This is a genomic window from Frondihabitans sp. Leaf304, from assembly GCF_001423105.1.
GTDB lineage: Bacteria > Actinomycetota > Actinomycetes > Actinomycetales > Microbacteriaceae > Frondihabitans.
This window is the reverse complement of record NZ_LMNV01000002.1, coordinates 1-57671: the sequence shown is the minus strand read 5'-3', so window position 1 is coordinate 57671 and position 57671 is coordinate 1. Positions and strand designations below refer to the sequence as shown.

Here is a 57671-nt window from a genome sequence, read left to right as displayed (position 1 = left end):
CGCCGTCGTCAGAGGCAGGAACGGCATCGAGCGCCTTTCGCGAGACGACCTCGACGATCGGCCGCCGCTCGCCGGGTCGTTCGCCCGCAGTCGGTGGGACCTCGTCGCTCGCCACCTGCGCCCTCGCCTGACGGACGAGGCGATCGAGCACCTTCGGTGAGATGCCGGGAATTGGTCGGTGTGACCCGCCGACGGCCTTGACTCGATCGATCGAAGCGAGCCCACCCATCGAAGCGAGCTCGTCGATCGAAGCGACCCCCGCTTCGTTGAGCCGCCTGCGCTGCTCCAGAGTGATGCCCGCGACGAGCACGAGATCGCGGTGGCGCTCCACCTCGACGGAGCAGTGAACGCACCGGCCACACGCCGAGAAGCGCGGATCGCCCCACTCGACGGGGTCGGTGGCCACCATACGCTCGGCGAGAACTCCGCGCAGACGCTCGATCTGAACCCGGTACACCGGCAGGATGTCGATCAGATCGTGACTGCTGACGCGACCATCGCCGAGAACCAGGTGCACCCGGTCACCGACCGGGATGCCGAGTACCTCTATCTGCTCGGCGTAGCCCGCGAGCTGAAGGAGCGCCGAGATCTTCGCGTGCCGGGCGAGCTTGGTGTCGTACACCTCGTACTCTCCCGCTTCATTCAGCACGAGAAAGTCGGAGAAACCGAGAAACCATCCGTCGAAGAACGTCGCTTGATAGAGAACGGGCACCCGGCGGGCCATCGCCTCCCGTGCCTGCTCGGCAGCAGCGGCGTAGTCAGCTGGTTTCGGCCGGTCGGCGAACTCCACCACGCCGTCCGCTCCGAACCGACTCCGCAGCACCTCGAGATACCGCTCCTCGTGGGCAATGCCCAGGGCTGCAGTGCGCTCCAGCATCGAGTCGGGCTCGTCGAGCGCTCCGTTGATCCGCCCGAGCTTCGCGTCGAGCCGTCGTAGAAACCCCCACTCGCACGCCGCCCACACGCTGAGATCGGTCGGGCTCGTAACGACGCGGTCGTTCTGACTATCGACGTACAACTCGTCTCCTCGCACCCGGTGGTCTGATGGCGAAAACGCTACCTACGACCGCCGACATCCGGGATCCTCGATTGTCGCCGGTCTCCCCGCGACACCGTTGCCCAGATCATTGCAGCGACCGACAGGACGACGCCGAGTGCCGGCGTCACCACGACCGATTCGTTCACCGTCGAACACAGGACGGCGAACGCCGACGACGACAGCGAGAGTGCCGTGACATCGAATCGCCGATCGCCCGGCCTTCGCGTCATAGCGCAGGCGAGCAGCGCCGTCGCGGCGATCGGCACGCCGTAGCCCAGGATTACGGCCGGCCAGGTCACCTGCACCCGCTCTGTGGCGAAGAGCGCACGACTGCCGATCAGAAGGACCATGATTCCGACGAGCACGACCACCCGCACGCGTGCGAAGGTCAGCCGTCGCCGGCGGGGAGGCTCGGCCCCAGGCCCGCCCGGGGCGTCGAGGTGATCGCGGCTCCGCGGATCCTGCGCGGTCATCGCCGCGGTACCGAACTCTGCAGCTCGAAACCGAACTGAGCGAGATGCCGTCGGGCCTCGCGGGAGCGAAACTTGCGCGGATCCACCCCAGTAGCCACCTCGAGAGCCTGCCCGACCGGGTACCAGAGGCCGTTGATCGAGACGGCGTGCAAGGTGATGGGCGCCGGGTCGGTGTGAATGAGACGTCGCTCGACATCCTGGCGCGTGAGCGAGCAGGAGACCCCGGCGAGAACAAAATGGACAACGTCGTTCATGAGACAACTGTGCCACTTTTTGAGGAATTAGATATTCCTATACTCTATTCGGGTGTGGAAATCTCTGACCAGGATCCGGCGCTCCATCCTCGGCGAAATGGCCCTTGCGACATTGGCGGCGCTGATCCTCGCGCCCCTCTTCATCATCACGATCGGGCTGGCGCTGGTGCTGATCGTCTGGGTCACCCACGCCTCGCTCTTGGTGCCCTGGATTCTGACCGCGTCCTTCGCGTCCGACACTCCCGGCGGCGGCGTGAATGCAACGACCGGGCCCGGGTTTGCTTTGGGCATGGGCGCTTTTGTCGTGGCGGGTACCGGAGCCCTCTTTCGATCCCGCCGACACGCCGTTCGAGCTGCGACTTCCGGAGTCTCTGCCTCAGATCACTGATCCGCGACTGCCCTACCAGAGCTCGTCGCACCGCCGCCGGCCAGCAGGCCCTGGCCGACGGCGGTGCGTCACGCTACGAGCAGAAGTAGAGGCTGATCGAACTCCAGAGGAGCCCGATTTCACCGTCGTCGATCGTCTCGGCCTTGAGGTTCTGCAGATCAGATGTGTTCATTCGTGATGCCTTTCGTACGGAAGAAACCGGGCTGTGCCCGGCCGGACAGAACGTCCTGCCCACAGAATTTAGGCTGTGGAAAACACGAATGTCAAACACCTAATTTCTGATAGCTTTGCGGCCATCAACGAGGAGGCGTGGCTTGGAGGCCTTCGATCCGATCTCAAGGAGTGAGGCTCATGGACGACCGCTATTTGAAGTTTCTGCCGATCGGCAGTCCGTTTTACGGCCGAGAGGAGCGGCGCACGAGGCCCGCGCGCGACTACGGGCTGCCGATCTATCTCGACTGGAGCGAGTGGGTCATCCACGAAATCGAGACCTGGACGATCGTCAGCCCTCAAGGCCACGAGCTGCCACCGCAGGGCTGGAAGATCCATTGCTCCGCGACTCTCGCTTCAGCACCAGACGTCCTCGAAGGAGTCGCCGAGGTCTGCGCCGCTAAGCGCATCCCGTTCAAATTCGCACCCGGGCCGGCCGCCCTGGCCGCTCAGAACGGCAAGCTCGCACCGAGAACGGCCAGCGGCAAGTTCGTCACCGTCTATCCCTCCGACGAGACTCAGCTGATATCGGTTCTCGATGAACTCGTCCACGAACTCATTCATCTCGAGGGCCCAGGTATCCTCGGCGATCTCCGCTGGAGCGACGATGCTCCGGTCTTCCTCCGCTTCGGCGGATTCCGCGAGCGCTATATCGACGACCCCGACACCCAAGGGGCCCGGGGTGCCTCAGACGCACCTCGCGGCGACCCCTTCGCCGATCCCTGCGTCGACCGGCCACGAATCCTCGCCGTTGAAGCCCCCGACGGCACCCTGGTTCCCGACGTTCGCTCTCCCTCGTTCGCACCGCCGTCGTGGGTTCCATTACCCGAGGCGGTTGCCGAGCGCATGCGACAGCTCCGCGATGCAGACACCGGAGACCTCGCCGAATACGACGTCACCGGCGCCATTCGCTTCAGCGCGGCCGGGGGGCTCTACCGTGCGACTCGGCGCGATACGGGTGCACCGGTCATTTTCAAAGAGGCACGGCCGTTCACCGGGCTCGACCCCGATGGCAACGACGCCGTCACACGTCTTCGTCGAGAAGAGGAGGTCATCCGGGCTCTTTCCCACGTCGAGGGGGTAGTCCGTCTCGAGAACGCCTTCGAATCGGGCGGCCACCGGTTTCTCTCCCTGCATGCCGCTCCGGGCAGCACGGCCAACCGCCACCTACATTCCCGAAACCCTCTCCTCCGGGCATCCTCGACGGCCCGCGAGCGTATCGCCTACCGAGACGAGGCCAACCGCCTCTTCGACTCGGTGCAGCAGACTCTCGAGTCCATCCACCGAGCCGGTTTCGTCCACGGCGACGTTCACCCCGAAAACATTCTCGTCTCCCCCGAAGGCCAGACGACCCTCATCGACTTCGAGTCCGCACACGCCATCGACGCTCGAGTTCCTCCATCACCTCAGGGTGTCCCCGGGTTCTCAGCGGCACCCTGCGTGACCGGGCCCGCTCGCGACGCCCACGCTGTGGCCGCGATGCGACTCAGCGCACTCCTGCCACTCACCTTCATCCATCACCTCGATGGATCCAAGGCTGCACAGCACCTTAGTGTCGCCCGAGAGAAGTTCGAACTTTCCGAGTCGCGCACCCAGCAGATCGATGCGCACCTGACCCCACTGCACCCGATCATTCGACCACCGCGCGCCGGCAAGGGCCCCGACACCTCTCACCTTTTCGCGGGGCTCAGCCGCGGTGATCTCGCTGCGTTCGACGAGGTGCGCGAGCTCCTTTCCACGTCCATCGTTGCCAGCGCCGAACCGACCAACGGCGAGCGCTGGTACCCCGGCGACATCGACCAGTTCGGGGCGAAGCGAATCGGGCTGGCACACGGGGTGACGGGGGTCTTGCGGGCGCTCGGGGCTGCGGGGCACGACGACAGGGGTGCCCGCGCCTGGTTGAGCGGCGAGCTCCCGGATCCTTCTCTCCCGACGGGGCTGATGACCGGACTGGCCGGTGCGCTCGTTGCCGGAGGCACTGACGAGCCGGGGCTCCGTGCGCGCGTTCTTCGAGCCGATCCGTTCGAGTGCGGTGTCGACCTCTTCGGCGGCGCGAGCGGAATTGGCCTCGCTCTGTTGTCGCAGGCACGTGAACCGAACGACGCCGAGCGCGAGCTTCTGACCGCCATCGCTCACCGGGCTCGACGCGTCTCCGACACTCGCTCCACTGACGCGAGTCGCAAGGGGCTTCTGCGAGGGGCGTCGGGGGTTGCCGTCTTCCTCGCCGCGTTCGCCGAGCGCTTCGACGACTCGTTGGCGGCGGAAGAGGCCGAACGGCTGGTCATCTCCGATCTCGACCGATGCCGACTGCTGCCCGACGGTTCGCTCCAGGTTGACGACGGCACGCGCGTTCTTCCGTACCTCGGTTCGGGCAGCACGGGTATCGGACTCGCGGCTCTGGCCGTGCTGCACGTGTGCCAGTCGCCACGATTGCGTGCTGCACTCCCCGCGATCGAACGGGCGGCGTCGACGGCGTTCACCATCAATTCCGGTCTCTTTTCGGGGCGAGCCGGGTTGATGCAGTTTCTGGCCGAGTTGATCGCATCGGGGCACGCGAGCAACACCGCATCGAAGACGCTCCGCGAGCATGCCGGCGCACTCGGGCTCCATGCGATCCGACACGGCGGTGGAATCGCCTTCCCTGGTGAGCAACTCCTCCGGTTGTCATCCGACTGGGGCACGGGAACCGCCGGCGTGCTCTCCGCGCTCAGTGCGACGCGCGCCGCCCTCACCGGTGATCTCGCGTGTCTTCCATCGTTCTTGCCGGGCACTCCTCAGAGAGCGACAAGCCGGTGACCGCGATCGTTGCTGAAAATCTCTGCCTTCAGGTACCGGGCCGAACGAAGCTCGAACCACCGAGACCGGTGCTCTCACACGTCTCGCTCTCGATCGCTCCCGGTGAGGTGGTCGCGATAGTCGGCCCGTCCGGAGCGGGCAAGTCGAGCCTGCTGGCCTGCCTGGCCGGAATCAACCGTCCGACCCGAGGCACGGTGACGCTGCTAGGCGCGAATCTCCAGGGCCTTCGCCGAAACAAGCTCGCCGCGTTCCGCCTCCACCACGTGGCACTAGTTCTTCAAGCCGACAATTTGTTCAGTGCACTCTCCTGTCGGGAGAATGTCGTGCTTCCGACTCGACTCCGGCATCGAGTGCCGCAGAGGCGTCTGCTGCATACAGCCGAACGCGCCCTTGACGCCGTAGGAATGGCGTGGGCGTCGAGCGACATGCCAGCGACCCTCTCGGGCGGAGAGCGGCAGAGAGTCGCTCTGGCTCGACTGCTAGCGACGCCGGCGGAGATCGTTCTCGTCGATGAACCGACCGCGGCCCTCGACGAGGTGAGTTCGGCCAGCACGATCGATCTTCTCCGCGAGCGAGCCGCAGCCGGCTCGGTCGTGGCCTTGGTCACCCACGACCTCGCCGCTGCTGCGCGCGCCGACCGGGCGATAGTCCTCGCCGGCGGGCGGATCCTCGTCGATGCCGTTGATCCCAGTCGAGAGGCACTGGAGCGCTGGATCCGCGGCCCATCGACCCCACAGCCGACGTCACTCCCGGGTGCCGAGCGACCGGGGCCGGAATGACCGGGGTCGCAGAATGATCCTGCTTGCGTGGCGCCAGGCGCTGTTCGATCCTCGGTCTCTGGCCGCGATCGCTGCGATCTCTCTCGCGAGCACGCTTGCCCTCTCGCTCGTCGGCAGTGCGGCGATCTTCGAAGCACTTCAGGCGCCCGAGGGCCAGGGCGCGTTCGGCTCGATCGCGGCGTTCACGCTGCTCACTCTCGCCACCTCGGTCAGCTCGACCGCCAGCCTGGGCGTAAGGGTCAACCGACGACTCTTCGCATCGTGGATGATCGTCGGCGTCACCCCACGGCAGGTCAGCCAGGCTCTGCTCGTTCGCTCCGTTGTGAGCGCCACGGCCGGCGCGCTTCTCGCCGTGCCCTTCGCCGCAGGCCTTGTCTCTCCTGTGACCTCCGGCTACGCCTCCCTCGGTATCTTGCCCCGCTCGCCGTCGCCAGCCGAGGCTCTCAGCGTGACAACCTCCGCGACAACGATCGCCGCGGCCCTGGTGATCGTCCTCGTCGGCCTCGCCACGCTGCCCGCCGCTCTCAGCGCGTCGCGAACCAGCCCCGCTCTGACCCTTCGTGAGACAGACCGAGAGGTGCGGGCATCTCCCCTCGTGCGGTGGCTCGTCGCGGGGGCCATTCTTCTTCTCACGCAGCCTCCGACCGTCGGTGCGCTCCTGATCGGCGCCAGCCCGCCCGGAGTCGAAGCCATCAGTGACACACTCGGCATCACTCCGGCGATCAGGGTAATAGCCCTGGCATCCTCTGTCTCGCTCTGGCTCGTCATCGGAGCGGCCATCGTCATGCCCGCGAGCGCACGGCGACTCATCCTGCTCTGGACGGCCTGCCTGCCGCGCCAGCTCAGTGCGACGTGGCACCTAGCCCGCCACGCTGCCGCCGAGCGGGTGAGCGTCGCTTCATCGACCGTGGTGATCGGGGGAATCGTTATCGGCCTGGTCGGCTCAGTGCAGGGTGCCGTCGACGTGGCGCGCCTGATCGACGCACCGCCGGACTCCCACTGGGCAGAACTCATCTGGACCCTCGGGCCCAGCGCCGCCGTCGCGCTCGTCGGCGGCGGCGTCGCCCTCACCATCGGGCGGGCCGCTGAGGAGCATGACAGCCACCTTCTCGCCGACATGGGCGCATCGACCATCCAACGGCTCTCCCTCGACCTCCTCAAGGTCGTCATTTACACGATCACGGCGCTTCTTCCCGCTCTCTGTATTTGGGCGCTCTCGGTCACGACCGCAGCGCTCGTGGCCCCGTTCCTCGGCGTGCCCATCACCCCGACTCCTCCCGACGCGCGACCCCTCATCGTGGCTGCAGCTCTGATCACGGTGGCGAACGCGGTTGCGGTACTTGGCGCGCACGTCACACCGAGTCAATGGGTACGCGGCGGGCGTGACGCTCACCGGTAAAGACACCCCGCACTCCCCCACTCCTTCATGGGGCCAGAATCGGTGGTCCGGTGGTTCCAAAGGGGCCCGCTTGCAGCACGCCCGATTCGGAGGAGAGCCATGTCGGTCTGAGAGCCCGGCGTCACTAGAACCAACCCGGATCTGTGGATGCTCCGAATCACCTGATAGATCACACCAGTCAACGAGTAGAGGCACTCATGAGCATCTCGATGCAGCACCACCGGGGAACGATCGCGAAGAGCCAGCGTGCTTCAGCACAAGAGCGACCGGCCACCTTTTCGGAGCGCGCACTTGCCGGGCTCGAGGTCCTTTCAACGAGTGCGGCTGCTGAGTCGGCGACTCGCCGGTTGGCGCGAATGTCTGAACGTCGTCGACAGCGAGTGGTCACCATAGTCTGCGCGGCGCTGGTCGCACTTGGCGCATTCGGAACGCTGACCTTCGCAAGCCTGCTCGTCGCGGTGCGGTAGTTCCCTAATCTCCTCAGCGTCACCAGCGCGTCAGCACCACTACGGTTACGTCCTAGGAAACTAGGCGACTGTCACCGTCACTTCGTCCCACCCCTCGGCACCGTTTGGGGCGGGAGGAAGATACTTGGCCTTCTGCACGCGCCCGTCTTTCGATGTTGCTCTCACCTGGATCCGGTGGTTACCCGCTTGTGCCTGCCAGCGATAGACCCACTGTCGCCAGGTGTCATCCGACACGGAGTCAGCCAGCTCAGCCGTCTGCCAAGCACCGCTGTCGATGCGGACCTCGACCCGCTCCACTCCTGTGTGGGGCTCCCACGCGACCCCCGCGATCGGAACGGCGCCGACCGCGACCGAGGCACCGCCGGAAGGCGTGTCGATGCGTGACTCGAGTTTGACCGGGCCTTTTTCGTCCCACCCTCGGGTCGACCAGTACGCCTTCTCGTCTGCAAAGCGGGTGACCCGGAGTGAAGTGACCCACTTCGTTGCAGAGACGTAGCCGAAGAGCCCGGGAACGACCATGCGCACGGGAAAGCCGTGCTCGACCGGGAGTGGCTCACCGTTCATACCGATGGCGAGAAGTGCCTGTGTCTGTGAATCTTGAAGCACCGAGAGAGGGGTACCCGCGGTGAAGCCGTCGATGCTGGTCGACAGCACCATGTCGGCGGACTCCTGAACTCCGGCCCGCTTGAGCAGCTCGCGGATCGGGTACCCGAGCCACAGCGCATTCCCGATGAGGTCTCCCCCGACGTCGTTCGAGACACAACTGAGAGTGGCCATGTGCTCGACGAGCGGAAGATCGAGCAATTGCTGCCACGTCAGTGTTACCGGAGTATCGACCAAACCGGAGATCTCGAGCGACCACTTCGCTGGATCGATCTGGGGCACCGATAAAGCAGTGTCGATTCGATAGAAGTCGGCGCTCGGCGTCACGTAGCTCGTGATGCCGGCCACGTCGAGGGATGCCCCCGAGGGGACCGCCGACGCGGCAGTCGCCGGTCGAGGGAGCCGGACCGAGTCACGGAGCGCGGCCGCGTTCACGGCTGTCGCATTGATGAGACGGGCCCCGCTTCCGACGACGACGGAGGCTGCCGCAGCGACGAAGGTCACGAGCAAAAACGAACGTCGTTCGAGCGGGGTCGAACGAAGAGGCGGCCTGAGCTCCGCGTTCTCACTGCCTCCCGATTGGGATCGACTCGCTGCGTCCCAGCGGAACAGCTTTCCGATGAGCGCGCGCAAGACAAGGATGGCCACCACGGTGCCCACCGCCGCGGGCACGACGTCGAAGTCGCTGGCGTCAGCGCGCGTCCGGACCGCGAAGATGGCGAGAACTCCGCCAAGGGCAAAGACGAGCCGCCCGAAAGGAAAACGAGCACGCTCAAGGATTCCCGCCGCTGCGGTGATGACCACCAGCAACACCCCCATGAGAACGAACAGCGCTGCCTTGTCGCCCGTGCCGAACAGATCGACCATCACGTTCTTCGCTGCGGGCGGTGCGAGATCGATGACGGCGCCCCCGACTGCGATGAGTGGGCTGGAGCGAGCTCCGACAACGACGGCCACGGCTTCGGCCGAGCCCAGGAAGGCTGCGAGCGCAACGACGCCGGACGCGGCGGCCCACCACCGTGAGGAGCGAAGCCCGGCTCGGGTAGGAAGCGGGGTCGCCGGTGGCGCGGCGAGGCGTGAGGTCATAAGAGTGAGAGTAAGCCTGGCTGCAGAAAACTCGCTGGAGTTCTCCACAGCCGAGCTCCCGCGAGATCTTGCTCTTTCAGCAAGGAGCCTTGGTCGGCGGAGTCGTGGCAGGCAAGACTTCCTCCATGTCTCTTGATCACGAAGCGTCCGATTCGCCCGACCACCGGCACGGCATGACGATCCCGGAGGAGTGGACGGGGCCGTTCGACAAGCGCTTCTGGGATGACCGCTACGCCGAACACACGAGGGTGTGGAGCGGAAATCCGAATCCGCACCTGGTTCGCGTTGTCGAGGCGTTGGATCCTGGTGTCGCGCTCGACATCGGGAGCGGTGAGGGAGCCGACGCGATCTGGCTCGCCCGCCACTCCTGGCGGGTGACGGCGACCGACATCTCGAGTGTGGCTCTCGATCGCTCCGCGGCGGCGATCGCAGCGGACGGCGAGGTCGCTGCGCGCATCGAATGGAAGCAGGCCGATGTGCTCGAGTGGGCGCCTCCCGAGCGCTCCTTCGATCTCGTGTCGTCGCAGTACTCGCACTTTCCGTCGGCCGACCTCGTGCCCTTCGTGAAGCGCCTGGCGGCGTCGGTCGCCCCCGGGGGTACGTTGCTCGTGGTGGCACACGAAGCGAACGGTCACTCGGCGATGGGCCCGGATTACTTCGTGGCGGCCGCGAAATTGGCCGAGCTTCTCGAGCCGACCGACTGGACGATCGTGGAGGCCGGTCTGCAACAGCACCCGTCCCGTGAAGGAAGCGATGAAGTGCTCGTAGCCCGACGTCTCGTCTGACTTCTGCACAGATTCGCTCGGGGCTCCGACGGTGTCGGCGGCCCCTGCGAGACTTGTCGCATGCTCGCTGTTGCCCCACTCGTCGACGCCACCGACGTCATCCGCCTCGTCGGTCGTCCCGCGTTCGAGCGCGCCAAGAGCTACGTTCGCGAGCACCGCGTCGAGACCACCGAGTGGAACGCCGATGATCATCTGCTGACGGGCTCCGTTCGAGGCGGCGATCCGGCGCCCTACGAGGCCGCCGTCACTCTGACACCCCTTCGCGGCGACTACGGCCGGCCCGGCGCCAGTAGTTGCTCGTGCCCTGTGGGCGGAGCATGCAAGCACGTCGCGGCCCTCGTGCTCGCGACGAATGCCGCGAAAGTCCTCGAGTCCTCGCAGCTGACCAGCACGGCTGTTTTGCTCCCCACCGAGGCCGCACCGGTCTGGCGAACGGCTCTCGGCGCCCTGACCCGGGGCACGTCTCCGCTCAGCGCACCGGCGACCCCGATGGGCCTCCAGTTCGAATTGCGTGAGAGGTCGCGCAGTCACTCGGCGCGCTGGGGCGCCCCGACGTCCAGGGCGGCTTCGGCGCGGAGCGCCCTTTCAGCGGGCGCCTCCCTCCGTCTTGGTATGCGGCCCGTCACGAAGAGCGCGGCCGGCAACTGGACGCGAAGCAATCTGACATGGACGACCCTGCCCTATTCACTGAACCGCCTCGGGGTCAGTGCGGAGCAGCACCGATGGTTCGGGCAGTTCCAGTCGCTTCACCGTTCCGCGCGCGACGCCTACGTGCCCGGCGAGGCCGACTGGCTCTACCTCGACGATTTCGCGAGCCCGCTTCTCTGGCCGCTCCTCGCCGAGGGGGCCCGGCTCGGCATCGACCTCGTCACTGGCAAGCGCGAGACCGACGTCAGGGTGGCGGGGTCGGGTCGGGTCACGCTCGATGTCGCCGAATCGATTCCGGTGGGCGAGGCCGGTGTGGCGGCCGGTACTCTCCACGTCGAGCCCACCGTCGTCATCGACGACCTCACCGTGCCGTCGAGAGAGCTCGGTCTCATCGCCGATCATGGCGTCTACAGGGCCTCGTTCAACCCGGCGCCCCACTTCGTGCTCGCTCCAACCGGGCATCTCGCCGAGGAGGTGAGGTCACTCCTCAGAGCGCAGGGCGCGATCGACGTGCCTCCCGAGGGGCGCGACGAGTTCCTCACCGACTTCTACCCGCGACTGTCGCGCGCAATTCCGGTCGTCAGCTCTAACGCCTCGGTGCGGCTGCCCGAGATCGAGCCACCGATGCTGACGCTGACGATCAGCTTCGCCGAGGGCGACCGACTCGAACTCCACTGGGCGTGGATCGCAGCAGGGCTGACCGAACCGCTTGCCGCCCATTCCGTGCCCGAGACTCTCGAAGACGACCTCGGTGGCGCCCCGACTGCACTCGTTTTGCACGGTCTAGATGCGGCCGAGTTCGTCTCGACTGTGCTTCCGGTACTCGAATCCCGCGAAGATCTCCGAATCGTCCAGCTCGGTGAGAAGCCCGACTATCGCGAGCTCACTGCGACGCCGAAACTGGCCGTGACGACTGTGGAGACCGACCGCCGAGACTGGTTCGATCTCGGGGTCATGGTCACGGTCGAGGGGCGCACTATTCCTTTCGCCCCGCTCTTCACCGCTCTATCGAAGGGTCGCGACAAGCTCCTCCTCGTCGACAAGACCTACCTCTCCCTGAAGCAGCCCGTCTTCGACGAGCTGAAGCGCCTCATCGCCGAGGCGGAGGCCCTCGACGAGTGGGAGACAGGCGAGCTCACAATAAGTCGGTACCAGGCCAGCCTCTGGTCGGAGTTCGAGGAGCTCGCCGACGAGACCTACCAGGCCGAATCATGGCGCGAGACGACCGACGGCCTGAATCGAATCGCAGCGGGCGAACAGATCGCCGACATCCTCGTTCCGTCAGCGGTCCAAGCCGAACTCCGTCCGTACCAGGTCGAGGGGTTCCGCTGGCTCGCGTTCCTCCTCGAGCACGGGCTCGGCGGAGTCCTGGCCGACGACATGGGGCTCGGTAAGACGCTTCAGACCCTCGCGCTCATCGCCCATGCCAAGGCGCGTTCCGCCGAGGCGGGTGCGACGGATCCTTCTCGCCCCTTTCTCGTCGTCGCCCCCACCTCGGTGGTGTCGAACTGGGTCGCTGAGGCGAATCGCTTCACTCCCTCTCTTCGCGTCACCGGCATCACGTCGACCGTGGCCAAGAGCCGACAGAGGTTCGACGACATCGCCCGCGACAACGACGTCGTGGTCACCTCGTACGCTCTGCTCCGTCTCGACCTCGCCCGCTACCAAGAGGTCGAGTGGAGCGGCCTGGTGCTCGACGAGGCGCAGATGATCAAGAATCACCGGTCAAAAGCGCACAAAGCGGCCGTCGACCTCAAGGCTCCGTTCAAACTCGCCATCACCGGCACGCCACTCGAAAACGACCTCATGGATCTCTGGGCGCTCTTTCATGTGGTCTCGCCAGGCCTATTGACGACAGGTCTCCGCTTCACCGAGGAGTATCTCAAGCCCATCGAGCTGAACGAGCGGCCCGATCTGCTGGCACGACTCCGGCGACGAATAAGGCCGCTCATGCTTCGTCGCACGAAAGAGCTCGTGGCCTCCGAGCTGCCCGCGAAGCAAGAGCAGATACTCCGAGTCGATCTGGCTCCGGCGCACCGCAAGCTCTACGACCTCGTCCTGCAGCGCGAGCGGATGAAGCTGCTCGATCTCGTCGACGACCTCGATCGCAACAGGTTCATCGTGTTCCGTTCTCTGACACTGCTGCGAATGCTCGCCCTCGACGCGTCATTGATCGACGGCGACAAATACAGCGGTATTCCGTCGTCCAAGCTCGATGTTCTCCTCGATGAGCTCGTCGATGTCGTGGCGGGCGGTCATCGTGCTCTGATTTTCAGCCAGTTCACCTCATACCTCTCGCTCGTCGCAGACCGACTCGATCGGGCCGGAATCGCCCACGCCTACCTCGACGGCGGCACCCGCAAACGCGGCGAAGTCATCGACGAGTTCAAGTCGGGCTCGGCCCCGGTATTCCTGATCAGCCTGAAGGCGGGCGGCTTCGGCCTGAACCTGACCGAAGCGGATTACGTGTTCCTGCTCGACCCCTGGTGGAACCCCGCCTCCGAAGCCCAGGCGATCGACCGCACGCACCGCATCGGCCAGACGTCGAACGTCATGGTCTACCGGATGATCGCCAACGACACCATCGAGGAGAAGGTCATGGCCCTGAAAGAAACGAAGGCGAAGCTGTTCGACGCCATGATGAGCGACGACGAGGCAGCATTCGGTGGCGCGCTCACCGTCGACGACATCCGCGGTCTGCTGGAGGCCTGATGTCGACGCCCTCTGCCGACACCGCGACGGCCACGACCCCCACATCCCTTGATGCTGAGGCCCTTGATGCCGAGGCCCTTGAACTCCTCCGAGCCCTCACCGGTCGAGCCGACGCCGTCTTCCACGACGGCCAGCTCGAGGCCATCCGAGCGCTCGTCGCCGACCGACGACGAGCACTCGTCGTACAACGCACCGGCTGGGGCAAATCGGCGGTGTACTTCATCGCGACCCTCCTGCTTCGGCGACGAGGATCCGGCCCGACCCTCCTCGTCAGCCCTCTCTTAGCGCTCATGCGCGATCAGGTGGCCGCCGCCGCTCGTGCCGGAGTGCGCGCGGCCGCCGTCAACTCGGCCAACGCCCACGAGTGGGGCGACGTGCAGCGGAAGATCGCCGCGGGCGAGATCGACGTGCTCCTCGTCTCCCCCGAGCGCCTGAACAACCCTCGATTCCGTGACGAGCAAATGCCCGAACTGCTGCGAACACTCGGCATGCTCGTGGTCGACGAAGCCCACTGCATCTCCGACTGGGGGCACGACTTCCGTCCCGACTACCGTCGGCTCGCCGAGCTCATTCGCACTCTGCCGCACGAGGTTCCGGTGCTGGCCACGACCGCGACGGCCAACGCGCGCGTCGTCGCCGACGTCGAGGAGCAGCTCGCCGCTGGCGCCGAGGTCGTGACGATCCGGGGCTCGCTCGCTCGCGCCTCCCTGCGGCTCGGTGTCTTGACGCTTCCGTCGAGCCGCGACCGGCTCGGGTGGCTCGTCGACCACCTCGGCGAGCTGCCCGGCTCGGGCATCATCTACACGCTGACGATCTCGGCCGCCGACGACACAGCCCGCTTGCTCCGCGATGCCGGGTACGACGTCCGCTCGTATTCCGGGCGGACCGACCCGGAAGAGCGCGAACAGCTCGAGCAGCGGCTCAAAAGCAACGACCTGAAGGCTCTCGTCGCCACGAGCGCTCTCGGCATGGGCTTCGACAAGCCCGATCTCGGTTTCGTTCTTCATCTGGGGGCGCCGTCGTCGCCAGTGGCCTACTACCAGCAGATCGGGCGAGCGGGTCGAGCCACCGATAACGCCGACGTGCTTCTCCTGCCTGGGCGGGAAGACACTGAGATCTGGCAGTACTTCGCCACCGCGTCCATGCCGTCGGAGGCGCGGGCCTCCGCGGTCCTCGCCGAGCTCTCCGACAAGCCGCTCTCGACTCCGGCCCTCGAGGCTCGAGTCGACATCAAGCGAACGCCCCTCGAGTTGATGCTCAAAGTGCTCGACGTCGACGGGGCCGTCAGCAAAGTGCAGGGTGGCTGGATCTCGACGGGCGTGCCGTGGAGCTACGACCGAGATCGCTATGAACGCATCGCCGCAGCTCGGCTGGCTGAGCAGGAGTCGATGCTCCGATACCAGGAGGGAGCCGTGTGCCGCATGCAGCTCCTTCAAGCCGATCTCGACGATCCCGCAGCGACCCCGTGCGGGCGGTGCGATGTCTGCGCCGGCGTCTGGTTTCCGACCGACGTCGCCGCCTCGGCCTCCGATCAAGCCACGGGAGCCCTCGATCGTGTCGGAGTCGAGATCGAGCCGCGAGCGCAGTGGCCGACGGGTGCCGACCGAGCCGGGGTGAGCCTCCGCGGCAAGATCTCCCCGGCCGAGCGCGTCGAGCCCGGGCGAGCGCTGGCCCGACTGACCGACCTCGGCTGGGGTACCACACTCCGTGAGGTCTTCTCCCCCGGCCGACCCGACGCTCCCCTCACGAAGGGCCTCCTCGACGGGTGCATCCGGGTTCTGACCGAATGGCCGTGGGCGGAACGACCGACAGGAATCGTCGCGATGCCGTCGTCGTCACATCCGCTTCTCGTGGCATCACTGGCTGAGGCACTTTCGTCTGTGGGCCGCATTCCGCTGCTCGGGTCGTTGAGCTCGACGAGGCTGGAGCCGGGGTCGGGAGCCGGGGCAGGGGCGGACGGCCCTGGCGAGGTCACCCACCAGGTGCCACGCGCCCCCGGCGAGCGCGGCGGAAACAGCGTCTATCGCCTCGCCGACGTCTGGAGGGCGTTCGAGGTCGGGCCGTCTCTCGCCACCGCCCTGGCCGAGCAGCACGGGCCGGTGCTCCTCGTCGACGATCTCATCGACAGCAGATGGAGCATGACGGTCGCCGGTCGCGTGCTTCGTGCGGCGGGCGCCGACTCCGTGCTCCCGTTCGCGCTCGCCATCGTCGGGTAACCCCGCGCAGGGAACACGTGCGTCAGCAGACGTGGCACGGTCACGGAGACGCGCCGCGGCACGTTTCTCTGTCCGTTGCGCGTCGGTAAGGTCCCCGCGGCGCGCAGAACGCCAGCGTGTGACGCAGGCCAAAACGGACGATGGCTGAAGTGTGCACGCCCTGCAATCTCTGACTCTGACATGGCGAATGTCGGTGGCGGGCAGCAGTATGGCGTGAACCGAAAGACCCGAGCACCAGCCGATTCCGGAGGTTTTCATGTCGTCGATAACGCGGGCACCCGCGGGCCGCCCGGCCCCGAACAGCGAGCAACCGACCGAGCTCAAGAGGGCCATCGGGCCGAAGCTCCTCCTCCTCTTCATCGTCGGCGACATCCTCGGCACCGGGGTCTACGCACTCACGGGGCAGGTCGCGGCCGAAGTCGGCGGTGCCGCCTGGCTGCCGTTCCTCATCGCATTCGGCGTGGCCCTGGTCACAGCCTTCTCCTACCTTGAACTCGTCACGAAATATCCTCAGACCGCCGGTGCCGCGCTCTATGTGCACAAGGCATTCGGCGTCCACTTCGTCACGTTCATCGTGACCTTCATCGTGATGTGCTCGGGCATCACCTCCGCCTCCACGGCAGCGCGCGCGTTCGCCGCGAACCTCGCCGTGGGCATCGACGTCGAGCTCGGCAACGGCACGATCATGCTCATCGCGATGGGCTTCATGCTGCTCGTCATGCTCATCAACTTCCGTGGCGTCTCCGAGAGCGTCAAGGCGAACGTCGTACTGACCCTCGTCGAGCTGTCGGGGCTCGTGATGGTGATCCTGATCGGCCTGTACGCCATCACGGGTGGCAACGCCGATTTCTCGCGCGTCGTGCTGTTCGAGACGCCGGGCGACAAGACCCTCCTCCTCAGCATCTCGGCCGCGACGAGCCTGGCCTTCTTCGCCATGGTCGGCTTCGAAGACTCGGTCAACATGGCCGAAGAGACGAAAGATCCCAGCCGGATCTTCCCCAGGGTCATGCTCACGGGGCTGGGCATCACTGCGGTCATCTACGTGCTCGTCGCCCTTTGCGCCGTGGCGGTCGTGCCGATCGGCGAACTGGCCGACAACGAGACTCCGCTGGTAACCGTGGTCGAGACGGCCGCACCCGGGTTCCCCATCGGATCCCTGCTGCCGTTCATCTCGATGTTCGCGGTCGCGAACTCTGCCCTCATCAACATGATGATGGCCAGCCGCCTGCTGTACGGCATGGCCAAGCAGAACGTCTTACCGGGCTTTCTATCGAAGGTGCACGCGAAGAACCAGACGCCCTGGGCGTCGATCCTGTTCACCACGGGCCTCAGCCTGCTGCTGATCGGTTACGTGTCGCTGTCGCCCGAGTCACCGATCGTCGCCGTGCTGGGCGGCACCACGTCGCTGCTGCTCCTGACGGTCTTCGCCGTAGTCAACTTCGTCGTGCTCAAGCTCCGTCGCGACACCGTGCGGCAGAACCACTTCCACGCCGGATCCGTGCTCCCCGTGATCGGGATCAGCGCGTGCCTCTGGCTCGTCCTGCCCTGGTCGTCGGGCCGCGGCAGCGAGCAATACAGCATCGCTGGAGCACTGCTGGTGATCGGAGTCGTGCTGTGGGCGGTCACCTTCGTCGTGCGGCGCCGCCGAGGTTCACTCGAGGGCGAGCCGACCGAGACGGCCGCCGCGCAAGACGAGACGTCGACGACAGCCTGAACCGGATCTAGCCGACGGGAGCGGCTCCGGCGGCCGGTGAGCCCTCCCGAGTGAGGCGAATCGACGAACGGAAGTACAGCACGGCGATCACCCCGCACACGAGCAGGTCGACGATGAGCACGGGCAATCCGCCGGGGCCGTCGATTGTCGAGTAGTCGGATGCGCCGATGGTCCGACCGTAGATCTCGATCCAGACGGTGGCGATGATGTTGAGGGCCAAGACGCTGCCCAAGACGAAGCCGGCGGTGGGCCGACCAGTCATCCGCCAGAGCGGTCGCGGGCTGACGGTGTCTTCCTCCGGCACCCGGAAGACCCTGGTGGCGATGACCACGACGAGGGGCGTCACGGCAACACCGATCCAGGCGGCGGCCACCGCGAGCGAGGGCACCTCGCCCAAGAGGGTCGTGCCGATCCCGAGCACGACGAAAGCAGCGAAAAGGAAGAGGAATTTGTAGCCGTTACGCACGATTCGCATGCCAGGAGTATAGGGGCGTGCCTGGGAGGGGCCGAGAGCGACTACGGTCTATACAGTGAGTGATGAAAATGCCCCGATCGAGGCCGAAGCGACCGAGACGACCGAGAACCCCCTGACGTTCGCGGATCTGGGGTTGAGCGACGCCGTCCTGAAGGCGGTGCGCGACATCGGGTACGAGACGCCTTCCGCTATTCAGGCCGCGACTATACCGACGCTCCTATCCGGCCGCGATGTCGTCGGTCTCGCTCAGACCGGTACCGGCAAGACCGCCGCTTTCGCGCTGCCGATCCTGTCGCGCCTCGATGTCAGTGCGAAGAAGCCCCAGGCTCTCGTCCTCTCCCCCACCCGTGAGCTCGCGCTCCAGGTCTGCGAAGCCTTCGAGCAGTTCGCCTCGGGCATGCGCGGCGTCCACGTTCTTCCGGTCTACGGCGGGCAGGCCTATGGCGTGCAGCTGTCGGCTCTCCGCCGCGGCGTCCACGTCGTCGTCGGCACCCCCGGCCGCATCATGGACCACCTCGCCAAAGGCACTCTCGACCTCTCCGAGCTGAAGTACCTCGTGCTCGACGAGGCTGACGAGATGCTCAAGATGGGCTTCGCGGAAGACGTCGAGACCATTCTCGCCGACACTCCCGACGACAAGCAGGTCGCGCTGTTCTCCGCGACGATGCCGTCGCAGATCCGTCGCATCTCGAAGCAGTACCTGAACGACGCCGAAGAGATCACGGTCAAGCAGAAGACCACGACCTCGGCCAACACGACCCAGCGCTACCTGATGGTCTCGTACCCGCAGAAGGTCGATGCCCTGACCCGAATCCTCGAGGTCGAGAACTTCGAGGGCATGATCATCTTCGTCCGCACGAAGAGCGAGACCGAGACGCTTGCCGAAAAGCTGCGCGCACGTGGTTACTCGGCGGCGGCGATCTCGGGTGATGTCGCCCAGGCTCAGCGTGAGCGCACGGTCAACCAGTTGAAGTCGGGCAAGCTCGACATCCTCGTGGCGACCGACGTCGCCGCCCGCGGTCTCGACGTCGACCGCATCAGCCACGTCGTCAACTACGACATTCCGATCGATACCGAGTCGTACGTGCACCGCATCGGCCGCACGGGTCGCGCCGGTCGTTCGGGTGCCGCAATCAGCTTCGTCACGCCCCGTGAGCGTCGCCTCCTCGGCGCCATCGAGAAGGCCACCCGCCAGCCCCTGACTCAGATGCAGCTTCCGAGCGTCGAAGACGTCAACGTGACGCGCCTCACCCGCTTCGACGACGCGATCACCGCGGCGCTCGAGCAGGAGCCGCGCATCTCGGCGTTCCGCGACATCATCGCGCACTACGTCGAGCACCACGACGTGCCCGAGGCCGATGTGGCTGCGGCTCTCGCGGTCGTCGCCCAGGGCGAGACCCCGCTTCTGCTCGATCCGGCGGCTGAGCGTGCCGCTCGTCGCGACGAGCGACCCGAGCGCTCTGACCGCCCGGATCGTGGCGACCGCCCCGAGCGTGACAGCGCAGACCGCGGAGAGCGACGCCCCCGCACCACGAAGCCGATGGCTCCGTACCGCATCGAGGTGGGTCGTCGTCAGCGCGTCGAGCCGCGACAGATCGTCGGAGCCCTCGCCAACGAGGGTGGCCTGAGCCGCGACGACTTCGGTGCGATCGCGATCCGACCCGACTTCTCGATCGTCGAGCTGCCGGCCGACATGTCGCCCAGCGTCTTGGAGCGCCTAACAGACACCCGCATCAGCGGCAAGCTCATCGAGATCCGGCCCGACCGCCGCAGTGGCGGCGCTCGCACCGAGCGGACGGATCGCCCCGAGCGCTCAGACCGCCCGCGTCGCGAGTACGGCGACGAGCGCCCGGCCCGCAAGCCCCGCTACTAAGCCCTTCGGCTGGGCTCGACACCGCCTTTCGGCAGAAACCCCGTCTTTCGACGGCGTTCTGGCCGGAAGGCGGTGTCTTCGTTGCGGGTCGAACGCAGGATCCGACGGCTCGCCCGGGCAGCCGGCCCCGGCTTCGAGCTCTACTGAGCGTCTTGCCGCGACTGGTTCTCGCGCGGCCCGCCGCGCAGAATGCGCCGGACCCTCGGCACAGCCAGCCCGAGAATGTCGCCGATATCGCGACGGGTGACGCCCTCGTCGTCGAGCGCGCGTGCGGCTCGGCCAAGGGCCTCCCACTCGTCGTCGAGCGCCTCGTCGGAGGTACGCCGGAGCTCTTCGGCCCGGTCGAGCTGCTCGGCGACGTCGCCGGGATACACGACCGTCAGCTCGAGCTCGATCTTCTCCGGGTCGGCGTCTTCGAAGTCGGCGATGAAGGCGCGGGCCACTGATTCGGCTTCGCCGAGCCAGCGGGCTTCGGCGACACCACCGATCGGGGCGATCTCGAGGAGCCAGGCGGAGCCGTCGCGGCTCACGGTCACGTCGTACGTCAAAGAAGGCATGCACCGAGTCTGACAGGCTCCGGGCCGGTCGGCTGACGTTCTCCACAGGGGTGGCTCGTGCCGTCGCCGGACGACCCGACGCGGATCGGCCAAGGTCGCGCGCCGCGGCGCTGTGACCTTGGCCGATCCACGTCACCTTGCAGTGAGTGGCTGCCTAGGAGGACGCGCCACAGGACTCCGCCGGGGCGGTCGCCGATCCGGACGGCGCGGTGGGCTCAGCCGTCGGCGCGGTACCCGCCTTCGGTGCGGCCGGCGTCTTGCCGTCCTTCGCCGCGGCGGGAGGTGTCGGTGCCGTGCCTTCCTTCGGTGCGGCAGGCTTCTCCCCCTGCTTCGGGAGTGCGGGAGCCTTTCCATCGGCCGGAGCCGCAGGCGCAGCAGGCGCCTTCCCGGTAGACGACGTCGCGGGCGCCTTCCCGTCGGCGGGAGCCGTCGGCGCGGCCGGAGCCTTGCCATCAGCCGGAGCCTTCCCATCAGCCGGAGCAGCCGGAGCAGTTGGCGCCTTCCCGTCAGCCGGGGCCGCAGGCTTCTTCCCGTCCGCGGGACCCGCCGGAAGCGCACCCGCCGCAGGGCCCTTCCCCGCAGCCGGCCCCCCAGTCGGCCCCGCAGCCGGCCCCGATGTCGAGCCGGAGCCCGTGCCGGACCCAGAACCCGTCCCGGTCCCCGCGCCCGCACCCGGCGCACACGCCTGCGGCGTCGAGCTCGAGCCACCGCCGGTACCGGACGTGGCGCCGTCGGTCGGTTCGGCTGTGCTGGTGCCGATTCCCGCGGATCCTGAGCCGTTCGATCCGGCGCTGCCCGCGGCCGAGCTGGTGGATCCGGTGTTGCCGTTGCCCGAGGCCGCGACCGCGGCACCCACCCCGGCCCCGCCGAGGCAGAGCGCAACGATGGCGGCACCGATCACGATGCGCTTGGTGCGCTTCTGCCCGGTGCCGAAGGCGCTGCCGGCGCCGCTGCCGCTGCCGCTGCCGTCTCCGTGGCCGGGTGCGCCGTACGAGGCGACGACGGTCTCGCGAGCCGGTGCGTTCCACTCGGCGGCGGGTCGGCCCATCTCGGGCATCTCCCGCGTCTGGGCGTAGTCGTCCGAGCCGCCCGGGGTGCCAACGACCGGCCGCGCGAGCTCCTCGGTGGGCTGGTTGTCGACGGTGCCGTCGACGTGGCCGGCACCCGTGCTGCCGTCATGGCCGCCATCGGCGCGACCGGCGTCATCGCGGCCGGCGCCGTCGTCGGCCCGGTTCATGCCGAACGGGTCGAAGGGGGTGTTGTCGTCGTTGTTGTTTTTCTTGCTCATGGGTTGCTCCGTTCATCTGGGCTGCTGCCCGGTTGCTGGTGAACTCAGAGTCGAAGTCGAATCTGAAGCATCACTTAAGGACAGCTTCTGGGCAGGAGTTTCATAGGTCCGTGCACGCGAAAAGTCGTAGCGTTCCCTCATGCCCAACCCCGCCCGAATCCTGATCGTCGACGACGACGAGACCATTCGCACCTCCGTCGCGACCGCCCTCTCGGCCGAGGGATTCAGCTGCCGAACCGCCCCCGACGGCCGTTCGATCGCGGCCGAGCTGTCGACTTTCCTGCCCGATCTGGTGATCCTCGACTGGATGATGCCGGGGCCGAACGGCATCCAGCTCGCCGCCGCCGTACGGACCTCGACCGACGCCGCCGTGGTCATGCTGACCGCTCGCGACGAGGTCGACGACCGCCTCCGCGGTTTCTCGGAGGGCATCGACGACTACCTGGTGAAGCCGTTCTCGATGGCCGAGCTCGTCGCGCGGGTTACTGCCGTGCTCCGCCGCCGCGGCCGTGTTCCGTCTGTTATCGAGATCGGCGATCTCCTCGTCGATCAGGAGGCGGCTTCGGCCCGTCGCGGCGACGTCGTCCTCGATCTCACCGCAACCGAGTTCCGCCTCCTCAAGTTCCTCGCGTCGAGCCGGGGGCGCACTCTCTCGAAGGGGCAGATCCTCACGCAGGTGTGGGGCTACGACGACTACGACCCCAATCTCGTCGAGGTCCACCTTTCGTCTCTCCGTCGAAAGATGGAGTCGCACGGCCCCCGCCTCATCCATACCGTCCGAGGCATGGGCTATCGAGTCGCTGTCGCCGAGGCCGTGCGATGAACCGAAGGATCCGCCCCACCCGAACCATGCCCGGCCTCCGAACGGGCTCTCTCCGCCTGCGCGCCGTCGTCGCCGTGCTGCTCCTCCTCGTGGTGCTGCTCGGCGCCCTCGCGATCACCGTCGAGGCCATCCTCGGTCAGCGTCTCCGCGGTCAGATCGAGGATCGGCTTCGCGACCGCGCCTCCGCCGCGACCGCTCTCGTCGGCACGGTCAGCTCGGACGACCTCGCGGAACGCCTCTCGGCCCAGGGGCTGTCGGTGCTGATCAGGGACAAGAACGGCGATTCGATCGTCGCCGGGCCCTCCCCGGAGCAGCTGCGGGCGGGGCCGAAGGCGAATGGCGGGCTGGTCGGGCCGGCCGGGAATGCGCCGGGTGGAGCGGCAGGTGCCGGGTCGTCGTCGACCGAGTCATCCGCCGAATCGTCGGGCACGTCGACTGCTCCGGCCGCCGCCGCCGATGTGACGATCAGCTCGTCGCGCATCACTGACGATGACCAGATCATCACTCTCGTGTCGATGCTCAGTGACGGGTCGACGATCACGCTGACGGCCGATGCGAGTTCGGTCGGGCAGACCCTGGCGCAGCTGCGCTGGGTGATGCTCGGGGCGTCGGGTGCGTTCTTGGTCGTGGCGGCCGTCGGCCTCGTTCTCGTGGTGCGGGCCTCTCTCCGACCTCTCGACCGGATGACCGGCGTCGCGCGCTCCATCGCCGGGGGTGATCGTGGTCGGCGACTGCGACCGGGCAATCCACGCACCGAGATCGGCCGGGTGGCCCTCGCGTTCGACGAGATGCTCGACGCCGTCGAGGGAGCGGAACGGAAGGCGCTCGAGGCCGAGGCGCGGGTTCGGTCGTTCGTGTCGGATGCCGCCCACGAGTTGCGCACACCGGTCGCCGGCATGCGTGCTGCCGCCGACACCCTCGTGCGAGCGCCGGTGAGCGCCGAGGAGCGCGAACGGCTGGCCTCACACGTCGCTCGGGAGGCGGGGCGCGCCTCGCGCCTCATCGACGACATGCTGATGATGGCTCGCGTCGATCGCGGCCTCGAGCTCGAACTCGCCCCGGTCGACCTCGGTGCGCTCGTGCTGGCCGAGGTCGAGCGGGACCGTCTGCGCCGGCCCGGGCTCGACCTGCAGGTGTCGTTGCCCGATCGCATCGTGGATAACCAGCCCGTCCTCGTCGACGCCGACGTCGACCGGCTGGCCCAGGTGATCGGCAACCTTGTCGACAACGCGTCTCGTGCCACGTCGGGGCGCGGCCGGGTCCACCTTTCGGTTCATGCGCCGGTCGGCTCTCCCGTGTCAGTCACCGTCGCCGACAATGGCCCGGGAGTTCCCGAGTCCGACCGCGAGCGCATCTTCGACCGCCTGGTGCGCCTTGACGCGGGCCGCGATCACGCGAGCGGCGGTGCCGGTCTCGGTCTGCCGATCGCGCGCGGCATCGCCCGGGCGCACGGGGGCGAGCTGGTGTGTGTTGCGCCGGCGTCCGGTGTGGGGGCCGAGTTCGTGGTGACGCTGCCGGTGCTAGTGCCTTCTGCAGCAACAGGAGTCAAGCGCAGTTTTTTGGCCGTCGGTCGGAACTAGGGAGGTTCTCCGCGCGGAGCCCGTCTTGCCAGCTGACATCGCTCCCGCCGCAATCACGGACATTCTCTAACGGAAAACGACCCGACCGTTGTAACCGCCGGCACCAAGCGCGTCAGCCAGCAGCAAGCCCGAGCGCTCGTCCGACAACGTAGTAGCACCTCAAGAGCGCTAGGGGGTCAAGCCGCTCGGCGTCGACTACGAAGTCGACCGCGTCGGACACAGCTCCGAGAGTGAGGTTGCGCGCCATCGAGCGCTGGCGTTTAAGCAGCGCGCTCTGGCGCTCGTTGAGCGTGGGACGGCCCGTGGCGGCCAGCTCGTCGAGAACCTCGACGATGGGCAGCAGCACCCGTTCGCCGAGGGTCGGCGGCTGTTGCGGCGGCCCTGCGGGGCGAAATTCGGCCGGAGCTCCCCCAGCCAGCCGTGACGCCAAGCGGGAGAGACGCTGACGCAGTGCCGACGGCTTACCCGACGAGGGAGTCTCGGCGGCAGGCCGCTCGAAGTCCAGCGGGACAAGCCGGAGGAAGGCACCATCGCGTACGACAACGCTCGACACGTCGATTCGCATCCGCCCGGATCGCACCCGTCGTACCCCGACGATGTACTCCACGACGGCGCGCGTCTCGACCAGCGCGAGAAGGGCATCGGCCCGACGGCGGTGGTCGACGTCGGCCTCGATTTGCACGTCGAGCACCCTGCCCGAAGTGTCTGTCAGCGGCCAGCTGAGTTCCTGCGCCACTTCTCGCAGATCGAGGTCGCCGACCGACGAAGGACGCACGACCACCGTCGATTCGCCGCGGCCGTCGGCACCCCGCATCTGCGACCAGTCATCGACGGCCAGGGGCGCGAAGTCGTCGTGCCCGAGGCGGCGTGCCGAGGCGAAGTCGATCGAGCTGAGGTCTCCCGCCGAGAGCTCGCCGTCGGCGTCGAGTCGCGGGCTGCGGAGGGTAAAGGCACCTTCGACGACTTTCGCGATTGAGAGCCCCCAGAGCAGTCCAGGCCCGTCACGTCGGAACGACGGGTCAGTGCCGGAGGCCCGCGCCGAGGTGGTCTCGACGAGTTGCCCGGTCGCCCGGTCAAGGAAGACCGCCGTCACTCCACGGCCCCCAGCCGGCGGCTCGAACCAGCGAACGTCGAGGGGGACCAGGTCGAGTGCCGCGACCTCGACGAAGGTGCGACGGGCCACTCCGCGTAGCCGATCGATGCGAACGGGATCGCCCGACGCCGCTTCGACTGCGGTGGCGTGCGCGACGATGTCGGCGAGGACGACGGCGAGCTGCGGCTCGGTCACGTCGTCGTGGTGCGCGGCGAGGTCGTCCGAGAGCCCGGCGGCACTCGCGAGGAGTCGCGCAAGTCGGTGGAGTCCCTCGATGCGGGCGGTCATCGAGTCGATAGCCAACCGATCGGAGGCGTCGTTCCCGAGGTGGGCCAGCCCGGTGCGCCAGAGCGCCGAGGCCGTTGCACGGGCGTCGGCGAGCGCCTGAGCCTCGCCTGCCGACAGTCGCGAAGGATCCGTCGGTGCTGCTGGGGAGGCGAGTCCGGGCCATCGCCACTCGCGTCCCGACGATTCGACGACGAGGCGGACGGCGGTCAGGTGCCGCTGGGGCCGCTCGGCACGGGGATAGCCCGAGATCATGCCGTCGAAACCGGCGCCGCGCACGAAGCGGATCGTCGTGCTCTCGCCGGCCAGAATGACATCGATGTGGGAGTCACTGGGGTGGATGGTGGCGGTTCCGTCGAAGGCCCGAGATAGACGAACGGCGGCGATTCCGACGTTCTTCGCGAGGACGAGCGGATCGAGCCCCAGCAGCTCATCAAGGGCGGTCGGGCCGTCGACGACAGCGCCTTCACCGGTAGCCACGGGACCGCCGTCGTCATCGCCTTCGCCCGGGGCCTGCGCGAGGTTGCGCAGCCAGAGGCTGGCAGCCAGGACATGCTGGCAGATTCCGGCGGCGACACAGTCGCAGGTAGCACCGGCCGGACCGCTGGGCCCGACGCGGACGGTCGCACCCGCCACCTCGACAGTAGACTCATCGACCGCCGACACCCGCCCGGCGGCGACGTCCTTGGCGGCGCGACGCAGCAGGCCGACGTTACCGAGCGTCTGCAGAGTCGCATCGTCGAAATCGCGGAAAGCCGCCGCGACCGGATTCACGCTCACGCCATGACCTCGCCCAGCCACTCGCCGAAGTGCTCGGGCGTGAGCGCGGCGATCTCCATGCCTCGTGTGGAAAGCCGGTCAGCCATTTGCCGGTCGTAGGTGGGCTCGGCGACCTCGTCGAGCGCGGCCAGCCCGAGAAGCGTGACACCGGACTCTCTCAGGCGCGAGACGGTGGCAAGCATAGCCGCCACGGAGCCACCCTCCTCGAAGTCGCTGATCAGCGTCAGGACGGTGCGCGAGGGGGTGGTCACCAGGCCCTCGCAGTACCCGAGGGCTCCGGCGATGTCAGTGCCGCCGCCGAGCTGTGCGGTCAGGAGCACGCCGACGGGGTCGCTCGCCAATGTGGTCACGTCCGTCACCGAGGTGTCGAAGAGCACCAGCTTCACCGTGACGCCGGGCAGCGCTGCCAGGATGCTGGCGCAGACCGCGCTGTACATGACCGAGCTGGCCATCGATCCGCTTTGGTCGACGCAGACGATGACATCCCACGGCAGAGTCCGCTTGGCGCGAGCGGTGAAGCGCACCTGGTCGACGTAGAGGCGCGCCGTCGCCGGGTTATAGTTTCGAAGGTTGAGGTGCAGAGTCGCCCGCCAGTCGAAGGTCGCGCTCGACCGCCGCATCGACCGGGCCCTGGTGCGCCGACCGATCAGCGCCTGGGCGAAGCGGGGGCGCACCCGCTGCACGATGTCATCGACCGTAGCCGCGATGACGCGGCGCACCCCGGCCTCGACCGACGCGTCGAGCCTGCCCCGGATCGACAGCAGCGCAGTCGCTAGCTGAGGCGAGGGCACGAGCGCGGCGGCGGCGTCCTCGTCGGCGAGCAGCTCGGTTAGCCCGTACTTCTCGATGGCATGCACCTGCATGCGCTCGTACGTCGACTGCGGAAACAGCTCTCGCGCTCCGCCGAGCCAGTTCAGCGCAGTCAGGGCGGAGGCGTCGAGCGACCCGCCGGCTCCCTCGGTGCGCAGGCGGTGTCCACGAGCGGTGTATTCGCGGTCGTACAGGTATGACAGCGTCCGCTCAATCGCCACGTCGGCCCCCTGCAGGCCGCTGCCCGGCAGCGAGTCATTGGCGTACCGCCCCAGGATCAGCCGCCATCGGCGGGCCTTCTGCGCATCGGTCACAGTGTCTCCCCCGCCCACCCCTTGAGCCCGTCTGCAGCCAGCGCCGTGGCGAGGGCCCGGTGCAGGACGATACCCTCCGACAAATCGCCCGAGGTGAGCCCGCCGCTCGTTGCGGTGAGCACCGCGGCGCCCCTCCCGACCAGCCGTTCGGCGAGAGATGCCGTCTCGACGGGTCGCAGCCACCCGAACGACCGCCGCAACTCGGGCAGGTAGGTCAGGAAGGCTTCCTCGGGTAGCTGCTCGACACCGACCTGGATCGCGTCGAAGACAACGGGGTCGCGCAGCAGCAGGTCGGGTGCGGCGCGCAGGAAGCCTGACAAGAACCGCATGGCGCGGTCCACGTCGGCACCGGCGCCGAGATCGGAGATAAGCGTGTCCGCGAGGCTGACATCGGACAGGGCACCGTCGACGGCCACCAGAGCGGTGAGGGCCCCACGGACGGCAGGTGATGACTCTGCAACCGAACGAAGCCGTTCGAGCTCGCGACGAACGGGCTCGACGTCCAGACCAGTCTGCTCGTCGACCCGCGAGGCGAACTCCCGCAGCTCTACGATCATCGAGACCGCGGCGTCGTCGTCGGTCTGCGGCATCTCACCCAGAGTCGGGACGGCGAACGCGATCGCGGCCACGGCCTTCTCGATCAGGCGTGCGAACTGCTCCGAATCGCCGAGCTGCAGCTCGTCTCGCGCTCCGAACAACTGGAGCAGCCGCCGCCCTGCAGCCGCCACGGACATTAGCGACGAATCGGCGTCCAGGTGCTGCCCGACTACGAGGACGAGGCGGGGCAGGTGGTCGGTCAGACCGACCACGGCCACCTGTGCCAGGAGCGCCACGGCCTCGGAGGCCGAGCGGCCGTTCTCGGCGAGAGCCCGCTCGGCCCGAGCAAAGCGTGCGACAGCGATTTCGTCGAGCGAGGTTCCCTCAGCCGCGGCATCGATGAGCTGGGCCTCGACGAGAGGGGTCCACGCGTAGGTCCACTCCTGGAATAGCCGCCCGAGCCCGCGGCCCGAGACAAAGTCGGGGCCCGCCGTGCGGGTGGCAAACCCCACGCGCAGGAACTCGAGGAGGTTCAGCAGGCGGCTCCGCTCACGGTGCGCTGGCTTCCTGTGGAGGTCGAGAGAGGTCGACCGCGGCCGGCTGTCGGCGATGACCAGGCCCGCAGCGGCGACCCGGCGCCGTACTTCCGCGACCATCGGTGGGGCTGCCGCGTCGGGTGGCACCTCGCCGAGGCGGTCTCCGACGAAGACCAAGCGGAGGGCGTCTCGGAGCGACGGCGAACCGCTGTCGTCGTCCTTGATGAAGGTCGAGGTGATCGCGTCGAGCACGTCGGTTCGTCCAATACGAGCCCGGCCGCGAAGGTCTGCCAGGCGCCTCGCCGCGATAAGAGCGGCTGTGACGTCGGAGATGCCGAGCAGCTCGGTGGTCTTGGCCGACGACACGGCCCGGGCGACGTCAAGGAGGATGTCTCTGGTCGGATCGGCGTTGCCCGACGCCCAGACCCTCGAGTAGTAGCCGGGGCTCGGCATACCAGCACCGTAGCCGCTGACCGCATCGAGGCGCGCCTGGTCGAAGCGGATCAGCCAGGCCTCGCCGGTGCCGTCGCGTGGGGCGCCGTATCCGCTGGCCGGCGCTGCGTCACGCACGAGTGCACCTTCGGGAGCACCGGCGAGCGCCTCGACTAACGCGAGCGTATGGAACGCCCCCGTCACCACGACGATGGGCCCGGTCGTCGCAGCGCGGACCTCCGCGATCCTGGCGGCCATGAGTGCCTCGCGCGGGATGGATCCCTCGGCGACGAGCACATCGGGCTCGTACTCGAGCCGGGCGAGGGCGCTCCAGACGAATACGTCGTCGAGAAGGACGCGGGCATCGGCTGCGCCGAGCTGGGCGCTCGTATCGCGGGGCTGGGCAGTCGCATCGTCGTCAGTTGCGCCCGTGTCGCCTCTCAGCTCGAAGAGATGATCCCAGAGCTCATCGTGGTCGCGGCAGTGCTCGCGCGCGGCGAGGGCCGTAATCGTGGCGCTATGCGCGAGGTAGCGCTCGGCCTGGATGCTGCGCGTCAGGGCGGTCTCGTTCGCATCATCCGACTCGGCGGCGTTGCCGGTGCCGTTCGACGTGTCCGGCCGCGCGTCCCACGCGAGGTCAATGAACCGCGCCGTGGCGCCGATCTCGTGCGCGCGGCGCAAGGCGACCCACTCCGGCGAGTACTCGGCGAGCGGGTAGAACCCGTTCGACACGGCGCTATCTCCCGCAGTGCTCAGGATGGCCACGGGCGGCACGGTCTCTTCGCGCGTGAGCTGCGAGAGGAGGGCCGTGTACTCCTCCGGCCCTTCGATGAGCACGGACGTCGGCACGACCTCGTCGATCAGGGTGCTTACCGCGCGGGCGCACGCGGGGCTGTGGTGCCGGATCGGCGCGAAATGGACGCCCTGCCGCTCGAGCTCGCGGAGCATCCTGAATGCTCGCTCGAGGCGGTCCGGGAGGACGGGGACGATGGGTGTCACGGCGTGCGGGTCTTCATCATTTCGCCCATAGGTCGGTGGCGGCCGCGAAGAATTGCTTCCACGCCGGGTCGCGGCGGGCGCGCTCGCGCACCACGTTGTCGACGTAGAACCGAAGGCGCTTGGCGTCTTCGGGGTCATCCTTCAGGGCGACGCCAGCGAGCTGCCGGGCGATCGCGGCCGGCGTGACGACGCCCTCGCCGAAGTAGCGGGCATCAAGGGCCGCCGCGTAGGCGACGTTCACCGCCTCGGCCGTCGACATGACGGTCTGCGGCGTCTTCACCGGGGTTCCATCAGCCGTGACGCCGCTGCGGAGCTCGGCGAAGGCCGTCACGAGCAGTTCGATCACGCTCCGGTCGAACCGGATCTCGGGGGCCAGATCCCCGAGCTCGGCCGTCAGCTGCTCCTCGACGAGGCGGATCTCGAAGGCGCGGTCGCTGATCGGGTGCACGGTTTCGAACGTGAACCGGCGCTTGAGGGCGGACGACATCTCGTTGACACCGCGGTCGCGCAGGTTGGCCGTCGCGATCATCGTGAAGCCGGGACGCGCAGCGACGCGGGCGCCCTCGCCGAACTCTGGCACCATGAGCTGCTTCTCGGAGAGGATCGACACCAGGGTGTCCTGGATCTCAGGAGCACAGCGGGTTATCTCCTCGAAGCGCACCACGCGGCCGCGCGACAGGCCCTGGTAGATGGGCGATGGCACTAATGCGCGCTCGGTGGGCCCCTCGGCGAGGAGGAGCGCGTAGTTCCAGCTGTAGCGAATGTGGTCTTCAGTCGTTCCGGCCGTTCCCTGGATCGTCAAGCCGGAGTCACCGCTGATCGCCGCCGCCAGAAGCTCGGAGAGCATCGACTTAGCCGTGCCTGGCTCACCGACGAGCATCAGCCCCTGTCGACCCAGCAGGGTCACGACCGCGCGGTCGACGAGAGGATCGTTGCCGTAGAACTTCTGGCGAACGCCAAGCGACGAGTCACCGAGGATGAACGATCGCACCGACCGCGGTGAGAGCACCCACCCCGGCGGAAGCAAAGCACCCGAGGCCACGTCGGCCTCGCGCAACGCTGTGAGCTCGTCGGCAAAGCGCACCTCGGCGGGCGGGCGGAGCTCGGTGGTGCTCGTGTCTACCATTGCGCCTTCTTCTCCCATTCCGGATCGAACGTTCCCGCCGCCGCCACTGCGAGGTAGTCGGCGTAACTCTCGGCGAGCAGTACGGGTGGTACGTCTCCGATCGCGACCGGCTTCGTGCGCCAGCCTGTCGATAGCTTGTTAAACGACAGAGTGGTGATGGCTGCCGGGATGTTCTCCTCCGGCAGGGGATTGCCGGTGAAGCCGATGACGACCTCGATGTCGAGACTGGTGAACGGCTTGAGATACTGGTAGAACCAGCCGCCGTCCTCCCCGGCTCCCCTCTGGTAGCCCCGCTTCGTCGCCGCGCCGCGGATAGTGAACGAGTCGGTGAGCCAGCCCTTGCGGTCGACGATTTCCCCGTCGACGGGCGCAAGTATGGGATCCTCCGTCGCGAGCTGCTCGAACAGGGGCGTCACGTCGTAATCGGCGAGATGGGCCTGCCACGCGGCTCGCTCTTCAGCCGTCATCAGCGAAGCGTGGGCGACCTGTACGATCCCGCCGGCCGGAAGCTCGACGTCATCGTCCGCTGCGTCAATCAACTGACCAGTGTCGTCGGGCCGGAACAGTATGTTCGTCGACACACCGGCCTCAGAGCGGAACACCCAGACCAAGCGCGACACAAGCCTGGACATGAGGGGATGAGGAAGCAGGAACTCCGCGAAATCGGCGACCGGCCACGCCCTCTCGGCGCACATGGCCTCATAGAGCCGCCCTGCCTGCATTCCGAGCTGCTGCTTGAGCTCTTTCTTGGCCGCCGACAGCTGGGCCTTCGCCTCGGCGACCGCCTCGGGCTCATCACTCTGCCGAGCGGCCGGGAGCGCCTTGATGACCTTGCCCGACTCGTCGGAGAGCTCGAGGGTGTTCCTGGAGGTAATCCGCCCGACGAAGCCGCGGTCCCCGTAGTTGAGGCGCAGCACGCCGTCGTCATCGAACCCCGCCGTCGGGATCGTGCGGTCCGCGAGCTCCTCGGTCGACCAGCCTCGGCGCTCGGCGATCTTGTCGACCAGCTCGCGGGCCCGGTTCTGCACCGACTTCGTGCGGTGGCGCCGCGAGGTGGCGAGCAGGAGCTGGGTCGCGGCCAGGTCGTCGCTCGCGGCGGCGACCTCGAGGAGCGCCTCGATCTGCGCCCGGCGCAGGTAATGGTCTTTCATGAATCGCTGGATTGCCTGCACGAGCACCGGCCCCGCCGTGCCGGAGGCAAGGGCGAGCAGCCCCTTCTCTCCGATGGCGGAACCGACATAGGTAGCGGCGTGCTCGCGGCGCGCCTGGGCGTGAAAGTCATCGAGCGTGAACTTGGCCTCAGGGGTCTCGGCGTACCACTGCGGGTAGCGCTTCACCATGTCGGCGGTCGATTGAAGGCGACGCGGCGCCTCCGCGTCGGCGAAGGCGCGCGACTCCTCCTCGGACGGATGCCGCGTATCTCGGGCGATCCAGGCCGAGAGGGCGAACTCGCCAAGGACCGCCCGGCTCGGTCCGTCGAGCAGGGTCAGATAGCGCCCGACGAGGCCGCCGCCGCCCGGCTCCTTTAGCTTGAGGGCGAGGGCAAGCCACCACCGGACGACCTGTGCTGGCACGGCCGTACCGTGCGATGCCCAGCAGACGGGCGGCAGAGCATCGAACGGGAACCAGGCGAGTGCGGCGGGTACGCCGTTCGCAAGGCCAGCCGTGGCTTCGGCTTCGAGGGCGGCCGGCCTGAGTTCTTGAGCGATGTCGTCGCCCAGTGCCTCAAGGGAGGTGAGTAGCGCGGCGCGGACGACTTCACGCTTCTCTTTCGCGAGAGCGGCACGGAGCGGCGCGATCGTGGCGGGATCGCCGAGGCGGGCGAGCCACTGCGCCGTGGAGACGCGGATCTCGAGCTTGCGGTCCGCAAGCGCGCCAACGGCTAGCGCGACAGCACCGGGACGCGTTTCGAGGACCTTCTGCGCGGCAAGGCGATTCGACTTGCCCGCTCCGAGTGCAAGGTCGACAACCGGCGCCACGAGATGGCCGGGGATCGACGGCATCATGCCAAGGATGGTCAGGGCCGTCGCGATGTCGTCGGAGGAGGCGCCATACCGCATCCACGTGCCCTTCGACGTCAGAACATCGGCCAGGAGGTTCGAATGTTCGACGAAGAAGGGCCAAATGTGCTCTTCGGCAAAACGGTCGAGGCCGTTGCCGTAGTGAGTGAAGCAGAGCCGCGCGACGTCGGTCGTGACAGCGTCGAACCCGACCCGCGCGGCGGCGTCGGCGAGTTCGCGCAGGTCGTGGTCAAAGCCTCCGGCCGTGTCTTCGCTGATCGCCCACCACGGAATCTGGGTGGTGCCATCGCCCCCGTGGCCTGTCGCGTGGAGCCGGAAGGCCTGCAGGACGGTGAGTCCGGTGAAGCTGCCGGCGAAGCGGCGGTGGTTGAACTCGGTCACGAGCTCCGGCACGGCACCGCCTCGCGAGAGGTAGGCGGCAAAGGCGCGAATATCGGCCTCGGTCACCCTCGACAGGATGGCGCTGTGCGTGATGGCCGCCTTCCGGTCGTCCTTCTCCCAGGTCGTCGCCTTCGGTTCAAGAGGCATAGCAGCGCGCTTCCGAAGCTCGGCGAGCACCACGGCGAGCCGCTGCCGCGTCTGAGTCACGAAGTCGTCGCCGAGGTCGGGCTCAGCCGGACGGACGTAGGGCGGGACGGTGATCTCGTCGGCCGCCTCGGCGGCAGGAGCGGCGACGGCCCGCAATCGCTCAAGGGCCGTCTGAAGCATCTCGCGGCGGCGCGCGATCGCCGCGCCCTTCGCGCCATCGGTCGCCGCGAGTGCGCGCTCAACGGCACCGCTGCCGTCGCCGATGCGGCTGACAGCGCCGATCACGTCGGCGATGGCGACGGCGGGAGCGGACAGGAGCAACGGCTCGAACAACTCGAGCTGCTGTGCGGCCGGAAGCACGGACAGCGCGTGGATCGCGTCGCCGCGCACGCCCTTCGAAGTGTCGCGCAAAAGGATCGCGAGCACGTCAAGCAACGGAAGCAGGGTCTCGGGGTGACGCCGCGTCAGCTCGATGACCTCGCGGCGGCCGTCGGCGGTGAAGTCGGAGACGAGCTCCCTGAGTCGCTTGCGGTGGGCGACCACGAATTCTGGTGTTCCTGCCAAACGCGACAGGTTGTCGATGGGTGGCCGATACCAATACGACCCGAGGTTCGCCCGGTCGAATGCGGTCGCCAGGGTGATAGAGACAGCCTCTTCGGTTTCGAAGCCATCGGACTCCAGCAACGAAACAATGAAGACGGGCGTCCACGTCGTCCGATGCTCGGCGAGCCAGGGTACGGTCCGCTCGGTGTCACGGCTGTAGATGTGATCACGGGGGTCGAGCGCATCGACGAGAAGGCAGGGCAGCCAGTCAGGCCCCGCGGCGCTCGTCCGGGGCTGCGGCTTTGAGCGTCGCGCGGCGATCAGGACCCGCCCGAGTCTCACGACCTGATCGGGGCGCAGGACGACAATCCGCTCGTGAAGAAGCCGGCGGGCCGCTTCGGAATCTACCGGCGACCAGCCACGATCGGCCTTTTCGATGCGCGCGGCGAGTTCGCTCGCGGGATGCGTGGTGGAGTGAGTGCCGCCGATTTCGCCGGGCCAGCCGAGTAGCGAGAAGACGAGGTCGTCAGACGCCCCGGCAATCTCGGAGACGACCATCGCGTCAGCGCCTTCGAGCACATAAGCGAGCACTCGTTGGAACAACTCAGGCGACGAAGCCTTCAGAACGCGGAGTGCGTCGAAAAGCTCCGCCGGCGTTCCCTTGGGCGCTCCCGCCCTCCGACGCATCTTGATACCGAACACGTGACCCCCCACTGAAAATCCTGAGGCCAGCGTATAGGCGACCACGGAGATCGTCGTGCCCCCGAAAGGCCAGCGCCGGTAGTGCTAAGTACTCAGGAGCCTCGCCGCCTGGACGACGTTACGTCGCAGTCAGCCCGACCAACGCAAAAGACGGCCGCCAGAGGCGACCGTCTTCCACACTGGTCGGGCTGACAGGATTTGAACCTGCGACCCCTTGACCCCCAGTCAAGTGCGCTACCAAGCTGCGCCACAGCCCGAGATGACTCCGTCTGAACCGTGAGGAACAGCCGATGTAATCCGGTGTTGCCCCGACCGAGGCAACCGGACAAGCATACCCGACCGAGCGGCCTCCCACGAACCACCCGCGAGATCCGAGGCCCCCCGACCGCGTTTGCGTCATCCGACCGCGTTTATTCACGGTCGGGTGACGCTTTTACGGTCGAGACGCGAGCCGGCCGAGCTCACCCCACCCCAGCCGAGCCCAGCCGCCGCAGCACCCGACCCGCAATTGACCCCAGAGTCAATCAGGAAAAAGAAACACCGACCCCCCAGAGACAACCGCGGCAACCCCAGCCAGCAGCACTCACCGCACCCCACACCAGCGCTAGCCTGGAACCCCCAGATCGAAAGCCGCCCCGTGCAGAAGAAGCTCGTCGTCCTTGTCGCCGCCACCGTCGGATCCTTAGCTCTCGGCCTCACCGGCTGCTCCACCAGCTACCCCGACATCGCCGGCGTCTGGAAGGCCTCCGACGGCTCGCCCAACAAGACCATCAGCGACGACGGCAACTGCACGAACATGCTCTACACCGGCAGCACAATGAAAGAGATCGCGAAGCCGGGCATGTGCCAGATCACGGGCACAGCTGACCGTGGCGGCTTCACGCTGAAGGTCTCACAGACGGGAACGGTCGAGACGTATACCGCCACCTTCCGCAATCACGACGACACAATCGAGTTATCGCAAGCCGGGAGCACCATCGTGACGCTCACGCGCGCCCCCAGCGTCGACTAGGTCGGCGTCCTCCCACCTCAGGTCGATCCGCGCCCCAGCGACGCACCCCACTGCCGAGCGCCACCGCCGCGCCGCCGCCCGGCCACACAGGGTGCCCGCGCCGAGCACCACCGCCGCGCACACAGCCCCTCACTCGTGGTGCGCGCAGTGATCCCCCATCGGCTCCATCGGCAGGTCGAGCATCGGGTTTCCGTCGAAGAACCCGACCGGCTTGAGGTGGAATCCGGCCCGGGCCACGGGCATGACCGGCCAGTCCTCGGGGCGCACGACGTGGTGCACGCCGACCGTGTACCAGCAGACGAGGTCGGCGTCGACGAGCGGCCGATCGCCTTCGATGAACCGCGACACTCCCTGGTCGACCGGCTGCTGCGCGATGTACTCGCCGGCCGCATAGCGCTCGCGCGGCTCAAACGCCGTGACCCAGAGCTGCTTCGTCGCGAAGGCCCCTCGCTCCCGCTGCTGCGACCCCGGCAGGGCGAAGAACGGCGCCGCGGCTCCCGGCTCGATGAGGTAGCCGGGGCGGCCGCCGATGCCGTTGACGGTGTCGGACGAGGTGACGATCCACGTTCGCGCGGTCTGCGGCGACGCCTCCCGTGCGGCAGTCGACTCCGACGTCAAGTGCGTCCGCTCGACCTGCCACGCACTCCCCCACGGGTTCGACGGACCGGCCGGCACCCCCGCCGAGTTCAGCTCCGAGATGTTGTTCCGCTGCCCGTCGACCTGCATGTCGAGGCGCACCGAGAAGAAGTGCTGGTGGTGCGGCCCGTAGAGCTGCGGCGCCACGAGCGACCCGAACCCGGGCTCGTCACCGGGTGCTACGGCTCCGGGCAGCAAGGCTCCGGTCGAGATGATGCCGGTGAGCTTCACTTCGAGCTCGATCGACCCGTCGAGGTGGATGTTCCAGTAGAAGCCGTAGTCGTAGTTGCCGACGGTGACGAAGAACGAGATGACGAGTCGGCGGTTGCGGCGCACCTCGCCTCGGCCGTCGCGGTATTCGGTGTGCTTCCAGCCGATACCGGCGTCTTCCTCGTGAATGCAGATGCCGTTCGGGATCACCAGCGGCGACCCGTCCTGATCGTTGACCACGGCGTCGAGGTACAGGATCTCGCCGACGCAGTCGCAGCCGAGCTCCAGCGAGTTGGCGAGCACACCGAGCCCGTACTCGCCCTCGTCGAAGACGTTCTTGTTCCAGTGCGTCGCGGCTGGGTCGGCGTAGGGCACGTACATCTCCGACACCGATCCGCGGTAGAGGATCGGCCGCAGCTTCCCGTGGTCGAGGTACCGCACGTCTTGCAGCACGACGCCCTCGCGCGGCGTGTAGCCGACCTGGAGCCGCCAGGGGCCCCAGCTGAGGCTGTGTCCGTCGAGCTCGACGCTGGATCCTTCGGGCTGACTTATCTCGATGGGCTTCATCGGCGCTCGCGCCGCATCGTGCGGCGGGTACTGACCTTCGCGTGACCAGAGCGCCTCTTCGAAGTTGCCGTTCGTCGGCGGCAGCGGCACGACTCCGTGGTCGGTGACCTCGAGCACCTCCCACGTGTCCATGTCGATCGTGACGATCAGTCCCTCGACGGGGTGGGCGTAGCCGTTGTCGTACTGGCCGCGCCGCACGAACGTCAGCAGTCGCGCGAGTCTGCGGGTAGGCGCATCGTTCTCGCCGGTGTAGCCCGACGACCACTTGTCGATCATGGCGCTGTCGAAGTCCTCGACGCCGCGGAGCCTCATGGCCTCCTGCCAGCGCACGTCGGCCCGGACGAGCTCCTCCGACTTGTCGAACTCCTCGACGGTAATGGGCGGCTGCACGCCTTCGATGTGTTCGTACGAGACGACCCGATCCTCGGTCAGCGACACGATCGCCTCGTAGGTGGCGTGCTCGGCGGTCTCGCGGATCACTGCGAACCCCTGCCGATCCCAGGCGTCACCCGGCTGCCAGTCGACGACGACCGACTTCGGCGGATCGAACGTCTCGATGAAGACGAACCGTGCGGAGTTCAGGAGTCCCTGATCGCGCTTCAGGATCCGAGACACCCCCGAGATCTCGTCGGCGGACAGGGGCTCGAGGGGATGCGTAGGCAACGGTGCTCCTTCGGCGGCGCGGCGGGTGGTGGCCCCGACCGTACTCGGAGCGGCGACTGCGGTCGGGTGCCGGTTCGGTGGCCCCGCCTGCCGTTCTGTCAGCGGGGCCGTGCCGGATCCTCGTCCCGCCCCTTCCCCTCGCACATTTGCGAGCGATCCACCCCGGCGCCCGCCTCCCCGCGGTAAGCGATGTGACTCGCAGGCGAGATCGCTCTCACGTTCGCGCCGACCCACCCGCCGCCGCCCCGGCCCCGCGCCGCGGCACCGCCAGCATCACGACCGCGACCAGCGCGACCAGTGCCAGCCCGGCGATCACCGGCGCTCCGAGGTCGACGGCGTGCTCGAGTCCTCCTGCCGTGGCCTCCGCCCCCAGCCAGAGCGCGGCGGCACCCTGCACGAGGTAGGCGACGAGGTAGACGGCCGAGAGGGTTCCGGCGCGATGGTGAGCCGGCGCGAAGCGGCTGACGATCTGCAGGCCGGCCGCAAAGAACAGGCTGTAGCCGACCCCGCCGAGCACACAGAAGGCCAGGAACAGCCCGAGCGAATGCAACGATCCGGCCGCGACGAGCGACGCAAAGGCGAGCACCGTGGCCACGAACGCGACCGGCGTGGCGACGACGAGCGGCAGGCGGCGCGACGCGAGAGCCACGACGCCGATCACTCCCATCGAGAGCGCGATGATGGCGCCGGTCACGAACGCGTTGTCACTTCCAATCAGCTGCTTGCCGATCGAGGCGCCGAGCGAGAGCACGACCGCACCGAGCGCATACGCGGCACTGATGCAGACGGCTGCGGCGGCCACGGCTCCCCAGAGCGAGCGCGGCACGCTGATGCCGTGCGGCTTCCAGCGACCGGCCTCCGCGGGTCGGTCGCGGCCGACCCGCCAGACGAAGACGAGCACGACGGCCTCGACCGCGAGCAGGATCCAGTAGGTCAGGTGCAGCGGGAACGGCGCGTACTGCACGAGCGCACCTCCGAGCAGCGTCGCGAAGACGAGCCCGACGGCGGTCGAGGCGGTGCTGATGGCGCCGGTCCGGGCCGAGTTCGCGGGCCCGGCGATGTCGATCATCTTCGCCGTGGCGGGGCTGAGCGAGAGTCCGACGCCGAGGCCCATGAAGGCTCGCCCGACGAGCAGCCAGCCGACGTTCGGCGCGACCGCGAACAGCAGCACGCCGATGATCGACGCTGCGACTCCGAGCAGGATGCTGGCCCTCCGCCCGATGGTGTCGCTCAGGTCGCCGAAGACGAGCAGCACGACCACGAGCACCAGCGGGTAGACGGCGAAGATCGACGTCGTCAGCAGCGGGGTGAGGTTCCAGTCGGCCGTGTACAGCGGGTAGACGGGGGTCGCCGCACCGCTCGTCCAGAGGGCGAGGGCGAGCACGGCCGCACACGTCCAGAAGGCCAGGCGATCAGACGTGGGCTGACGGGTCGAAGCGGGCATGACGCGACAGTAGCAGGCTGGCTACGAAAACCCAACTGAGGTAGGGTGGGTGGCATGTCACCACGCGCGTGCCCCGATCCCACCTGCGGGATCGCCCGCAGCCTCGACGTCCTCGGCGAGCGCTGGGCCCTCATGATCGTGCGCGACGCGTTCCTCGGCCGCTCCCGCTTCTCCGAGTTCCGCGCCTCCCTCGGCGTCTCCCCCGACATCCTCACCGCGCGGTTGGCCACCCTGGTCGACTGCGGCGTGCTCGTCCGCCAGACCTATCGCGACCCCGGCGAGCGCGAGCGCGACGAGTACGTCCTCACCGACGCCGGCCGTGAGCTGGCGCCGGTCCTCGCGGCTCTGGGGCGATGGGGCGCCGATCACCTCCCCGTCGACTCCGGCACAAGGATCCGCTACCTCGACTCCCACACTGGCGACCCGGTGTACCTGACGTTCGCCACGGCTGGCGGTGCGTCCATCCCGGCGTCGCGGGTGACTCTCGTCCGCCCCTCGGCCTAGCCCCGCCGCGCGCGCCCGGTCTCGCTAGCCGTTTCACGCGTCGCGAACCGTTTATTCGTCGAGCGATGCGTGATTCGGTTAGTAACGCGTGCCTGAGGTGCGACGCCGTCGGGGCCCACCGCCTAGTCGCGTTTCGCGGGTTTAGTCGCGGTATGGCGCGACTAAACCTGCGAATCGCGACTAAACGCTTTTCCGCGAGCCGCGCCGCACCGGAGCCGGGAACACCGTGCGCAGGTGCGGGTTCGACAGCACGACCGCGATCGCGACCATCAGCCCCGAGAACACGAGCTGCTCGATCACCATCCACGTCGGGTACAGCCCCGGAAAACTCGCCACCACCACCGTCACCAGCGGAAAGATCCGCGAGAACAGCCGCAGCCGCGCAAACGCCCAGTAGTAGCCGAGCTGGGCCCGCCACGCGAACACGTACAGCGAGAGCGTGATCAGGAGCACCACCGTCGACCGGAACCAGACGGCCCACGGCACGTGCACACCGTGCGACGCGAGCACTGTCGCGATCACGACCGCCGCGAGGCCGACCACCGTCTCGCCGACGAGGAGCCAGCGAATCGCCTTGAACGACCGCACCGTGCGCGGGTGCCGACGCATGTCTTCGCGCACGACGTAGGCGTGCTGCCGCCCTCCGGCGAGACGGTCGACGCGGAACGTGGCGAACAGCCGATCGACGAGTGCGCCCAGCGTACCGGGCGGTGGCGTCGATGCGGTGGCCATACGCCTATCATCCCAGACGACGAGCCCTCCCCGCCCCTGGCCGCGTCAGCGGCCCTTCAGAACGTGGCAGGCGTCGGCTCTGCATCGCCGAAGGCGCTTGCCACTCCCGGTGAACGACGCCGACCGCCATTCCAGAGATCAGGAGCGCTTGCGCTTCTCGCGCACTCGCATGTTCACCGTGATCGGCGTGCCCTCGAACCCGAAGATCTCGCGCAGACGACGCGTGATGAACCGGCGGTACTGCGGGTCGAGGAACCCGGTCGTGAACAGCACGAACGTGGGCGGGCGGTTGGCCGCCTGGGTGCCGAACAGGATCCGAGGCTGCTTGCCTCCGCGGACGGGGTGCGGGTGCTCCTGCGTGAGTTCGGCGAGCAGAGCGTTGAACTTGCCGGTGGGCACGCGGGTGTCCCACGACTCGAGAGCGAGCTCGAGCGCGGGCACGAGCTTCTCGAGGTGGCGGCCGGTCTTGGCCGAGATGTTGACGCGCGGGGCCCACGAGACGTGGTCGAGGTCTTGATCGATCTCGCGCTCGAGGTAGCGGCGGCGGTCGTCGTCGAGGAGGTCCCACTTGTTGAAGGCCAGCACGAGTGCTCGGCCGGACTCGAGCACGAGGTCGATGATGCGGAGGTCTTGAGTCGAGATGGGCTCGGTGACGTCGAGCACGACGACGGCGACCTCGGCCTTTTCGAGCGCGGCCGAGGTGCGGAGCGACGCGTAGAAGTCGGCACCCTGCTGCAGGTGGACGCGCTTGCGAATTCCGGCGGTGTCGACGAAAGTCCAGATGCGACCGCCGATCGACACCTGCTCGTCGACCGGGTCGCGGGTCGTGCCGGCCATCTCGTTGACGACGACTCGCTCTTCACCCGCGGCGCGGTTGAGCAGCGACGACTTGCCGACGTTCGGGCGGCCGAGGATGGCGACACGGCGGGGCCCGCCGATCTCTTCTTTGGCGACCTTCGACACGGCGGGCAGCGTGGCCATCGCCTTGTCGAGGAGGTCGGCGACGCCGCGGCCGTGCAGCGCCGAGACGGGGAACGGCTCACCGAGGCCGAGGCTCCAGAGCTCGGAGGCCTGGATCGCCTTGCGGTCGTCGTCGGTCTTGTTGGCCACGAGGATCACGGGCTTGTGGGTGGCGCGCAGCATGCGGACGACGTGCTCGTCGGTCGACGTGGCACCGACGTTGACGTCGACGACGAAGAGGACGGCGTCAGCCAGGTCGACGGCGATCTCGGCCTGCATGGCGACGGAGGCGTCGATGCCGAGGGCGTCGGGCTCCCACCCGCCGGTGTCGACGATCGTGTAGCGGCGCCCGGCCCACTCGGCCTTGTACGAGACGCGGTCGCGGGTGACACCCGGCTTGTCTTCGACGACGGCCTCGCGGCGGCCGATGATGCGGTTGACGAGCTGCGACTTGCCGACGTTGGGTCGACCGACGATCGCGAGCACCGGTAGGGCGGGAGCGTAGGTGATCGCGTTGGGATCCCACTCGCCCGCTTCGAGCACATCGAGGTCTTCGTCGTCGAGCTCGTAGTCGGTCAGCCCCTGACGCAGGGCAGATGCGCGCTGCTCCGCGTCGACGTCGTCGAGGGTCGCGAGGCGATCGGCCATCGAGTCGTCGAACTCAGGAAAATCGCGGTCGCCCGAAGAGGCGCTGTCTTTGTCGTTCGCCATGGTGGCTCCTAGCTACGTGGGTGCTCTCCGGTCATGCCTGGGGCGCGGGCGCCGTGGCAGTGGAACGGACGAGCTCGACCATGGCCGAGACGGTCTGATCGAAGTCGAGATGAGTGGAATCGAGGGTCGTGACGCCTTCTGCGGCTGTCATGAAGTCGACCACCTTGCTGTCCTGCTGATCTCTCTTCGACAGCTGCCGGGCAGTTTCTTCGGCACTCTGCCCCGTGATCTCTGCGGAACGCCTGGCCATTCTAGCCTCTTCGGTGGCCGTGAGCAGGATCCGCACCTGCGCATCCGGCGCGACGACCGTCGTGATGTCGCGCCCCTCGGTCACGATGCCGGGCTTCTCGGTGCCGGCGATGATGCCGCGGAACACCTCGACCAGGTGACTCCGCACCTCGGGGAGCTTCGAGACGGAGGCGACCGACTGCGTGACCTGGGGCGTCCGGATCTCGTCGGTCACGTCGGATCCTGAGATCCGGACGAAGTAGTCACCCGGATCGGTGCCGATCTCGTAGTCGAACGTCGAAATGACCGCGACGACGGCCGCAGCGTCAGACAGGTCGGCACCCGACCGCACCGCATGCAGGGCGAACGCCCGGTAGGCCGCACCGGTGTCTTGGTAATCGAAGCCGAGGGCCACCGCCGTCGCCCGGCTGACGCTCGACTTGCCGCTGCCCGCGGGGCCGTCGACGGCTACGACGACGGGTCGGTAGAGGCTGCTCGAGCGATACCGCGAGAGGAGGTCCGCTTTGAAGTCGCGTAGCTCTTCGGAGGTCTCGGGAAGGTCGGGGTTCGTCATGCCTGTGCTCCTGCAATGGTCCAGCCGCGCCGGACGAGTTCGTCGATCAGTCGTTCTTCGTGTTCGGGCACGACGCTCACTTCGGCGAGGCCGAACTGTGCGCCGGGCGAGTGCTCGAGACGGAGGTCTTCGAGGTTGATGCCGGCTTCGCCCATCTCGGTGAACAGTCGCCCGAGCTGGCCCGGGGTGTCGTCGACCATGACGACCACCCGCGTGAAGACGGTGCTCTGACCGTGCTTACCGGGCAGGCGGGCGACACCCGTGTTGCCGCGGCCGATGGTCTCGGCGATCGCGCGCAGCGACCCAGGATCCGACGGGGCCGAGAGGGCGGAGATCACGCCGTCGAGATCGTCCCGCAGCGCCCGGAGCACGGTTTCGACGTGGCCGGCATTCGCCCCGAGGATCTGCACCCACAGGCCGGCGTCGCTGGCCGCGATCCGTGTGACGTCCCTGACGCCCTGCCCCGCCAGGCCGAGCGAGGCGTCCGGGGCATCTCCGAGCCGTGCCGCCATGAGCGAGGCGACCACCTGGGGCGCGTGCGAGACGACCGCCACCCCGCGATCGTGCTCTTCCGGCGTCATCTCGATCGGGGTGGCTCCGAGGTCGAGCACGAGGTCTTCGAGAGCGGCCGCGGCGCGGTAGCTGATGGCGTCGTGGCCGGCGATCACCCAGGGGCGTCCGACGAAGAGGTCGGCGCGCGCCGAGATGGGACCGCCGCGTTCACGCCCGGCCATGGGGTGCGAGCCGATGTAGCGCGAGACGTCGGCGCCACGACGCTCCAGCTCGCGGAGCGGCTCGACCTTGACGCTCGCGACGTCGGTGACGAGGGCGTTCGGGTAGTCGGCGAGCTCGCGCACGACGATGTCGGCTGTGACATCCGGGGGAACGCACACGACGATCAGGGTCGGCTCGTCTCCGTCTGCGGGCGCACGGCCTGCGCCGTAGTCGATCGCCAGGCGGCGGGCCGACGGCGAGGCGTCGTCGAGGATGACCTCGACGCCCTGCTGCCGGAGGCCGAGGCCGATGCTCGCGCCGAGAAGGCCGGAGCCGACGATGCGGACGGGACCGACGAGTCGCTTATGCTCGTGAGCTCCCTCGTGCGTCGAGCTCACCGGCCGCTACCTCGTCGGCGCTCCTCCTGCTGACGGCGCACCTGCGATCGTCGGCTCGGCGCCGGCGCGCGACCCCCGGTCACGTCGCCGTTGACGGCCACACGGCGGTTGCCGTCGCTGTCGTACTGCTTCTTGGGCTCGCGGCGGTCGGCCTGCCCGGCTCCACCGCCGACACCACCCTGCCCACTGCCGTTCTGACCGTTGCCCCCCTGCGCGCTCGTCCGGCCGCGACGGCTCTCCTCGCGCGCATCGAGATCGGGCTCGTACTCCTCGTCGTCTTCGTCGTAGTACTCCTTCTCCGACTCCGCGACGTCGTCGTCGACATCCGCCACGAGTTCGACCCCGCTGTCGTCCATGCTCTCCTGCACGGCGGCTGCCGCGACCGCGGACGGCTCGGCTGCTCCGACCCCGGCGTCGCGCGCGATCGTCAGGATGTCGCCGAGCTCGTCGCGAGTCAGGTCGCGCACCTCGCCGACTCGAAGCGAACCGAGGTGAAGCGGGCCGAACTGGCGACGCACGAGGTCGACGACCGGGTGCCCGACCGCGTCGAGCATGCGCCGAACGATGCGGTTACGGCCGGAGTGCAGGGTGATCTCGACGATGCTCGTGCCACCCGCCTGCCCGGTGCCACGGTCGACGACCCGCGCCGAGTCGGCTGTGATGGGCCCGTCGTCGAGGTCGATGCCCGCGACGAGCTTCTTCGCCGTGGTCGGTGTGATCGATCCCTCGACCTTGGCGATGTACGTCTTGGTCACCCCGAACGACGGGTGCGCGAGAATGTGCGCCAGCTCGCCGTCGTTCGTCAGGATCAGCAGACCGCTCGTCTCGGCATCGAGTCGGCCGACGTTGAAGAGCCGCTCGGGGTAGTGGCGCGTGAACTCGGTGAGGTCGGGGCGTCCGCGCTCGTCGCGCAGGCTCGACACGACGCCGACCGGCTTGTTCAGCATCAGGTAGCGCCGGGTGGGGTCGAGCTGCACGGCCTGACCGTCGACGACGACCTTGTCGACCGCGGGGTCGACTCGACGCCCGGCGGAGGTGACGACCTCGCCGTTGACCGTGACGCGGCCGGCGGCGATCAAGTCTTCGGAGACACGTCGGCTGGCAATACCCGCCGCCGCCATGACCTTCTGGAGGCGCTCGCCCTGCGGCGCCGCCTCGGATCCTGGAGTGGTGTCGTTATCGGCCATTGTCGAAACCTTCCTGCCCATCGGCGAGCAGCGGTGAGATCAGCGGCAGCTCGTCGAGGGAGTTGACGCCGAGGTGCGTCAGCAGCAACTCGGTCGTCTCGTAGTTGATGGCGCCGGTCTCGGCGTCGGTGAACGATTCGGTGATGAGTCCGCGTCCGAGCAGCGTACGGACGACGCTGTCGACGTTGACCGCACGGATCTGAGCGATGGCGCCTCGGGTGATCGGCTGCTTGTAGGCGATCACCGCGAGCGTCTCGAGTGCGGCCTGCGAGAGCCGGGTCGGGTTCTGCGTCAGCACGAAGTCGCGGACGATCGGGTCGAACTCTTCGCGGACGTAGAACCGCCAGCCGCCGCCGACCTCGCGCAGCTCGAAGCCGCGGCGGGTCGTCGGTGCGCCGTCGCCCTGGTCGACCCCGTCGAAGTCGGCCACGAGCGAATCGATCGCCTGGCGGACGGCCGCGACAGGCGCCCCGATGGCTGTGGCCAGCGAGACGAGACTCTGGGGCTCGTCGGCGACCATGAGGATCGCTTCGAGCGTGCGAGCGATCGGCACGCCCGGCGTCGGAAGGGCCTGGCCGTCAACGAACGCGGCGTCGGTCTGCGCTGCATCATCCGTCATAGTCGGCCCCCAGGTTGGCGAGGTTCTCTTCGGTCCAGTGCTCGGCGGTCCAGCGGATGGTGAGCTCGCCGAGGGGTTCGAGCTGTTCGAAGCTCAGCGACGCGTGGCGGTACAGCTCGAGGATCGCGAGGAACCGCGCCACGACAACCCCCTTCACGTCGACCCCATCGATCAACTCGCGGAAGCTCAGCACGGCACCGCGTCGGAGCATCGACACGACGATGGCGGCCTGCTCGCGAATGCTCACGAGAGGCGCGTGCAGGTGGTCGAGCCCGACGGTGGGGGCCTCTTTCGGCGTCAACGCCATCGCCGCGATGGCCGCGAAGTCGTCGACCGACAGGGTCCAGACGAGTTCGGGCGTCGACACGCGGTACTTCTGTTCGAGACGGACGCTCCGGGCATGTCGATCGCCCTCGGCCTCACCGCGAGTCGCGAACCACTCGGCCGCTTGCTTGAACGCGCGGTACTGCAGGAGGCGTGCGAAAAGCAGATCGCGCGCTTCGAGCAGCGCGACGTCTTCGGCGTCGACGAGCTCCCCCTGCGGAAGGAGTCCGGCGACCTTAAGGTCGAGGAGGGTGGCGGCGACCACCAGGAACTCGCTGGCCTTGTCGAGCTCCTCGTCGGAGTCGAGCCCGCGGAGGTACGACAGGAACTCGTCGGTCACCTCGCTCAACGCGATCTCGGTGATGTCCATCTCGCGTTTGGTGATCAGCGAGAGGAGAAGGTCGAAGGGGCCGGAGAAGTTGTCGAGACGCAGCGTGAACGCCTGGTCGGTCGATGGCTCGACGTCGGAGGCGACGCCGGCATCGAGAGTGGAGTCGCTAGGCTGCGGCGCCACGGGCGATGAGCTCTCTGGCCAGCTGGCGATATGCCTCGGCAGCCGGATGCGACGGCGCGAACTGATTGATCGGGCTTGCGGCCACGGAGGCGTCAGGGAACTTCACCGTCCGGGTGATGACCGTCTCGAGTACCCGATCGCCGAATGCGTCGACGACCCGCTCGAGCACCTCGCGGCTGTGCAACGTGCGCGAGTCGTACATGGTCGGCAGGATGCCGTCGAGCTCGATGTCTTCGTTTAGCCGGTCGCGCACCTTGTCGATGGTCTCGACGAGCAGGGCGACACCGCGCAGGGCGAAGAACTCGCACTCGAGCGGGATCAGCACCCCGTGGGCCGCGGTGAGCGCATTCACGGTCAGGATTCCGAGCGACGGCTGGCAGTCGACGAGGATCACGTCATAGTCGTCGCGAACCTTCCGCAGCACTCGGGCGAGGATCTGCTCGCGAGCCACCTCATTGACGAGGTGCACCTCGGCGGCGGAGAGGTCGATGTTCGCCGGGATGACGTCGAGCCCCGGCACATTGGTGCCCTGGATGACCTCGTGGGGATCCTTGACCGTGCCGATCAGCAGGTCGTACACCGTGGGCACGTCGTGGGTCTGCACGCCGAGGCCCGCGCTCAAGGCACCCTGCGGGTCGAAGTCGACGGCGAGCACCTTGCGGCCGTACTCGGCGAGCGAAGCGCCGAGGTTGATGGTCGTCGTCGTCTTGCCGACGCCACCCTTCTGGTTGCAGAGCGAGATGATGCGGGCGGGGCCGTGGCTCTGAAGCTCGGCCGGCACCGGAAAGGCCGTGCGGGGTCGGCCGGTCGGCCCCATCTCGACGGCCGGGCTCTCCGCGGAAGGGGCCTCGGTCGATTTCGGCGTCGTACTCACGGGGGTAATCCTACCGGCGCGTCCTGCCCAGCCCGGGTTGCCTCGCCCTGTCTAAAGGAGGCCCGTCTAACCCCGAGGGAGTTCGGGCACGAGATGCCCGTCTGACAGAGAGTCGACCTGCTTCCCGCTCCTCAGCACAGGACTACCCCGCAGCGGCTCCTGCCGAGGCGACACCGGCCCGCTCGGCCAGCCCAGCCCGCGCCTCCTTCTCCCCCGGTGCCCACCGTGCTCGCGGGTGCGCCTGCCCGTAGGCGTCGCGCAGCGCATCCGCGGTCACGAGCGTGTAGATCTGCGTCGTCGCCACCGACGCGTGCCCGAGCAGCTCCTGCACCACGCGCACGTCCGCCCCGCCCTCGAGCAGGTGCGTCGCGAACGAGTGCCGGAGCGTGTGCGGCGACACCTCGAATCCGAGCTGCGCCCGGGACGCCGCCGCTTGGATGATCAACCAGGCGTTCTGCCGAGACACCCGAGCCCCGCGTGTTCCGAGAAACAGAGCGGGAGTCGCGGTCCCCCGCACCGAGAAGATCGGCCTCGCCCGCACCAGGTAGGCATCGAGGGCCCGCCGGGCGTAGCTGCCGAGCGGTACGATCCGCTGTTTGCCGCCCTTGCCGAACAGCCGCACCACGTCGCCTTCGATCACATCGTCGACGTTGAGCGACACCGCCTCGGTCACGCGAGCGCCGGTCGCGTAGAGCAACTCGAGCAGAGCCTTGTCACGGAGCCGTGTCGGCTCGTCGCCGTCGGTCGCTGCGAGCAACGCCTCGACCTGCGCCACGGTGATCGCCTTCGGCAGCCGCGACGGCAGCTTCGGTGGTCGCGCCTTCGTGGTCACGTCGTCGGCGACCAGGCCCTCCTCGGCGATGAACCGGTGCAGCCCTTTCACACTCGACAGCGCGCGCGCCACCGACGATGCGGCGAGCGGCACCTCGCGGGTGGCGAGCGCGGCCGGAAAGCCCGCGACGAGCATCGAATCGACGAGGGCAGGATCCTGGATGCCCGCCTCCTCGAGGAATGTCGCGTACAGCGCGAGGTCGCGCCGATACGCAGCCACCGTGTGCGGCGAGAGACCGCGCTCGACCGTGACGTGCCGCAGGTAGCGCTGCACGGCGTCGTCGAGCTTCGAGGTCATGCCCCCAGGCTAGGCGCGCCGGAGCGCACGCGCTGCCGCTCACGCGCTGACGCGCACGCGCTGCCGCTCACGCGCCGGCGCGCAGACGCCGGCGCACCCCCGCTTGGCCAGAATCACCGCGGCATCCGGGGGTTGTCTGGCCATCCCGGGGTGCCTCAGCTCCCGGCTACCAATCCACCAGCTACCGCGCGAGCTTGGCCTGCAGCGCGAGAGCCGATACGCACAGGATCGAGTTGTGCACCGTTCCGCTCAGCACAGCGTCGACGATCTCGTCGAGCGGCACCCAGCGCACCTCGATGTCGGCCTCTTCGGCCTCGCGCTCGAACGCCGCATCCGTTGCCGAGACACCGGTCGCGTGAAAGACGATCAGCTGTTCGTCGCTGCCACCGGGCGTCGTGTTGAAGGTGATGAGGTGCTCCCACGCGGAGGCCGTGACATCGGTCTCTTCGGCGAGTTCACGCTGGGCTGCCACGAGAGGATCTTCGCCGGGGATGTCGAGAAGGCCGGCCGGCAGCTCCCAGTCGCGCGAGCGGATCGGGTGACGGTACTGCTTGATCAGCAGCACCCGCCCCTCGTCGTCCTGGGCGAGCACGCCGACCGCGCCAGTGTGCGCCACGTATTCGCGGACGATCGCCGACCCGCCGTACTCGAACGTCTCTCGCCGGATGTTCCAGACCGCACCCTCGAACACAACCTCCGACCGGGTGACGGCCACCTCGGTCGGGTCGTCGGCGAGCACGCCCGGCAGATCAGACCCGGTCGACGGCACGCCCTCAGGCACCCTCGGCCTCGGCGACCTCGAACAGCCGCGTCGCGTTCTGACGGTCGAGTGCCGCCTCGACGAGACCCGAGAACAGCGGGTGCGCGTGATTCGGGCGCGAGCGCAGCTCGGGGTGCGCCTGGGTGCCGATGTAGTACGGGTGCTCGGCGCGGTCGAGCTCGACGTACTCGACGAGCTGGCCGTCGGGCGACGTGCCGGAGAAGACCAGGCCGGCGTCGGCGATCTGCTCGCGGTAGTGGTTGTTGACCTCGTAGCGGTGGCGGTGGCGCTCTTCGACGAGCTCCGAGCCGTACACCTCAGAAGCCAAGGATCCGGCGGTCAGCGCTGCCGGGTACAGGCCGAGGCGCATGGTTCCGCCGAGGTCTCCTCCCGCGATGATGTCGACCTGCTCGGCCATCGTGGCGATCACCGGGTACTCGGTATCGGGGTCGAACTCCGACGACGATGCCCCGGCGAGGCCGGCCTCGTTGCGGGCGTATTCGATGACCATGCACTGCAGGCCGAGGCAGAGCCCGAGGGTCGGGACGCCGTTCTCGCGGGCGAACCGGAGGGCTCCGAGCTTGCCCTCGATGCCGCGGATGCCGAACCCGCCGGGAACGCAGATGCCGTCGACGTCGGCGAGCGCCTTCGCGGCGCCCTCGATGGTCTCGCAGTCGTCGGAGGGGATCCAGCGCAGCACGACCTTGGTCTGGTGCGCGAAGCCGCCGGCCTTGAGGGCCTCGGTGACCGAGAGGTAGGCGTCGGGAAGGTCGATGTATTTGCCGACCAGGCCGATCGTGACTTCGTGCTTGGGGTCTTTGACGGCCGAGAGAATCGGGTTCCAGCCGGTCCAGTCGACCGCGCCGGCCTTCTCGTCGAGGCCGAGGTGCTCGATGATGTAGCCGTCGAGGCCCTGCTCGTTGAGCATGGCGGGGATCTCGTAGATGCTGGCCACGTCTTTGGCGTTGACCACGGCGTCTTCGTCGACGTCGCACATCAGCGCGATCTTGCGGCGGTTCGACTCGGTGACCGGTCGGTCGCTGCGGAGCACGAGCGCGTCGGGCTGGATGCCGATGGCGCGGAGGGCGGCGACGGAGTGCTGCGTCGGCTTGGTCTTCTGCTCGCCGGAGGCCCCCATGAACGGGACCAGCGACACGTGCACGAAGAAGACGTTCTTGCGACCGAGCTCGTGACGCACCTGACGGGCCGACTCGAGGAACGGCTGGCTCTCGATGTCGCCGACCGTGCCGCCGACCTCGGTGATGATGACGTCGGGCTGCGGCTCATCGGAGGCCTGCAGGCGCATGCGACGCTTGATCTCGTCGGTGATGTGAGGGATGACCTGCACGGTGTCGCCGAGGTACTCGCCCCGGCGCTCCTGGGCGATGACGGTCGAGTAGATCTGACCGGTCGTGACGTTCGCGCCCTGGTTGAGGTTGATGTCGAGGAACCGCTCGTAGTGCCCGATGTCGAGGTCGGTCTCGGCGCCGTCATCGGTGACGAAGACTTCGCCGTGCTGGAACGGGTTCATCGTTCCCGGGTCGACGTTGAGATACGGGTCGAGCTTCTGCATGACGACGCGGAGCCCGCGAGCAGTCAACAGATTGCCGAGGCTTGCGGCCGTCAGGCCTTTGCCGAGAGAGGAGACGACGCCCCCGGTGACGAAGATGTGCTTCGTGACCTTCGTGTCGTTTGACGAGTTGACCGAGCCGGAGTTTTGATTGACCACCACGGGCTTCCATCCTACGTCACTCGTGGTTCACCGAACAGCCTCCGGTCGTTACGACCGTGTATCGGTGCGCACTCCCGCGCGTGTCGGACGGGCGGTGGCGAGATCGAGCAGCTCGCGCGCGTGCTCGAGTCCGCTCTCGCTGTCGGGCAGCCCCGAGAGCAGCCGGGCCATCTCGGCGACACGCTCCTGGCCTTCGAGCTGCTGCACGCTGGAGGCGGTCACCTCACCCGAGGCGTCTTTCACGACTCGGAGGTGGTTCGTCGCGAAGGCCGCCACCTGCGCCAGGTGCGTCACGACGATCACTTGGGCGCGATCCGCCAGCATCGCCAGGCGCCTGCCGATCTCGATGGCGGCCGCGCCGCCCACGCCGGCGTCGACCTCGTCGAACACGAACGTCGGCACGGCGCTCGACGCAGCCATGACGACCTCGATGGCCAGCATCACGCGCGAGAGCTCGCCGCCCGACGCACCCTTGCCGAGGGGCCGCGGTTCGCTGCCGGAGTGCGGGCGCAGGAGAATCTCGACGATGTCGGCACCGGATGCACCGAGCTCTCCTCGGTCGCTCACGGAGACGACCAGCTGAGCCCCGGCCATGGCCAGCGCCGCGAGCTCGTCGCTCACTCGCGCCGCGAGATCGTCGCCGGATTCGCGGCGGAGCGCCGTCAGCCGACCTGCGAGCTCCTCGGCTGCGGCCCGATGTGCCTCGACCTCCGCGGCCAAACCGACCACTCGATCGTCGTCACCGTCGAGTTCGACGAGGCGCTCCGATCCGTCGGCGACGAGCTGGATCACGTCGTCGAGCGTGGGCCCGTATTTGCGCACGAGGGCGCCGAGGTCGGCACGGCGCTCCTGCACGGTCTCGAGTTCGCGCGAGACATCGGCATCCAAGGATCCGAGATAGCTCGACAACCGCGCGGACGTGTCGGACACCTGCACGCTCACCTCCGCGAGCAGATCGGCGATCGATTGGAGCTCGGCGTCGTGCTGCGCCACCCGCTCGACCTGGCGGCGCGCCTCTTCGACCAGCGACAGGACGTCACGGGTGCCGTCGACCGCGTCGGTCGACAGGACCTCGTGCGCGAGGCCGGCTGCGAGTCGGAGGTCTTCGGCGTTGCTCAGGCGCTCGGCGGTGGCGTCGAGGTCGGCGTCCTCGCCGGCCGTGGGCCCAACCCGTTCGATCTCGTCGATAGCGGCGCGGAGGGTGTCGGCCTCGGCGGATCGAGCATCTCGATCACCGGTGATCGTCTCGAGCTCGCGTGCCGCCTTCTGCCAGCTCTCGAAGGCCTGGGTGTAGCTCGCCCTTACGGCGGCGAGCTTCTTTCCGCCGTGGGCATCGACTGCCGAGCGCTGCGCCGCCGACGACTTCAAACGGATCTGCTCGGACTGCCCGTGCACCACGACGAGGTGCTCCGCCAGGTCGCCGAGCACGCCGACCGGCGCCGATCGACCGCCGACGACTGCTCGACTTCGCCCCTCGCTCGAGACGATGCGACTGAGGAAGAGCTCGCCGTCGTCGACGTCTCCTCCGGCATCGCGCACGCGCTCGGCTGCCGGACCACCGTCGGGTACCGACCAGCGCCCGTCGACAACCGCCTGGGCGCTCCCGGACCGCACGGCACCGCCATCGGCACGCTGCCCGAGCAGGAGCCCCAGCGCCGAGACGACCATGGTCTTGCCCGCGCCGGTCTCGCCGGTGACGGCGGTGAAACCGGGCCCGAGGGGCAGGGTGGCTCGCCCGATGACCCCGAGGTCGCGGATGCTGATGTCTTCGATCACTTAGGTGTGCGGGCCTCTCCAGCCGGTGACCGGCAGGTGGAACTTCGCGACGAGGCGGTCGGTGAACGGCGCCGTCCGCAGGCGAGCCAGCCGGACGGGCTGGGCCGATCGGCGGGCGACAACTCGGGCTCCGGGCTCGAGGGTGTGTGCGCGGCGGCCGTCGCACCAGAGCACGCCTGAGCCGTCGGTCCGGCTCAGCACCTCCACGGCGAAGGTGGACTGGGGCCCGACGACGAGTGGTCGCGCGAACAGTGCGTGGGCGCTGAGCGGAACGAGGATCATCGCCTCGACCTCCGGCCACACGACGGGCCCGCCGGCCGAGAAGTTGTACGCCGTCGAGCCGGTCGGAGTCGACATGACCACGCCGTCGCAGCCGAACGACGAGAGCGGGCGCCCGTCGACCTCGATGACGACCTCGAGCATGCGTTCGCGCGAGGCCTTCTCGACCGTGGCCTCGTTCAGGGCCCAGGTCTCGTAGACCTGCTTCCCGTCGACCATCACGGCGATCTCGAGCGCGAATCGCTCTTCGACCTCGTAGTCGTGAGCGACCACGCGCTGCACGGTGTCGTGCAGGTCTTCGCGCTCGCTCTCGGCGAGGAAGCCGACGTGGCCGAGGTTCACTCCGACGATCGGCGCCCGGGTGCCGCGCACGAGTTCGGCGGCTCGCAAGATGGTCCCGTCGCCGCCGAGGACGATGACCGATTCGATGTCGTCGACGAGCACGTCGTCACCCAGCAGGTGCACGCCCGTGAACGCGGGCTCGGCCGCCCGGATGTCGTCGAACTCGTCTCGGGGCAAGACCGGCACGAGACCCGCTGCGTCGAGGGCTCGGCAGACGTCGAGGGCTGCGTCGATCGAATCGCGCCGCCCCGTGTGCGAGACGATCAGGATGTGCCGCTGTTGGCTCTCCATGGGATCACCCTTTCGTCATCTCGTCGATCCGACCGATCCATTCTGTCGGATTCGTGCCGGCTCGGGCACTCAGGTGCACGCAGTACTCGTGGTTGCCGTTCGTTCCGACGATGGGCGACGGCACGACGCCGGCGGTGCCGAGACCCACATCGTGAGCAGCCCAGAGAACCGCCTGGACGGCGTCGGACCGCAGGCCCGCGTCGTGGACGATACCCTCGCGGATTCCCTGCCGCCCCACCTCGAACTGCGGTTTGATCAGCAAGACGTAGTCGGCCTCGAGCCCTACCGAGCGCACGAGCGCTGGCAGCACCATCGTGAGAGAGATGAACGAGAGGTCGCCGACCACGACGGAGATGAGGTCGGCGTCGTCGGATGCCGCACGAAGCACCTCGGCCTCGAGATAGCGCGCGTTGCTGCCCTCGACGACCGAGACCCGCGGATCGCTCCGGATCGCTGTCACCAGCTGGCCGTGCCCCACGTCGAGGGCGATCACCGACGCGGCGCCCCGCTCGAGCAGCACCTGGGTGAATCCACCCGTCGACGCACCCACGTCGAGGCCGTGCCGACCCGCCGGATCGACACCAAAGGCGTCGAGGGCCCCGATGAGCTTGTGCGCAGCCCGGCTCACGTAGTGGTCGATGCCCGCGACCTCGATGGTCGCGTCACCCTTGGTCGGGAACGACGCCTTGAGCACCGCGCGGCCGTCGACTGTCACAAGACCCTCGGTAAGGATCCGATGCGCATGCGTTCGCGACCGAGCCAGACCCCGCGATGTCAGGGCCACGTCGAGTCGCGATACCTCGCTCGCCGAGCCGGCTTCGTCGGGTGACGACGACGCCATCACCGGTCGCCCTGGCCGCGACCGTCTTCGAGGGTGGCCCGGAGCTCGTCGTGGATCTGCGAGAAGGCCCCGGCTCGCTGATCGAGCGGCTGCTGGTCGATGACCGTCAGTCGCGAGATCAGCTCATCGACGGATTGCCTGCTATCGCTCATGGTCCGTCCACACTAACGTCTGCCCCTGACACCCGCGGGCGTCCTCCCCAGGGCTCGCCGTGGCGCTACTCGTACAGCTTGGGGTCGACGACCATCCCGTAGATCATCAGGCCGCTGGCCCACACCGCGGCCGAGCCGGCACGAAGCAGATCGACCGGCGACGACCCCTCGTCGAGCACGGTGACCACGTTTCCGTGCAACTTCACCCGAGCGGAGCGGACCTCGAACACCCGCGCGCCCGTCGGATCCTTCGTCTCGATCGTCGCCGGGTACTCCTCGTGGAGTTCCCTCAGATCGCCGAGGATGAAATCGGGCCGAGAGTCGGTCGGGGCGGCCAGCACCTGCTTCGCCTTGTCGATCCCGGACAAGACCAAGACCGACGGGATCCCCGCCTTGTTGGCGCCGATGATGTCGGTGTCGAGGCGGTCGCCGATGAACAGCGGCTTCGAGGCAGAGAAGCGCTCCAGAGCAGCGTCGAAGATCGCCTTCTCCGGCTTGCCCGCGACGAGCGGCAGCTTTCCGACGGCGGTGTGCACTGCCGAGACCAGCGTTCCGTTGCCGGGCGCGATGCCTCGCTCCTGCGGAATCGTCCAATCCTGGTTCGTCGCTACCCACGGGATGTCGGCGGCGAGAGCGAACGCCGCCTCCGCGAGGTCTTTCCAGCCCACCTCGGGCGAGAAACCCTGGATGACACCGTCGGGTCCGTCGTCGGCCGATCGCGTGACTCGATACCCCGCGGCCTCGACCACGGTGGTCAGCCCTTCTCCCCCGACGACGAGAATCAGCGCACCAGGATCCACGACGGTCGCCAGAAGACGGACGGCGGCCTGCGGGCTCGTCACCACGTCGTCGGCAGCCACCGACAGCCCGAAGCCCGAGAGCTGGCCCGCCACCGCCTCGGCGGTCCGCGACGCGTTGTTCGTGATGTAGCCGACGCGAGCCGACTCGGCCGCCCGGTTGAGACTGTCGACCGCGTGGTCGATGGCGTTCCGGCCGGTGTAGACGACGCCGTCGAGGTCCGCCAACACGACGTCCACTCCGGCGAGGGGAAACCGCGGCTCAGTCGCGGGGTTCGTCGCTGGCTGCGTCGGCTCCATCGGCGTCGTCCGCGGATCCTGCGAGTTCGTCGTCGGCTGCGACGTCGTCTCCGTCGAATCCTTCGATTTCTTCTTCCACGATCTCGACAGTTTCATGGTCTTCCTCAGAATCAGATGCGGAGAGAGCACCGCTGGCTCGGCGTGACAGGGCGTACCACTCGGCGGCCTCCGCCTCACGACCGAGCTCTTCGAGCACGGTTCCGTAGGCGTCGAACAGGTCGGGGCTGTAGCTGAACGCGCGACGACGATCGAGCTGCGGGATCTCGAGCTCGCGCAGAGCGGCGTCTTTCTGGTCGAGATCGAGGCGCGCCCCCGACATGGCGATGGCGAGCGACACGCGCACGCCGACATCGAGCGTCTCGACATCGACGGAGTGGCCGAGCTCGAGAGCCCTATCGGGTCGTTCGAGGCCCCGCTCGCTATCGACCATGAGCGGGAGCTGATCGTTCCGGCCCGAGATGCGACGGTATGTGCGGAGTTCGCGCAGCGTCAGCGCGTAATCCTCGAGCGCGTATGCCGTGATGGCGATCGTCTCCCGCACGACGGCAACGCGGCCGGCTCGACGACCAGCCGCCTGCGCGTGCTGGTGCGCGAGCTGCGGGTCTTCCTCGATCAGCTGGCCGGCCATCACGAGGTGACGCGCCACGAAGTCGGCGTTCTCCTTACTGAGGGTCTTCAGCTCGGCTCGAGCCACCTTGTCGAGCTGGCGCGGCTCCACCTCATCGGGCAGGTGCGGCTCGAACTGGCGCGGGCGCACTGAGCGGAGACCCAGCGGATCGCGGTCTTCCCACTCGCCACCACCGTCACGCGAGTCGCGGCCGGAGCGGCTTCCGCGGTCGTCACGATCGTTCGGACGCGAGGATCCCGGACGACCGCCGGTCGGGCGCCCACCCGTGGGCCGTCCGCCGGTCGTGGGACGGCCTGACGTCGGTCGGCCACCCGTACTGGGGCGCCCACCGCTTCGCTCCGGCCGCTCTCCCGGGCGCTGGGGCCGGTCGTCGCTGCGGAACGGAGGCCGCGAACCTCCTGCGGGGCCGTCGCCGCGCGGAGGCCGACGAGTATCAGACCGCTCCCCCGAGGGGCGACCAGTCGCAGGCCGGTCAGAAGCTCCGCGTTTGGGTCGATCCGAACCACCACGTGGCGGACGGGGACTCCACGGGCGATCGCTTCCCGGCCGTCCTGAACCGGCACCGGCGGGGCCTCTAGCTCCTCCACCGTTCCCGTTACCTCGTCCAGACCCTGAACCAGAGCCCGATCCGCGGTCGTCGCGTCGCGGACGCTTCTCGTTGTCGTCGTCGCGCTCGCTCACGGGGTTCTCCTCGGGGTAAAAGTCTCTGACGAGTCGGCTCAATGGCGCCTGACTCGTTCTTCGGGCGACGTGGCGTGGGCGCGCGTCGACCGAAGGGCCTGCTGTGGTGTTGTGATCCCAGCCTAACAGCCCGCGGAGAGCTGCATCGTGGTGACCTAATTGGTGGGTTAAACGCAAGAAAGCCACCCCGTCATGGGGTGGCTTTCAAGGTGTTGCTGAAG

General features: G+C 68.1%; 44 protein-coding genes, 1 tRNA gene and 1 pseudogene (1 of these 46 running past the window's edge). 14 read left to right on the top strand and 32 right to left on the bottom strand.

Annotated features, from left to right (window positions below):
• The 3 genes in view from ASF54_RS00220 to ASF54_RS00210 are tightly spaced (at most 38 nt apart) and all read right to left on the bottom strand, a layout consistent with a single transcriptional unit that may run on beyond the window.
• Nucleotides 1-1018, bottom strand: the beginning of a protein-coding gene (locus ASF54_RS00220) for a TM0106 family RecB-like putative nuclease (protein ID WP_055957340.1). It extends 2561 nt beyond the left edge of the window; the window shows 1018 of its 3579 coding nt (coding positions 1-1018); the start codon lies at nucleotides 1016-1018; its stop codon lies beyond the left edge, outside the window.
• Between the two features lie 38 nt (nucleotides 1019-1056).
• Nucleotides 1057-1512 (bottom strand): hypothetical protein, encoded by a 456-nt coding sequence (locus ASF54_RS00215; protein ID WP_055957337.1) that lies wholly within the window; start codon nucleotides 1510-1512, stop codon nucleotides 1057-1059.
• Nucleotides 1509-1766: a hypothetical protein gene (locus tag ASF54_RS00210; protein WP_055957334.1), complete on the bottom strand. Its 258-nt coding sequence runs from the start codon at nucleotides 1764-1766 to the stop codon at nucleotides 1509-1511. The genes ASF54_RS00215 and ASF54_RS00210 overlap by 4 nt, the downstream gene beginning before the upstream one ends.
• A 52-nt stretch (nucleotides 1767-1818) precedes the next feature.
• On the opposite strand from ASF54_RS00210, the gene ASF54_RS16225 reads away from it, so the two are divergent.
• The 5 genes from ASF54_RS16225 (at nucleotide 1819) to ASF54_RS16220 (ending at nucleotide 7805) form a co-directional block, all read left to right on the top strand.
• On the top strand, nucleotides 1819-2154 hold the full coding sequence (locus ASF54_RS16225; RefSeq protein WP_157509967.1) for a hypothetical protein: 336 nt from the start codon (nucleotides 1819-1821) through the stop codon (nucleotides 2152-2154).
• A 351-nt stretch (nucleotides 2155-2505) separates the two neighbouring features.
• On the top strand, nucleotides 2506-5160 hold the full coding sequence (gene lanKC / locus ASF54_RS00200; protein WP_055957329.1) for a class III lanthionine synthetase LanKC: 2655 nt from the start codon (nucleotides 2506-2508) through the stop codon (nucleotides 5158-5160).
• 68 nt (nucleotides 5161-5228) lie between these two features.
• Nucleotides 5229-5939: an ABC transporter ATP-binding protein gene (locus tag ASF54_RS00195; RefSeq protein WP_162237082.1), complete on the top strand. Its 711-nt coding sequence runs from the start codon at nucleotides 5229-5231 to the stop codon at nucleotides 5937-5939.
• A gap of 13 nt (nucleotides 5940-5952) precedes the next feature.
• Nucleotides 5953-7338: a hypothetical protein gene (locus ASF54_RS00190; RefSeq protein ID WP_055957326.1), complete on the top strand. Its 1386-nt coding sequence runs from the start codon at nucleotides 5953-5955 to the stop codon at nucleotides 7336-7338.
• 197 nt (nucleotides 7339-7535) lie between these two features.
• A complete protein-coding gene (locus tag ASF54_RS16220; RefSeq protein WP_157509965.1) occupies nucleotides 7536-7805 on the top strand; it encodes a hypothetical protein in 270 nt (89 codons plus the stop codon).
• A 60-nt stretch (nucleotides 7806-7865) separates the two neighbouring features.
• Here ASF54_RS16220 and ASF54_RS00185 read toward each other — a convergent pair whose 3' ends face one another.
• Nucleotides 7866-9494 (bottom strand): molybdopterin-dependent oxidoreductase, encoded by a 1629-nt coding sequence (locus tag ASF54_RS00185; protein WP_055957322.1) that lies wholly within the window; start codon nucleotides 9492-9494, stop codon nucleotides 7866-7868.
• A gap of 125 nt (nucleotides 9495-9619) precedes the next feature.
• On the opposite strand from ASF54_RS00185, the gene ASF54_RS00180 reads away from it, so the two are divergent.
• The 4 genes from ASF54_RS00180 (at nucleotide 9620) to ASF54_RS00165 (ending at nucleotide 17569) form a co-directional block, all read left to right on the top strand.
• Nucleotides 9620-10279: a class I SAM-dependent methyltransferase gene (locus ASF54_RS00180; protein ID WP_084815833.1), complete on the top strand. Its 660-nt coding sequence runs from the start codon at nucleotides 9620-9622 to the stop codon at nucleotides 10277-10279.
• Between the two features lie 60 nt (nucleotides 10280-10339).
• Nucleotides 10340-13639, top strand: coding sequence for a DEAD/DEAH box helicase (locus ASF54_RS00175; RefSeq protein ID WP_055957316.1), 3300 nt, complete (start codon nucleotides 10340-10342; stop codon nucleotides 13637-13639).
• Nucleotides 13639-15855, top strand: a complete 2217-nt coding sequence (locus tag ASF54_RS00170) for a RecQ family ATP-dependent DNA helicase (protein WP_084815832.1) — start codon at nucleotides 13639-13641, stop codon at nucleotides 15853-15855. Before ASF54_RS00175 ends, ASF54_RS00170 begins: the two co-directional genes overlap by 1 nt.
• A gap of 256 nt (nucleotides 15856-16111) precedes the next feature.
• Nucleotides 16112-17569: an APC family permease gene (locus tag ASF54_RS00165; RefSeq protein ID WP_055957314.1), complete on the top strand. Its 1458-nt coding sequence runs from the start codon at nucleotides 16112-16114 to the stop codon at nucleotides 17567-17569.
• A gap of 7 nt (nucleotides 17570-17576) precedes the next feature.
• On the opposite strand, the gene ASF54_RS00160 is transcribed toward ASF54_RS00165, so the two are convergent.
• Complete coding sequence (locus ASF54_RS00160) at nucleotides 17577-18044, bottom strand: hypothetical protein (RefSeq protein WP_055957311.1); 468 nt, start codon at nucleotides 18042-18044, stop codon at nucleotides 17577-17579.
• A gap of 55 nt (nucleotides 18045-18099) precedes the next feature.
• On the opposite strand from ASF54_RS00160, the gene ASF54_RS00155 reads away from it, so the two are divergent.
• Nucleotides 18100-19917 carry a DEAD/DEAH box helicase gene (locus ASF54_RS00155; protein ID WP_055957309.1) on the top strand — a complete coding sequence of 606 codons (1818 nt, stop codon included), beginning with the start codon at nucleotides 18100-18102 and terminating at the stop codon, nucleotides 19915-19917.
• A 140-nt stretch (nucleotides 19918-20057) separates the two neighbouring features.
• Here ASF54_RS00155 and ASF54_RS00150 read toward each other — a convergent pair whose 3' ends face one another.
• Both ASF54_RS00150 and ASF54_RS00145 read right to left on the bottom strand, forming a co-directional pair.
• On the bottom strand, nucleotides 20058-20474 hold the full coding sequence (locus ASF54_RS00150; protein WP_123943549.1) for a hypothetical protein: 417 nt from the start codon (nucleotides 20472-20474) through the stop codon (nucleotides 20058-20060).
• A gap of 154 nt (nucleotides 20475-20628) precedes the next feature.
• A complete protein-coding gene (locus tag ASF54_RS00145) occupies nucleotides 20629-21762 on the bottom strand; it encodes a hypothetical protein (RefSeq protein WP_055957302.1) in 1134 nt (377 codons plus the stop codon).
• Nucleotides 21763-21901: 139 nt separating this feature from the next.
• Between ASF54_RS00145 and ASF54_RS00140 the strand changes: the two genes are divergently transcribed.
• Both ASF54_RS00140 and ASF54_RS00135 read left to right on the top strand, forming a co-directional pair.
• Entirely contained in the window at nucleotides 21902-22585 is a 684-nt protein-coding gene (locus ASF54_RS00140; RefSeq protein WP_055957298.1) for a response regulator transcription factor, read from the top strand.
• A gap of 26 nt (nucleotides 22586-22611) precedes the next feature.
• On the top strand, nucleotides 22612-24165 hold the full coding sequence (locus ASF54_RS00135) for a sensor histidine kinase (RefSeq protein WP_235480889.1): 1554 nt from the start codon (nucleotides 22612-22614) through the stop codon (nucleotides 24163-24165).
• Nucleotides 24166-24277: 112 nt separating this feature from the next.
• On the opposite strand, the gene ASF54_RS00130 is transcribed toward ASF54_RS00135, so the two are convergent.
• The 6 genes from ASF54_RS00130 to ASF54_RS00105 form a co-directional block, all read right to left on the bottom strand.
• Nucleotides 24278-26323 carry a hypothetical protein gene (locus ASF54_RS00130; protein WP_055957292.1) on the bottom strand — a complete coding sequence of 682 codons (2046 nt, stop codon included), beginning with the start codon at nucleotides 26321-26323 and terminating at the stop codon, nucleotides 24278-24280.
• Nucleotides 26320-27447 carry a VWA domain-containing protein gene (locus ASF54_RS00125; RefSeq protein WP_055957290.1) on the bottom strand — a complete coding sequence of 376 codons (1128 nt, stop codon included), beginning with the start codon at nucleotides 27445-27447 and terminating at the stop codon, nucleotides 26320-26322. Before ASF54_RS00125 ends, ASF54_RS00130 begins: the two co-directional genes overlap by 4 nt.
• Nucleotides 27444-29951, bottom strand: a complete 2508-nt coding sequence (locus ASF54_RS00120; protein ID WP_055957286.1) for a DUF5682 family protein — start codon at nucleotides 29949-29951, stop codon at nucleotides 27444-27446. The genes ASF54_RS00125 and ASF54_RS00120 overlap by 4 nt, the downstream gene beginning before the upstream one ends.
• Before the next feature lie 16 nt (nucleotides 29952-29967).
• Entirely contained in the window at nucleotides 29968-31077 is a 1110-nt protein-coding gene (locus ASF54_RS00115; protein WP_055957284.1) for an ATP-binding protein, read from the bottom strand.
• Nucleotides 31071-34748, bottom strand: coding sequence for a DUF4132 domain-containing protein (locus ASF54_RS00110; RefSeq protein WP_055957281.1), 3678 nt, complete (start codon nucleotides 34746-34748; stop codon nucleotides 31071-31073). The genes ASF54_RS00115 and ASF54_RS00110 overlap by 7 nt, the downstream gene beginning before the upstream one ends.
• Before the next feature lie 303 nt (nucleotides 34749-35051).
• Nucleotides 35052-35128 (bottom strand) — tRNA-Pro (locus tag ASF54_RS00105).
• Nucleotides 35129-35508: 380 nt separating this feature from the next.
• On the opposite strand from ASF54_RS00105, the gene ASF54_RS00100 reads away from it, so the two are divergent.
• Entirely contained in the window at nucleotides 35509-35883 is a 375-nt protein-coding gene (locus ASF54_RS00100; protein WP_055957278.1) for a hypothetical protein, read from the top strand.
• Between the two features lie 129 nt (nucleotides 35884-36012).
• Here the strand turns inward: ASF54_RS00100 and ASF54_RS00095 are convergent, their stop codons facing one another.
• On the bottom strand, nucleotides 36013-38103 hold the full coding sequence (locus ASF54_RS00095) for a primary-amine oxidase (RefSeq protein ID WP_268760960.1): 2091 nt from the start codon (nucleotides 38101-38103) through the stop codon (nucleotides 36013-36015).
• Nucleotides 38104-38173: 70 nt separating this feature from the next.
• Nucleotides 38174-39403, bottom strand: coding sequence for an MFS transporter (locus ASF54_RS00090; RefSeq protein ID WP_084815830.1), 1230 nt, complete (start codon nucleotides 39401-39403; stop codon nucleotides 38174-38176).
• A 54-nt stretch (nucleotides 39404-39457) separates the two neighbouring features.
• On the opposite strand from ASF54_RS00090, the gene ASF54_RS00085 reads away from it, so the two are divergent.
• A complete protein-coding gene (locus ASF54_RS00085) occupies nucleotides 39458-39907 on the top strand; it encodes a winged helix-turn-helix transcriptional regulator (RefSeq protein ID WP_055957270.1) in 450 nt (149 codons plus the stop codon).
• A 180-nt stretch (nucleotides 39908-40087) separates the two neighbouring features.
• Here the strand turns inward: ASF54_RS00085 and ASF54_RS00080 are convergent, their stop codons facing one another.
• From ASF54_RS00080 to ASF54_RS00005, 17 genes and pseudogenes are all read right to left on the bottom strand, one after another.
• On the bottom strand, nucleotides 40088-40639 hold the full coding sequence (locus ASF54_RS00080) for a hypothetical protein (protein WP_055957268.1): 552 nt from the start codon (nucleotides 40637-40639) through the stop codon (nucleotides 40088-40090).
• A gap of 138 nt (nucleotides 40640-40777) precedes the next feature.
• Complete coding sequence (gene der, locus ASF54_RS00075) at nucleotides 40778-42247, bottom strand: ribosome biogenesis GTPase Der (protein WP_370275193.1); 1470 nt, start codon at nucleotides 42245-42247, stop codon at nucleotides 40778-40780.
• A 94-nt stretch (nucleotides 42248-42341) separates the two neighbouring features.
• Nucleotides 42342-43112, bottom strand: a complete 771-nt coding sequence (cmk, locus tag ASF54_RS00070; RefSeq protein ID WP_084815829.1) for a (d)CMP kinase — start codon at nucleotides 43110-43112, stop codon at nucleotides 42342-42344.
• A complete protein-coding gene (locus ASF54_RS00065; protein ID WP_055957262.1) occupies nucleotides 43109-44224 on the bottom strand; it encodes a prephenate dehydrogenase in 1116 nt (371 codons plus the stop codon). Before ASF54_RS00065 ends, cmk begins: the two co-directional genes overlap by 4 nt.
• Nucleotides 44225-44633: 409 nt before the next feature.
• Nucleotides 44634-45411 (bottom strand): annotated as a pseudogene (locus tag ASF54_RS00060) (pseudouridine synthase); the annotation flags it as partial.
• Nucleotides 45401-46030, bottom strand: a complete 630-nt coding sequence (gene scpB / locus ASF54_RS00055; RefSeq protein ID WP_055957259.1) for an SMC-Scp complex subunit ScpB — start codon at nucleotides 46028-46030, stop codon at nucleotides 45401-45403. The gene scpB and the pseudogene ASF54_RS00060, both read right to left, overlap by 11 nt.
• Complete coding sequence (locus ASF54_RS00050) at nucleotides 46020-46868, bottom strand: segregation and condensation protein A (protein WP_055957257.1); 849 nt, start codon at nucleotides 46866-46868, stop codon at nucleotides 46020-46022. Before ASF54_RS00050 ends, scpB begins: the two co-directional genes overlap by 11 nt.
• Entirely contained in the window at nucleotides 46852-47685 is an 834-nt protein-coding gene (locus ASF54_RS00045; protein WP_055961731.1) for a ParA family protein, read from the bottom strand. The genes ASF54_RS00050 and ASF54_RS00045 overlap by 17 nt, the downstream gene beginning before the upstream one ends.
• 199 nt (nucleotides 47686-47884) lie before the next feature.
• A complete protein-coding gene (gene xerD, locus ASF54_RS00040; protein ID WP_084815827.1) occupies nucleotides 47885-48871 on the bottom strand; it encodes a site-specific tyrosine recombinase XerD in 987 nt (328 codons plus the stop codon).
• Between the two features lie 181 nt (nucleotides 48872-49052).
• Entirely contained in the window at nucleotides 49053-49640 is a 588-nt protein-coding gene (locus tag ASF54_RS00035) for an NUDIX domain-containing protein (RefSeq protein ID WP_235480888.1), read from the bottom strand.
• Nucleotides 49641-49644: 4 nt separating this feature from the next.
• Nucleotides 49645-51363 (bottom strand): CTP synthase, encoded by a 1719-nt coding sequence (locus tag ASF54_RS00030; protein WP_326934232.1) that lies wholly within the window; start codon nucleotides 51361-51363, stop codon nucleotides 49645-49647.
• A 48-nt stretch (nucleotides 51364-51411) separates the two neighbouring features.
• A complete protein-coding gene (gene recN / locus ASF54_RS00025; protein WP_055957254.1) occupies nucleotides 51412-53139 on the bottom strand; it encodes a DNA repair protein RecN in 1728 nt (575 codons plus the stop codon).
• Nucleotides 53140-54051: an NAD kinase gene (locus tag ASF54_RS00020; RefSeq protein WP_055957251.1), complete on the bottom strand. Its 912-nt coding sequence runs from the start codon at nucleotides 54049-54051 to the stop codon at nucleotides 53140-53142.
• Between the two features lie 4 nt (nucleotides 54052-54055).
• Complete coding sequence (locus tag ASF54_RS00015) at nucleotides 54056-54892, bottom strand: TlyA family RNA methyltransferase (protein WP_055957249.1); 837 nt, start codon at nucleotides 54890-54892, stop codon at nucleotides 54056-54058.
• A complete protein-coding gene (locus ASF54_RS16710; RefSeq protein WP_194606605.1) occupies nucleotides 54892-55044 on the bottom strand; it encodes a hypothetical protein in 153 nt (50 codons plus the stop codon). The genes ASF54_RS00015 and ASF54_RS16710 overlap by 1 nt, the downstream gene beginning before the upstream one ends.
• 65 nt (nucleotides 55045-55109) lie before the next feature.
• Nucleotides 55110-56141 carry an HAD-IIA family hydrolase gene (locus ASF54_RS00010; RefSeq protein ID WP_055957246.1) on the bottom strand — a complete coding sequence of 344 codons (1032 nt, stop codon included), beginning with the start codon at nucleotides 56139-56141 and terminating at the stop codon, nucleotides 55110-55112.
• On the bottom strand, nucleotides 56104-56898 hold the full coding sequence (locus tag ASF54_RS00005; protein WP_055957243.1) for a hypothetical protein: 795 nt from the start codon (nucleotides 56896-56898) through the stop codon (nucleotides 56104-56106). Before ASF54_RS00005 ends, ASF54_RS00010 begins: the two co-directional genes overlap by 38 nt.
• Between the last annotated feature and the right edge of the window lie 773 nt (nucleotides 56899-57671).

Bases quoted from the DNA above. Each gene is read 5' to 3' on its own strand.
- ASF54_RS00210 (WP_055957334.1), bottom strand. From the start codon at position 1,766: ATGAACGACGTTGTCCATTTTGTTCTCGCCGGGGTCTCCTGCTCGCTC.
- ASF54_RS00160 (WP_055957311.1), bottom strand. From the start codon at position 18,044: ATGCGAATCGTGCGTAACGGCTACAAATTCCTCTTCCTTTTCGCTGCT.
- lanKC (WP_055957329.1), top strand. From the start codon at position 2,506: ATGGACGACCGCTATTTGAAGTTTCTGCCGATCGGCAGTCCGTTTTAC.
- ASF54_RS00045 (WP_055961731.1), bottom strand. From the start codon at position 47,685: ATGGGGCCGACCGGCCGACCCCGCACGGCCTTTCCGGTGCCGGCCGAG.
- ASF54_RS00140 (WP_055957298.1), top strand. From the start codon at position 21,902: ATGCCCAACCCCGCCCGAATCCTGATCGTCGACGACGACGAGACCATT.
- ASF54_RS00085 (WP_055957270.1), top strand. From the start codon at position 39,458: ATGTCACCACGCGCGTGCCCCGATCCCACCTGCGGGATCGCCCGCAGC.
- ASF54_RS00020 (WP_055957251.1), bottom strand. From the start codon at position 54,051: ATGGAGAGCCAACAGCGGCACATCCTGATCGTCTCGCACACGGGGCGG.
- ASF54_RS00190 (WP_055957326.1), top strand. From the start codon at position 5,953: ATGATCCTGCTTGCGTGGCGCCAGGCGCTGTTCGATCCTCGGTCTCTG.
- ASF54_RS00175 (WP_055957316.1), top strand. From the start codon at position 10,340: ATGCTCGCTGTTGCCCCACTCGTCGACGCCACCGACGTCATCCGCCTC.
- ASF54_RS16710 (WP_194606605.1), bottom strand. From the start codon at position 55,044: ATGAGCGATAGCAGGCAATCCGTCGATGAGCTGATCTCGCGACTGACG.
- cmk (WP_084815829.1), bottom strand. From the start codon at position 43,112: ATGACGAACCCCGACCTTCCCGAGACCTCCGAAGAGCTACGCGACTTC.
- ASF54_RS00215 (WP_055957337.1), bottom strand. From the start codon at position 1,512: ATGACCGCGCAGGATCCGCGGAGCCGCGATCACCTCGACGCCCCGGGC.
- ASF54_RS00150 (WP_123943549.1), bottom strand. From the start codon at position 20,474: ATGCCTTCTTTGACGTACGACGTGACCGTGAGCCGCGACGGCTCCGCC.
- ASF54_RS00170 (WP_084815832.1), top strand. From the start codon at position 13,639: ATGTCGACGCCCTCTGCCGACACCGCGACGGCCACGACCCCCACATCC.
- ASF54_RS00090 (WP_084815830.1), bottom strand. From the start codon at position 39,403: ATGCCCGCTTCGACCCGTCAGCCCACGTCTGATCGCCTGGCCTTCTGG.
- ASF54_RS00185 (WP_055957322.1), bottom strand. From the start codon at position 9,494: ATGACCTCACGCCTCGCCGCGCCACCGGCGACCCCGCTTCCTACCCGA.
- ASF54_RS00010 (WP_055957246.1), bottom strand. From the start codon at position 56,141: ATGGAGCCGACGCAGCCAGCGACGAACCCCGCGACTGAGCCGCGGTTT.
- ASF54_RS00145 (WP_055957302.1), bottom strand. From the start codon at position 21,762: ATGAGCAAGAAAAACAACAACGACGACAACACCCCCTTCGACCCGTTC.
- ASF54_RS00180 (WP_084815833.1), top strand. From the start codon at position 9,620: ATGTCTCTTGATCACGAAGCGTCCGATTCGCCCGACCACCGGCACGGC.
- ASF54_RS16220 (WP_157509965.1), top strand. From the start codon at position 7,536: ATGAGCATCTCGATGCAGCACCACCGGGGAACGATCGCGAAGAGCCAG.
- scpB (WP_055957259.1), bottom strand. From the start codon at position 46,030: ATGACGGATGATGCAGCGCAGACCGACGCCGCGTTCGTTGACGGCCAG.
- ASF54_RS00015 (WP_055957249.1), bottom strand. From the start codon at position 54,892: ATGGCGTCGTCGTCACCCGACGAAGCCGGCTCGGCGAGCGAGGTATCG.
- der (WP_370275193.1), bottom strand. From the start codon at position 42,247: ATGGCCGATCGCCTCGCGACCCTCGACGACGTCGACGCGGAGCAGCGC.
- xerD (WP_084815827.1), bottom strand. From the start codon at position 48,871: ATGACCTCGAAGCTCGACGACGCCGTGCAGCGCTACCTGCGGCACGTC.
- ASF54_RS00080 (WP_055957268.1), bottom strand. From the start codon at position 40,639: ATGGCCACCGCATCGACGCCACCGCCCGGTACGCTGGGCGCACTCGTC.
- ASF54_RS00135 (WP_235480889.1), top strand. From the start codon at position 22,612: ATGCCCGGCCTCCGAACGGGCTCTCTCCGCCTGCGCGCCGTCGTCGCC.
- ASF54_RS00115 (WP_055957284.1), bottom strand. From the start codon at position 31,077: ATGGTAGACACGAGCACCACCGAGCTCCGCCCGCCCGCCGAGGTGCGC.
- ASF54_RS00165 (WP_055957314.1), top strand. From the start codon at position 16,112: ATGTCGTCGATAACGCGGGCACCCGCGGGCCGCCCGGCCCCGAACAGC.